This window comes from Devosia sp. MC1541 (assembly GCF_012847305.1).
Taxonomy (GTDB): Bacteria; Pseudomonadota; Alphaproteobacteria; order Rhizobiales; family Devosiaceae; genus Devosia.
On the sequence record NZ_JABBDZ010000019.1, the window covers coordinates 1 to 56,406 of the forward strand.

Here is a 56,406-nt window from a genome sequence, read left to right on the forward strand (position 1 = left end):
CGTCGGCACCTTCAGGACTTCATCGACGCCTACAATTTCGGACGAAGACTGAAGATGCTCAAGGGCCTCACACCCTACGAGTTCATCTGCAAGCAGTGGACTTCAGAGCCGGATAGATTCATCATCGACCCACTCCATCAAATGCCGGGACTGAACACCTAGGTGCGTTTGACAGTTTTTACCATTTGCAGCCGATAGCTCTCGGCAAGATGTTCCTTGACCTCCTCGAACCAGTCGGTTGGCAGCGGAGAGATGACACACGTCCCGAGGGCAGCTGGTCGGCTGGAGAGCCACTCGCCAGGACGGAGATCAGGCCCGGGCCATACGAAGATGTTCAACTGGTCGGTGTAAATCCAGGAAGGTTCGTCGTCCAACCCGAGGTAGCGTTTGAGCTTTGGCGGAACCTGCATTGCCCGGTCGCCTTCTCTGGGTTCGCTGTGAGAGATCCCGAGTGCGTAGGCTATCGGTTCCGGACCAACATCATCCCTAGCCATAACGATCGCTGCGGGATAGGCAGTACGCCCTTCGTCCGTCTCGTGTGCCTGCGACTTCCACAAATATTCATACGATATTAGGTGACCTACTGGCGGCTTGGGAGGTATATCCAAGGTTTATCACCCCATACGTGGCGCATCGGGCGTCTCTTCGATATCGGGGATGTCTGAGAGGTTAAAAGGCTCAGAGCTTTCTACTGTTGCCTTTCTGATCATCGCCATGTCGGAGTCCGATAACTCCTCCACAGCAACGACTTTACGATAAGATGCCCACATATCGCGGAACAGCTTCGCTGATACCAAATATGCGGTGGTCCTGCCATAACGCGTGATCTCGACGGGCCCCTCATAAGCCCTATCGTGCCATTCGCCGAAATTTTTCTGGATCTCTGAAGCCGGTGCGCTGGACATGTGATAATCCCCTTTCCCGTAACTTACGTAATGTTGTTCGCAAAGTCAATGTAGATGTAGGTTGGGGAGGGCAAGGAGTGTCGGCGCAACACCTCGATTCATAGGTGTTTGGGGGTGATCACATCTCGGAAACCCCAGCAAAACGCCCGAAGGTTCGCAGGACGCCAGTTAGAGCTGAAATATCCAGAAATCTATGATTCCGGAACTCGAAAACGGCGCAGTTTCGCCTTAGGAACACTGAGTAACCGCTGTTTTAGGCTTTTCAGCCAAAATTCCTCCCCGATAACACGTCTTTTGCCTTGGCATTTGGCCGTTACTGGATTTGACTCGGGGTTCGCACCTTTCCCACCATAGAGAACTGATGTTCCTGGCATCGCTGGGGCGACCTCTGCCTTATGTTGGTCGGTCAAACACAAAATGAAGAAGTTAAAGAACTGGTTTCTGCAGGGGTGGACGAACTCTCCAGCCTTGGTCTGCTATCTGGTGGGCTTTTGGCCCCTTATGTACGTAGCCTGGATGAATGGCGACCTTGGCCTTGTTGTCACTCTCTACGCGGTCTTGGGTGGGGCGGTCTTGTCTCGTCGGTGATGGTTAGCACAAGCTACTCGTGCTTACGCTTCATCGTGAGGACAAGCCTGTCCTTTGCAAGCCGGCGCAACTGCTTTTCCTTCTCCTTTTGGCGTGCATCCCGACTGCCGCCTTTCAGATTGGAAATCGCTGTGGCGAGCGGCGGCTCAAGCCTCTCGAAAAGATGCGTGGTAGTGGCCATATTGCTGGTGCCGACGACGAGCTGCTTGAGACGCATATTGCTTACATCGGGCCTGAGAGATTCCGATATCGATATTTTCGAGCATTTGCGGCATACTTCAGCTCCAAACTGACCTGACCTAAGCGAACTGGAGCCAGACATGGGATTGCCTAAATACGAACCCATGACAGACGAAGAATTCATGGAGTGGGTCGCAGTTCAGCCCGGTCGATACGAGTTCGTCAATGGCTATCCCTTGGAGATGATGGCTGGAGCCAAGCAGGACCATGCTGTAGCCGCAAGCAACATCCTCACCAGTTTGGTCCCTAGCGCCAAGAACCAAGGGTGCAGGGCGACGGGGAGCGACACTTATGTTTTGGCCGGCGGAAACCGTCGACTTCCCGACGTGGTCGTGGACTGCGGGCCAAAAGACTCGAATGCGACCCATGCCACAGGTCCCACGGTGGTTGTAGAAGTCCTCTCGGACAGTACCAACGCAATCGACCACACCGACAAGCTCGACGACTATCAATCACATCCCGACATTCGGGTCGTGCTTCTGGTCGATCCATCCCATGTTTCCGTGAAGGCCTATCGTCGTGTGGACGCCACCTGGGTCCCTGAACGATACGAGGACTTGGCTGACATCATTCCGCTACCGGAAATCTCGGCGTCATTGGCATTGGTCGACATTTACGACACGTTGGATCCCAAGCCGCGGTTCAAAGCCATTGATCTAAATCCGGGTTCTGTCCCGCGTATGTGACGGACACGGCATTCGCCGCCGGCTTGCGATGTCTCGCTGTGTCGATCTGGTGCACCGGGACGTCGCGACTCCATTGGTTGGTCCTGGTTCCACGGAAGAGGCGCACGCAGCCTACCGTGAAGATCGGGGCCGGGAGCTGCACTGCTAGAGAGCTTGATCGGCTTATCCTGAAGTTGCGCAAAGACCAGGAACTGGTAGACCTCGTACCGGGAGAGTGCGAGCCGGACTTTGTGCCGGTCTCCGAGGTGATGCTGAGGTATCCGGCCGGCTGGAAACCTTGGTCGTCTCTGATAGAGGCTATGATCTGGGGCCTTGTCGAAGTGCGGCTGCACCGTGAGCCGACCAAGGGGCCGATGAGGTCTACGACGCACTGAGCCAGGGTTTGCAGCGCCATACGGCACCGGAAGTAGCCGTGCCGCTGACTTCAGCGCAGTCGATGCTCAACATCACCAAGTACGACCAGCTGACAGCCCTTCTGGCCAAGCAGCATTTGACCTTGGATGCAGACGGGCTGCTGCCCGTCGAGCAGATCATGACGTTCTCCCAGAAATATATCCTCCAGGGAGAGATCGGCGCTCGCGCCGGCATCAAAGGATTGAAAGTTGCATCCTGGGCGGATGAGCGCCGACTGAAGCCAGCTATTGATTTGGATGTCACCTCGGGGCGGGTGTTTCGTCGTGCTGAAGTAGAGCCTTATCTCGACCTTCAACCCAGGGACGGACGTTCCCCAGTGGCGAACGCCTTGCCGAACGACCTGCATCCAACCTGGGCCAAGCCAAAAGGTTGGCCGAGTCCGCTGAAAGTGCCTGGTTACCCGAGGCGGTTCACCAATCAGAAGCCCGACTTCGACCCGAATAACGGGTACTACGCTCAGCGCAAGGCGAGAGCTGCTAAATCCACTGTTTAGAGATGGGTTTTGGAAGTCGAATCCGGCTGGCGATTTTGGAAGAAAATCCCCTCGCCACCGTGGCTTAACCGACTCAAAATTGCTTGGAATCGACTCACAAAGTTTTGGAATCGACTCAACAATTTTTTGGATCGACAGCTGCCCGAAATCGAAAGTGAGGATGCGCGCTCCTTGATTGAGAATATCAGGCGTCAGTTTCAGGCCGACGCGACGCTGGTCTGCGGCCATGCCATCGAGGCGACGCTCAGCGCGGGTGTCGGCCATTCGCCCGATGCCAGCATGACGGTAGGGGAGCTCATGCAACAATCGGATAATGCTCTTTATGAGGCCAGGGCGGGCGGACGCAACCGCGTGATTGTGGGCAGCGATTCGCATGCAGGTGCGACCGCGATAGCGCGCCTCTCCTGATCGATACAATTGTTCAGAAAAGTCTAACTCGACCCGCATGTGGTGGGTGCAGTTATAGGTTGCACCCGGATCAGAAAGAACGCACGTGTCTCTTGATATTCCTACCGTCATTCTCGTCGTCGCTTTCATCGATGCAATCTGCGGCGTGATCCTTCTTGCCGCCTACTTGATGTTCGCCCGTACATCTCAAGCTCCTCTCTGGTGGGGGGGCGTCCCATATCATGCTGGCGGGGGCGTTATTATCTCGATGGCAGGTGCGAATCTGCGGTCGGATGCCATTACGACCGGGGCCTTCGTCGTCTTTCTCTTCACCGCGGCCGCTCAATGGTATGGAACGCGTCTGCTGACAGGCTCGTGCGGCCAGCTCTGGCTGGTCATGGTGGGCCCCGCGCTGATCATCGCGGGCAGAGTTCACCTGGCCGCGGACAGTTCAAGGCCCGTCTCCTGAACTCGATCGCAGGCAAGTTCGGTGGTCGTGGAAGGGAGCTCCCGAAGCGTTGGCATGACTGCGGCAGGAGGCCCCGGGGGCTTGTCTTTTTGCGGGGATGGTGGCGCCGGACATGGTGAATTCAGGTCATGCTCCATGCGGCCGAACTCCCCGACGACATTTCCATCTCAACAGGCCGAACCGTCAGTACGGCCGGCTTGTTCACGATAGCGCACCCCATTTGCACCAAATCGCTTTAAGATGGGAAGAGGAGGGGTAGGGGGAAAACGACTTGTAGGTTTGTGCGCGAGGCATCGCTACTAAAATCGATTATGAACTGATCGTTTTCGGCGAAAGATGGTACGAGATGGCCTGTGACATTCTGACCGCTACGCACCGCAAAGTCATATGCTAACTTATTGGTTCACAGTCCCATATAGGGCATTGCAAAGTGACGCTCGTCGACCGGTGTTCTCGCGCGCATATGCAAGGTTGCTCAGTCAAAATGGCCGCTAAGCTGTTTTGGATACCTCCGTGAATTGATGTCTCGAGAACGGGCAATTCGCATGCTTAAGCTCGAGCCCAAATACACTTCTCTACTGCCCGGCAACATTGTTCGCCGATATTCTCGATCTGGCTAGTGTGCATTGTGCGCATCGTGGGATGTTCAGTTCCGAAGCGACTTTATCCGTTGCACCTCTGCAATGTTACTGTCTCAGCCTGGCTCATCGGGGTATCGGCCAGAGCTGTCTGGCCAGCAAATCTGAGGATAGGTGTCTGTGCCAGAGCGTTGCGCTTGTTATAGACATTCGTGAGAAACATCGCCCTGTCCAATAACTCGCTTTTGGATGCGTCCCTCAGCACTACGGGAAACGTGTCGAGTACGCCGTGACCTGCCTCTTAAAACATGATCATCGCTCAGGTGTGTCATGGGTACCAGTTGGTTACAGTTTTTCGGCTTACCCAGCGTGGTTACTAGGCAAATTTTGATAGACGTTCTATTTCCTTTAGTGCACGATGAGGACATCCAGCTAAAAGCTATCTTTCGCCGTCAAACCTTGAGCAGTTGTTTCACCTTTTTTGTGGAACATGGCGCGTTAAAGGCATGGAACTGTTGAACAACTGCTGCAGCAAAAGGCGATGCCCCGGCATGTCACGCCGGTGGTCGCTGGCTCGAGCCTCGTCTCTCGCGCCACTTTTTCATCAAGAAATCGTTGCGGTTTGGCTCAGTTGAAGCCAGCATAACGTCGTTGCGACAGTAACTTGTCGGCGATAGAGGGATTTCCCTTTTCTAATAAGAGAAATCCCACCATTTGACTTTATAGCTCAGCTACAAAGTGATGGATGCACTCAGCCACCAGTTCTGGCGATTGCACGCACATGAAGTGGCCTGCTGAAATTTCGCGAACTTCCCGGTTTGGAATTTTGGCCGTGGCGTCGTCCAGGAATGCTCTTGGAGCATGAGGGTCATACTCGCCAGCGAGTACCAACACTGGCATAGTCAAACCGCCCAAGTGTTCCCTTAGGTCTAGCTCAAGTAGCATGCGATGCGTTGCAGCATAACCGCGATGGTCTGCTCCCAGCCACCGCGAAATCACGTGTTCTTTCTGTGCGTTACTGCTCCAAAGGTGTTCTGGGAAAGACCGACCAACGACGATTTCGGCAATCTCCCGCATGCCATTAGCTTCGAGGCGATTAGCCATTTCATGCCCTGCAGCCCGACGCTCTTCCGATATGAAAAGCGCAGGCGCGGCGAGCACTAATGCTTTGACGCGATCAGGGGCGCTGAGGGCAACTTGTGTAGCGATAGACGCGCCCACCGCTGCACCCAACAAGACAATTGGCTCGGCGATTTGGTGGTGATCGAGCAGGCCAATAAAGTCGTCTGCTAGTGTGCGAACGTTGAAAGGACCAGCGACCTTCTCGGACAGTCCCATACCCCGCTGGTCTGCGCGTAACACCGAATAATGCGGGGCCAAGAGAGGGACCAAATCGTCAAAACTGTTCAGGCTGCCCCCCAACTCATGGATGAGCCCCAAAGTCACCGATCCTCCTTCAGTGAAGGTAGAGCGGAGCGCTATTCCATTGATTTGACTGAACTGTGTCGTTTCGATCATCGCGCAGTTCACCCCTTGAATGCTTCGTAGCTGTAGCCGGAAGGGGTCTTGTGGACATAACCGCAGTGCGAGTTGCCGAAGTGCGCGGGTAGCAAGAGCGTATTGTAGTCAGCAGCTTCTGCGAGAACCTTGGCGCGGGTTGTACGGGCGGTTTCTTGGTCTTCGCAATAGCGCGAGTTCCAGCTCGGGTGATAGACCTGAATAGGCTGGTGTAGGACGTCAGCAATACACATCGCCGACTGGCCCTGGCTTTGAACACGCACGCCCATTTGACCGGGGCTATGACCGGGCAGGGGGATAAGGCTCAGGCCTTCACCTAAATCCTCTGTGCCTTCAACAGTTTCGAGTAAGCCGGCATCGACCAGTGGTCTAACGCTATCGTTGTAGACTTGCCATGTGGCTGGTGGGCGGGCCGCAGCGCCTCGCTCCGGGTCGCGATGCGCCAACTCGATCGCTGATACAATGTGCCGTGTGTTGGGGAAGGTTGGCACCCATTTGTCGTTATTCAGCAGTGTATTCCAACCCACATGGTCCAAATGAAGATGGGTTAGGATCACGAGATCAAGCCGGTCACGGGTGATGCCCTTTTGTGCAAGACCTTCGAGGAACGGCGTATGTAGGCCGCCAAATCGTGGTGAAGTCGGACGGACTTTGTCGTTGCCTGCACCAGTATCGACAAGGATCGTGCGCGTAGGTGTTCGAATGATCCAGCTTAAGACGCCGACATAAAACCCATTTTCTTCAGTAAAATAGTCCGGTGTAAGCCAAGAACTGTGTCCGGCGAGTTCATCGCTAGTCATCTCGCCAAACAGTTCAGGTGGGTCGTAAACCACCAGTTCCTCTACCCAATCTATGATGATGTCGCCGACTCTAATCATCGTTTTTCCCCTTTGTTTGGGCGCCAATCTACGCAAAGTCACTCAGATGTAACTTTGCAAGAATTGGCAACAACGTTTGCAGATTGTGCCGCTTGTTGAAGTTTCTCTACCTGCCAAGATCGCTGGCTATGACAAAAGGCCGCACACAAGCGCCTGTCAGGGGGAATTCTATTGCAGCAGTCGACCTTTTTACGCGTCGAAGGTGTCAGTGTTCGCTTTGGTGGCATCAATGCGCTCACTGATGTTTCGCTGAACGTGCCTAAGAACCGTGTCACCTCGGTGATCGGTCCGAATGGCGCCGGTAAGACGACACTTTTTAACGCGATCTCCGGCTTTTATCCGGTGGCAAGCGGCACCATTGAGTTCATGAACAATGATCTCGTGAGTAAGCCAGCCAGCGTTCGCGCCCATTTGGGTATTTCTCGGACATTTCAGAACCTTGCGCTGTTTCCCGGCATGAGCGTCTTGGAGAATATCAAGCTAGGCGTACACCCCCACCTCAAGGCGGGATTGTTCGCGGGCTTGGTCTATTTCGGGAAGGCGCGTCGCGAGGAAATTGAAGCGACCCGCCAGATCGATGAGAGCGTGTTGGACATGCTCGATATTCGCGAATACCGCGATAAAGCCGTGTCGGGGCTTCCCTATGGCGTGCTCAAGCGCATTGAGCTGGCACGCGCACTGGTGATGAAACCAAGCCTATTGCTGCTCGATGAGCCTTTTGCCGGGATGAACCATACCGACAAGAGCCAGATGGCAGTCCATATCCGCCGTATCATCGACAATACCGATGTCACCGCTTTGCTGATCGACCACCACATGGATTCGGTCATGGCCATGTCGGACCAGATCACCGTGCTCAATTTCGGCAAGGTGATTGCCGCTGGCACGCCAGACGAGGTTCGTCGCGACAAGGCTGTTATCGACGCCTATTTGGGACAGGACTAAGCCCTGCCATGCTAGAACTTCTCGAAATCTCTATTCTCGGCTTGGCGTCAGGTTCGGTTTACATACTGATCGCGCTGGCCTTTGTGCTGGTCTATAAGGCTACCAATGTCTTCAATTTCGCCACAGGCGAAATGATGATGGCGGGCACGTATTACTTCTATTTCTTCGACGTGCAGCTTGGCTTTGGCTGGCTTGCTGCCCTGCCGATGGCGCTGCTTGGCGCGGCGATTACGGCGGTGATTATTGAGCGTTTGGCGACGCGCCCCTTGCTCGGTCGCCCGCCCGTCGTTTTGATCATGGTGACTTTCGGCGTGTCGAGCATTATGCGCGGCCTCGCCCAGCTCACCTGGGGGCCAGACGCCCGCCAGATGACTGAACTGCTGCCGCGTCAGCCGCTGTTTCTGGGCGATCTGCTTATTCCCGGTCGCCTGGTTTGGACGGCAGGGATCGTCGCTGTCATCTCCATCGGCTTTATTCTCTACTACCGCTATTCGCGCGCCGGCACCGCTATCCGGGCCGCTTCGGCCGATCAGGTAACAGCGGAAAGCGTGGGTATCGATATTCGCGGTGTTTTCCGTCTGGCATGGATCTTTGCCGGTGTGTTCGCGGCAACTGCGGGCATTGTCACCGCCTCGGTGAACGGGGTGACCCCACAAATGGGTTCGATCGCCATGAACGTTCTGGCGGTGGTGATGCTGGCTGGCATGACCAGTGTTGGTGGCGTGGTTATCGCTGGCCTTATCGTGGGTTGGCTTGAGTTTGTCGTGGGTTGGTATCTCGGCTCGTCCTGGCAGAGCTTTGTGCCCTACCTGCTCGTGCTCGTTGTGATGATGGTCAAGCCCAATGGTCTTTTTGGTGAACAGCGGGTGGAAAGAATATGAGCTCGGTTACAAGTTCTGCGGGCGCTGGCGCTACCACGCAATCTGTTTGGCGCGCCAATGCCGGTGAAATCATCAGCTGGATTGCCTTTGCTGCTATTCTGCTGCTTCTTCCGACGCTGGGCTCGGTTTATCTGACCTATATGGCGTGTCTGGTGGCCATAAATGTGCTGGCAACCGTTGGCCTGAACATCACTGTTGGTTACGGCGGACTGATGTCCATCGGCCACTCGGCCTTCCTGGGCGTTGGCGCTTATGCCAGCGCGCTGGCAACCATTCACTTGGGCACGCCGCTGTGGCTCTCGGTGATCATTGGCGCTGTTTCCGGCTTTGCCGTGGGTGTGGTTTTTGCGATACCGGCGCTGCGCATCAAGGGCGTTTACCTCGCTGTGGCGACGCTGGCGGCACAGTTTACGCTGAGCTTTATCTTCCAGCAGTGGACGGCTGTGACCGGGGGCGACCGCGGGTTGAGCCTGCCCGCGACCGATATCTTCGGTATGGGCGATCTGGGCATGTATCTCTTCGTCGCTTTTGTGACCTTCTTTGGTTGCTTGGGCGCACGGAACCTATTCCGCACCCGCCTTGGGCGCACCATTATTGCCGTGCGTGAACGCGATTATGCTGCGCAGGTTTTGGGCATCAATGTCGTCTATACTAAGCTTTTGGCTTTTGGCCTGGGCGCGGCTTATGCCGGGGCGGCAGGGGCGCTGCTCGCTGCCTTCCTGCGTCTCGTGAACCCAGAGCAGTTCACCCTTTTGGTCTCGGTCTTCTTCCTTGCGGCTGTGATTGTGGGTGGTCGTGCCTCGATCATTGGTTCGATCTTGGGCGCGATCTTTATGACGCTGGCCCCAGAGCTACTGCAGCACGCCATTGAGGTCATCGGCCCTGAAGGGCTCGACATGGCGCGCTATTCCTCGCCACTGCGCGAAATTCTGTTCGGTCTGATGATCGTGCTCTTCCTCGTCTTCGAACCACGCGGGCTCGTGGGGATCGTGGAGCGGTTGATGGGCAAGACGCAGGCTGTTGAGGCCACGACAGGCCACTAAGCATCGGCTTCGGCAACAGCCGTGGCCTAGCCTACCCAGAGCGCACATCTGCATCAGAACTTTTGGCGCTCTGGCTCACGCAAGACGATCTCTGGAGGAGAAGTTTACAATGAAAACCATGTCCCGCCGTTTGATGATGGGTCTGTCGGTTTCGGCCATTGCACTGGGTTCGGTGCTACCAAGCATGGCGGCTGAGCCGTTGAAATTCTGGATCCCGCTGGCGCTGAGCGGCCCGATTGCTGTGACCGGTCAGGCCCAGCAAGTGGGTTGGCAGCACGCTGTTGATTGGATCAACAAGGAAGGCGGCATTGGTGGCCGTCCGGTGGAAGTGTCGTTCTATGACGACGAATATAAGGTCGAGCTGGGCGTTGCTGGCTTTAAGAAGGCCGTTGCCGATGGCGACGTTGTTTTCACTGGCGGCAATGGCACCTCGTTCATCCGTGCGATTTCCCCCGAGAACAACGAGACCTATAAGGTGCTCATGGCTGGCACCTCGGGCGTTTCCGAGCTCGTGAACACCGAAGACTTCAAATACCACTTCCTAGCAGGCACCAATTATTCTGACCAAGTCGGGCAGCTGCTGAACTACATCAAGGCCACCCATAAGGGTGACGCTCCAGCCCGCATCGCTTTCGTCTATTCGGGCACTGAATTTGGTCGCGATCCGCTCGAATATATGCGCACCAAGGCCGCCGAGTTGGGCATTGAAGTTGCCATGGAGTTCGAGACCAAGCTGGTAGAGGTCGACGTGACCGGGGCAGCTGTGAAGCTGCGCAATGCCAAGCCGGAATACACCATTTTCCACGGCTATGCAGAAAACGTCTGGCCAGAAATCGTCCGCCTTTCCAAGGACTACGGCATCGACACCCAGTTCATGGGAACGCTCTTTGGTTCGCACCCAGAAGTAGTGGCAACTGTTGGTGATGCGGCCAATAACTATCTCGGCGCGATCTCGGTGAACCTCTTGGTTGAGGACACCGACACCCCGATGATGAATACCATCGCGGACTATCTCAAGACCTGGGATGCCAAGCCATACACCGGCTACGCCAACGTTGGTTACATGCAGAGCTGGGCAGCAGCACTCGTGCTGCGCGAAGCCATTGGCAATGCGATGGAGAAGGATCTCGAGCTGAACGGCGAGAATCTGATTGCTGAAATCAACGCCATTCAAGACCTCGACACCGGTGGTGTGTTCGGCACTCCGATCCACTTCGAAGGCCAGCGCGTCCCCTATGGCGTGATCTACCGCTACAATGTCGAAGACGGCAAGCTGGTGGTGCGCGAGGAAACCGCTTGGTCTGAAGTCGAATAAATCGACACCAAAGCCTCGGATCGACCCTTAATCAGGGTCGGTCCTCACATTACTCCAAAAGACGGAATTTGCGATGACGGCTGCTCTTGAAGTGAGCAATCTGACCGTAACCTACGGCGCGGCGATCATCGGGCTTGAAGATGTATCGATGAGCGTGCCTGAGGGCGGCATTGTGGCTCTGCTTGGCGCCAATGGCGCGGGCAAATCCACCATGCTCAAGGCGATCTCAGGCCTGCTGCAGTTCGAAAACGGGCGCGCGACGCCTGGTGCGATACGCTACCGTGGCAAGGATATGACGTCTGCGCCCTCTTATAAGCGAGCACGGGACGGCATTTTGCATGTTCGAGAAGGTCGTTATGTCTTCACCAATCTGACCGTGGAGGAAAATCTCGACGCGGCGGCATTTGCGCGCGACACAAATCAGCCGGGCGCAAAGCGCAATCACGACGAGATTTACCACTATTTTCCGCAATTGGCGGCGCGCAAATCTGGGTTTGCGGGCTTCCTCTCGGGTGGTGAGCAGCAGATGCTGGCCATTGGTCGTGCGCTTTATGCGCGTCCAAAGCTGTTGATGGTGGACGAGGCCTCGATGGGGCTAGCGCCAAAGATTGCAGCGGAAATCTTCCAGATTTTGGCCAAGATCAATCAAGAGCAGAAGCTCTCCATTTTGGTGGTGGAGCAGAATGTTGGCCTGGCGCTGCAATATGCCTCTTACGGCTATGTGCTTGAAAGCGGGCGCATTGTGCAGCATGGGTCATCAGACCAGCTGCTGGATCGTGATGAGCTGTCCAAGCGCTATCTTGGTGGATAGTTTGTTGCCACGCTATGTGGCGACAGTGACTTAGCGAGCATCGAATAGAGAACTCCCGGCCCATAGATTTATGTGCCGGGAATTTGTATGTGCGTCTTGTAGTTCGGGCTTCTCAGCGGCTCTTGAATTCGGGTGCGCGCTTTTCAACAAAGGCGCGTTGGGCTTCCTTGGCGTCTTCGGTTTTGGAGAGGGCGACGGTGAGTGTTTGCTCGTAGCGGTAGGCGTCGCGGACGGGCATTTCTTTGACGTTGATGAAGCCCTGCTTGGCCGCCTGAATGGCGAGGGGGCTCTTGGCGGCGATTTCGCGGGCGTAGACCATGGCTTCTTCAAGCAAGCGCTCGTTAGGCACAACGGCTTCAGCAACGCCGAGGCGATACAGCTCGGATGCTGGATAGGTGCGGCCGGTGAGGTACATGGCGCGGGCGCGGGAGCGGCCGAAGTGCTCGGAGATGAAGGCAGTGCCGCCCGCTAGGCCAACGTTGACCTCTGGCATCTGGAAGCTGGCGGTTTCGGCAGCGATCATAATATCGCAGCAGAGGGCGAGGACGAACCCCGCGCCGATCATCGGGCCGTTTACAGCGGCGATGACAGGCTTGGGGCAATCGGCAACGACGTCGAAGAAATTACGAACGATGCGGTTGTTGCGCGCGTAGTCGCCAGCTCCGGCGGCGATGCCAACGCGCTCCTTGATATCCGCACCGGCGGAGAAGACGCGGCCATTGGCGGTGAGGATGATGGCGCGGACTTCGTCAAGCTCGCCGAGGGTTTCAAAGATGGTGATCAGCTCTTCGCGCATAGGCCCGTTTTGAGCGTTCACAGGCGGACGGTTGATAGTGGCAGTTGCGATAAATTCCGCAATCTCAACGGTGTAGAACTGGTAGCTCATGTTTTATATCTCGCTTTGCGATCAGGACTGTTTGCTGCGTTGGGAGCGGAATGCGGAGGCAATGCTCCAAAACAAAAGGATGGCGCAGAGGATGACCACGACCTTCGTGATGCCGCTGTCGAGGAAGGTGGTGAAGCTGCCCTTGGAGAAGAGCATGGCGCGACGGAAGTGTTCTTCCATCAAGGGACCAAGCACGAAACCGAGCAGCAGCGGCGCGGCGGGGAGGTGCAGCACGCGCAACAGCCAACCAAGCGCGCCGAAGAACAGCACGATGCCAATGTCGAAGATCGAGTTGCTGACGGTGTAGGTGCCGATGGCGACGAAGACGAGAATTGATGGGTAGAGCAGGTGGTAGGGGATCATCAGCATCCGTACCCAAACCCCAATGAGCGGGATGTTGAGGAAGACGAGGATGACGTTGCCGATCCAGAAGCTCATGATGAGGCCCCAGAAGACCTGCGGCTGATCATTGATCAGGCCGGGGCCGGGCTGGATGCCGTGGATCATCAATACGCCGAGCATGAGCGCCATGGAGGCGCTGCCGGGGACGCCGAGGGCGAGTGTCGGGATGAAGGAGGTCATCTCGGCGGAGTTGTCGGCGGATTCTGGCGCCATAATGCCTTCCACAGCACCCTTGCCGAAACGCACAGGCGTTTTGGAAACGCGCTTTTCGAGCGCGTAGGAGAGGAAGGAGGCAACCGACGGGCCGGTGCCGGGGAGGGTTCCGAAGAAGGCGCCGACTGAAGAGCCGCGCAGCATGGGGAACCAAGAGCGACGCAGGTCGTCTCGGGTCGGCTTCATGGCCTTAAAGCTGGCAGATTTGCGGTCGATGTCGCCCGCTTTGATTTTGCCAATGCTGGAGATGACCTCGGCGATGCCGAAAAGGCCCATGGCGAGGGGGACGAGCCCAATGCCCTCGTATAGCTCAAGCATGTCGAAGGTATAGAGCGGGGTGCCTGTATAGACGTCGGCGCCAACGGTGCCAAAGATCATGCCCACGATAACCATCGCCAGGCCTTTTAGGGCTGAGCCATCCGAAATAGCGGAGGCGGCGATCAGGCCCAGTGCCATGAGGGTGAAATACTCTGCGGGACCAAAAGCGAGAGCCCATTTGGCGATGATGGGAGTAAAGCCCATCAAGAGGACAATGCCGACTGTGCCGCCGACAAAGGATGCCAAGGTCGTGAGGAGAAGCGCGACGCCAGCGCGGCCTTGGCGGGCCATCGGATAGCCGTCGAGGCAGGTAACGGCGTTGGCCGGGGTGCCGGGAATGTTGAGCAGGATTGAGGCAGTTCGCCCGCCGTAGCCGGTGCCGTACCAAATGCCCGCGAGCATGATGAGGGCGGTTTCTGGCGCCATGTAGAACGAGAGCGGGAAAAGCATGGCCATGGATGCCATGGTGCCGACGCCGGGGATGACGCCGACGATCATGCCGATGACGACACCAAGAGTGCAATAAAGCAGGTTGGTGGTGGTGAGGGCTGTCGCCAGACCCAAGCTGATGTTGGAAATGAGGTCCATTAGAGGGGCCACTTCAGCATGATAAGGGGGAGGCTCAGCGCCTGTTTGAACAGCAGCCAGACAAAAGCGGAGAGGACTGCGGCGATGATCGCTGGCGTGAGTTTCCAGTCGCGGCCCGGTTCGGCCAACACCGCGGTGTAGGTCAGAGCAAAGAGCGCGGGGATGGTGCCGAAGAGCGGCAGGACGAGCGCAAAGGCCACAAGGCTCAGCAGCACAAAAAGACCAGCACGGAGCGAGCTGGGTTCGTCGGATGCGTCGTCCGAAGTGTACGCGGGTGCGGGTTGGGCGGTGCGCAATTGCTTAATGGCGGGCAGGAGCAGCACGGCGCCGATGACCGCGAGTATGGTTCCCAGACCAAGCGGGAAGGCACCAGGACCGATGCGGCGCATAGTGCCCATGTCGTAGTTGAAAAGGGCCCAGCCTCCAAAGGCGAGCCCCGTGCCTATGAACAGCATGGCTGTCACAAGCTCGCGGTTAACGTCGCGCAAAGTGTCCTCCTTCGGCGCGGAATAGACGGCGCCGTTTTTGGGAACACTTGTCCGACTTGCAGTCTTGGCAGAGCAATCACCAGGTCTGCGTAGATGCTTTGCAGATTATGAAAACTTGAGTGTCGAAAACATGGGTTAGTCCTAATCACGTCCGGGCGAAAAGACCCGAGAGGAGGACATCCCTTAATGTTGAAGACCCTAACAGCTCTCAGCTTGGCTGCCGTTTTTGCGCTCCCGACAGCGGCATTTGCCCAGTTTCCAGATCGTCCGATCAAGCTGATTGTACCGTTTGCAGCTGGCGGCGGTTCGGACACGGTTGCCCGTATTTATGCGCCAGAATTGGCCAAGGCTCTGGGGCAAAACGTTGTCGTTGAGAACATCGCGGGTGCTGGTGGTTCGGTTGGCGCAGCTGCTGGCGCCACAGCGACGCCAGACGGATACACCCTTCTGATGGCAACGCCATCGACCCAGATTACTGGCCCGCTACTGCAGTCGAACCTGCCATATGATCCAGACACGGCCTTCGAGGTTCTGGGCACGATCTTTGACTCGCCGAACCTACTGGTAGTTCCGGCGGACTCGCCGTTCCAGAGCATTGAGGACTTGGTCGCAGCCGCTAAGGATGCTCCGGGCGATATGACCTACGCCAGCCCCGGCGTTGGTTCGAGCGCGCATATGGCGTCCGAGCTGTTTAAGCTGATGACCGACGTTGAAGTTGAGCACATCCCCTATAAAGGGACGGGTGAATCCCTGCCTGACGTAATTGCAGGCCGTGTGGACTGGTCGATCGACTCAATGACCTCGATGCTGGCTTATGTTCGCACCGGGGAACTGCGCGCATTGGGCGTTTCGAGCCTTGCAAGTGATCCGCTGGTTCCTGAAATCGCCCCTATTGCAGACGTGGTCGAAGGCTTCTCAGCCACTGCTGTGAACTACTTTGTTGCCCCAGCGGCTACCCCACAAGACGTCGTCGCGCGTCTGCGTGAAGCGCACAATGAGGCAGTCAATTCGCCTGAGCTAGAAAAACGCCTCAACGATCTCGGCATTACGCTGGTGCGGATGACCCCAGATGAGCTCGACGCTAAGATCACCAATGATCGCGCCAAGTGGGGCGAGGTGATCGAGAAGGCTGGTATCCCTGTGCAATAAGCGCAGCCTGGGCCTCCGGTGTGCACAAGCCGGAGGCTCAAATTTTCCATCGAACCGCCAATTTAGGTCCGACTTTGCAAATTCCATGAAGATGTTTGCCGGTTTTTGTGCGTTGAGGCTTTCCTGAATGCCAATAGGTTCAGGGAAATAATAAAAAATCCTGAGGAGGAATTATGTCTTTCCGTCTTTCTGCGGCTGTGGTCGCCGCTGCAGCTCTGTTCTCCAGCAGTGCTCTTGCGCAGGATGCTGCCGCTTATCCTGAACGTCCGGTCACTTTGGTTGTCCCCTATAACCCGGGTGGTTCGTCAGACGCGGCTGCGCGTTTAGTCGGTCAGTCTCTGAGCGAGCAGTTTGGTCAGCCATTTGTGGTTGAGAACAAGCCTGGCGCATCAGGCGTAATCGGTACCGAATTTGTCGCGAAGTCTGACGCTGATGGCCAAACTGTGCTGTTCCACACATCGGCGATAGGCATCCATGCGGCCTTCAATAAGAACCTGCCGTACGACACGACCGAAGACCTGCGCGCAGTGTCGATCGTTGCCGGTGGTCCGTTTGTTCTGGTTGCTCACCCATCTCTGCCCGCCAACACTGTTGCTGAGCTGGTTGATTACGCAAAGGCCAATCCAGGTGCGCTGAACATGGGCTCTGCCGGCGTTGGTGGTTCTGGTCACCTCATCGGTGAACGTTTCCAAGAGGCGACCGGCATTGAGATGGTTCACATTCCATACGCAGGCGGCGGTCCATCGCAGGTTGGCCTGATGGCCAATGAAGTGCAGGTCGTGTTCGACACGCTCACCGCAACTTCGCTGATCAAGGAAGGTAAGCTGAAGGCGCTCGCCGTTACTTCGCCTGAGCGTTGGATGGAGCTGCCAGATGTTCCTACTATGGCCGAAGCTGGTTTTCCTGACTCCACCGTGACAATTTGGGTTGGTGCTTTCGTTCCGAAGGCAACGCCAGACGCGATCGTTGAAAAGCTCAGCGCGGGTATCGCCAAGGCAGTTGAGGACCAAACCATTACAGAACGTCTGGTCGCTGTCGGCATGACCCCGACCGGCTCGAACCCATATGAAGCTGACGTTACCCTTGGCTCCGACATCGCGGGTTGGCAGGCACTGGCTGCGACCGGCCTGACCATCGACTAATACAGTCTCCTCCCTGGCGAGGGCTTCGGCCCTCGCCGCTCCCCGGCAGAGTATCATGTCCCCGAAATTGCGAATTGCTATTAGTGCGGCCCAGTCGGGTCCGTGGTCGATGGTTGCTGGCCTGTTTGCGGCTGCTGGTGCGGATGTTTTTATCGCGGCAGAAGGCGTCGAGGCTTTGGCCTTGCCCGAAAACTGGGTGCCGGACGCAGTGGTGACACTGCCGCAGGTCTATGAGCAAGCGCGTTTTGATGCGCTAAACTTAGATATTTGGAATTCTACTCAAGCTATCGAAATCACTACACGGTTCACCCTTTCGCAGCTCGCCTCTAAGGCTATGAGCGCAGGCAATGGTGGCCTGATCATTCACGTTGTCGATCGGCAGGCGCTGATCTACGGCGGTGTGGCTGGCGTAAGTGCCCTGGCGAGTGCCGGGCTTTCCCGTGGAACAGCTCTGGATATGCGCGGTTCGGTGCGCTCCAATGTGGTGGCGACAAGTCCAGATCAGGCTGATGTTGAGGCGTTTGTGCAGCTTGTTCTGCATCTCCTGAGCGAGAACGGAAAAGCCGTCTCCGGGCAGATAGTTTCCATCACCGCTAACCGCGTGCAGCTATTTAATCAGCCCCGGCCGGTTCGCGTTGCACATAGCGATGGGCCATGGAGCGAAGAGAGCCTCACCCAACAAATTTCGGAATGGGCAGATGATCTGCCGCGGCTTGCTCAAGGAGCAAAGCTATGAGCGTTTCGCACTCGACACTCGAAGGTAAGGTTGTTGTGGTCACCGGCGGTGGCGGCGGCATTGGGCGCGCCGTGTGTGAGCATATGGCAGGACTGGGTGCGCGGGTCATCGTCAATGATCTCGGCGTCAGCCTTGCTGGCGATCAAGCAGGCACGAAGGCGGCTGACATTGTCGTCGACGCCATCCGCGCTAAGGGCGGCGTTGCGGTCGCCAACACAATGAGCGTCACGGCGCGCGAAACAGGGCCTGCAATCGTTGAACAGGCCATGGATGAATTCGGTCAGCTCGACATTATTATCAACAACGCTGGCATCATCCGTATGTCGCCGTTTAAAGAGATGACGCTGGCGGCTTGGGAAGCGGTTTACGCCACCAATCTTCTGGGCGCGGTCTATCTCAGCCACGCGGCGGCTAAGCAGTTTGTGGCGCAGGGCAGTGGTTCTTTCGTTCACATGACCTCGGCCAGTGGCCTGGTTGGCAGCACGCAGCAGGTCAACTACGCCGCGGCAAAGTTGGGCATTGTTGGTCTCTCCACTACGATCGCGCGCGATCTTGGGCATTTGGGCATTCGCTCCAATTGCATCGCGCCGTCGAGCACCAGCCGCATGACCGAGCTGACCGACAATGCCCGCAAGCATTTATTGACCCCAGAAGCCGCCGAAAAGCTGCGTCTGGCTCGTCTTGCCTCGATGCCGGAAAACATGGCGCCAGTGGTTGCGTTTGTTGCCAGTGACGCTGCGCGTCAACTCAATGGGCAGATCGTCGGCGCGCGCGGCAATGAGCTTTATCTCTATAGCCAGCCCCGACCGGTGCGCGATGTGCGCAGCACTGCGGGGTGGAGCCAAGAGTGGTTCGAGGAGAACCTCGCTCAGGCGTGGGCCGCGTACCAGACCAAACTTGAAGTCATCACTGATGTCTTCTCATGGGCGCCTGCACAGGGCGCCACTTCCCGTCATTAATAACCACAAGCGAGAGTCTCTTATGGCTACCGGTAGATATGTTACCGACTTGGACGTGGGCGATGTGCTCGGTCCCGTCGAGTATACGCTGAGCTCATTCGTAATTCGCGAATATTCGCACATCGTGGAAATGCACCATGAGTGCTTCCAGGGCGCTGATGGGCTGATCATGCCACCAACGCTCATCCACCTCGATAAGCTGCGCCTTTACAATGCGGCTTGCCCAGAAGGCACAGGTCCAACTGCACGCATTCATTACGAATATGACGCCGATGTCTTCGCGCCTGCGCGCGTTGGCGACAAGCTTAGTGTGATCGGCCGTATCAAGGACCGCTATCTCAAGAAGGGCCGAGAATATGTGCTGCTCGAGATGGAACTGACCAATGTCGAAACAGGTGAACTGCTGGTTCGATATCGCGACCAGGTGATCCTGGCCTACGCCCAAAAATCCGAAGCGTCTGCGTAAGGAGAAACTACAGTGACCCTTTCTCTCGAAGCTGGCACCGAATTCCGTACGCGTCCACGCGCGATGACCCGTGAGCGTATGCGTTGGTATGTGGATGGTCAGCCGACTATTGGCGCTGACGATGGCCGCGTGCACACCCAGCCACCAACCATCCATGATGACGACGAATATGCGATCAAGCAGGGTCTGCCCGGCATTATCGCTGATGGCATGATCTCGACAAATTGGATCCAGGGCTTGCTGATCGACGTCTTCGGCCCGCAGTTCGCTTGCCGCAGCCGTCTCTCGACCAAGTACATCGCTCCCATCTACGAAAACATGACCGTCATCGCCTGCGCGAAGGTCTCGACCGTTGTCGTCAACGAAGAAGGCAAGACCGTCTACCATCTCGACGTCTGGTGCGAAGACGAGAAGGCCAAGAAGCTGACCGTTGGTGCGGCCATGGTCGTGACCGCGTAATGTTCACGCGCTTTCACGCGGGGCAGGGATGTCCCGCGTAAGCATTTCAGAAAAGCAACTGGGGCTGGTCGGCGGGATTATGGTCGCGCTCGGCCCGCTCTCAGTTGCTATCTATACCCCCGCATTGCCCACTATCGTTGCCGACTTCGGCACGAGTGATGCGGCCGGCAAACTCACGATTTCCGTTTTCTATATCGGCCTTGCCTTGGGGCAGTTGGTCTGTGGGCTGCTGGCCGATGGGCTTGGTCGGCGCAATGTCGCCTTGGGCTTTTTCACGCTCTATGTGATTGGCGCTGTCGGCTGCCTGTTTGCACCGAGCATTGAAGCGCTGATTGTGGCGCGCGCTGTGCAGGGCACAGGAGCGGCGGCGGGATTGGTGATCTCGCGGGCGCTGGTGCGAGATCTGTTTTCCGGGCAAGCCTCCTCACGCATTCTCAATATGATGGCGATTATTATCGCCTCGGGGCCTGCCTTTGCGCCCGCTTTTGGCAGCGTGATGCTGTTGTTCGGCGATCACCAATTGCCCTTTGCCACCATGGTTGCGCATGGGGTGCTCACTCTGGCGCTGGTGCTGATTTTCATTCCGGAAGCGGTGGCCGTTGATCTCTCCCGCATTCGCCCGCTGGCGATGACGCGCTCGATGCTGATCCTGCTGCGTAGCCGGGATTTTATGTGGCCGGCCTTATGCACCGCGGGGTGCGCTGGCGCGATCTATGGGCAGGCGAGCATCTTGCCGTTTTTGCTGATCACGCAGGTAGGTGTTTCTCCGCAGATATTCGGGGCAGGGATGTTCCTGCAGTCGGGCGTCTACATGTTGGCCTCGATGTGGACGCGGTTTTTGATGCGCTCGATACCAGCCGAAAAGCTCGTGCCCTGGGGCGCTGGCATGGTCCTTATGGCAGCGGTGGCCTTGCTTTATGGGACGCTGATCGCCGAGCCGAGCTTTTGGTCGGTGATGTTGCCGGTGGCGTTTTATGCCTTTGGTTATGCCCACGCTGCGCCGGCCGTAATGACCGCAGCATTCGCCTCCCATCCCGACCGCGCCGGGGCGGCGTCGGCCCTTCATGGCTTCATGCAGATCGGGATTGGGTTCTCGATTGGCCTTTTGGCGTCGGTATTTTCGACGCCGTCAACAGCAATGGGCGTGTTGATTGGTTTGAGTATTGTTGCCGGCGCAGGCTTCGCGCTGGCTTGGTCAAGGGTGAATAATCACAAGGTAGCATAAAAAGTCGTTTGTATTCAGAAGACTAGCGGTTTGTCTTAGTGTCTGATGGCTTTGCAGTTTTTGTATAGATCATGTGAGTGAAACGGCTGTTCCAACTGCTTTCTGAACATGGTGCAACGCGAAAGTCTTTAAGGAGGACATGTGTCGCTCGCGGCACATCGAATATGGGAGGTGCTCTATGAGCGCACAAACAGTGTCACCTTGGTCTGAAAGGATCGGGGGGCTGGTTCTTCTCATCATCGGATTGCTGGCGGTTGCGCAAGCGCAGGCCTACCCGTTCGGCACTGTGAGTAAGATGGGGCCGGGTTTTTTCCCGGTTGTCACAGGCACGGTATTGGCCGGTTTCGGCGCGTTGATCGCGTGGAAAACGCCTGATGCTGGCCAGGAAAAGGAAGGGGCGCTGATGAATTTGCGTCCGGCCTTTTTCATCTTCGCAGGCTTGTTGGCGTGGGCGCTGCTGCTCAAGCCGGCGGGGCTGGTTATTGCCACTGTCGCCATGGCCTTGCTCGCGGCCTTCGCTTACCCCAAGCCAAACCTAGTGCGCATAGCCATCACCGTGGTGCTGCTGCCGATCGTCGGCGTTGCGCTGTTCATTTTCGGCCTTGGCATGCCGCTGCGCGCTTTCCCTTGGTAGCCTGAGAGACATCGGACAATGGATTATTTTTCAGCCATCCAAATGGGTTTTGCGACGGCGTTTGAGTGGAACAATTTGGTGTTCTGCTTTGTCGGCGTGGCGTTGGGTACAATCGTTGGCCTGTTGCCGGGCATTGGTGCGCTTTCGACAATTTCGATGCTGCTGCCACTGACCTTTTACATGGAACCAACCACGGCGATCATCATGCTCGCTGGTGTGTTCTATGGGGCGCAATACGGCGGTTCCATCGCCTCGATCTTGCTGAACATCCCGGGCACTGCCACCAATGCCATTACTTGTCTCGACGGTTATCCGCTGGCGCGTGATGGGCGTGCGGGTGTGGCGCTGGCAGTCACGACCCTGTCGTCTTTCGTAGGCGGCACTTTCGCAATTCTCGTCCTGATGTTCATGGGCCCAATGCTGGCAGATGTGGCGCTCGCATTTGGCGCGCCCGAATACACCTCCATCATGGTGTTCGGCCTGATCGCCGCTTCGACGTTATCGGGTGGTTCGATGCTTAAGGGCCTCGCGATGGTGATCGCAGGAGTGGTCCTTGGCACCGTGGGCATGGACATGAACACCGGCGTCCAGCGCTTCCAGTTTGGCCGCAATGAGCTGTCGGACGGTTTGAGCATCGTCGCAATCGCGATGGGCCTGTTTGGTGTGGCGGAGATTCTCGTCAATCTGATGCGTAGTGACGGTAGCCCGTTCAAGGTTCATTCCGTGACGCTACGCTCGCTGATCCCAACCAAGAAGGACGTCAAAGAAAGCACCATGCCGACTGTGCGTGGCACGCTGATTGGCACGGTCTTGGGCATTCTGCCGGGGACGGGCGCGACCATCGCTTCGTTCATCAGCTACGCCACCGAAAAGCGCGTTTCTAAGACGCCGCAGATCTTTGGTAAGGGCGCTATGGCTGGTATTTCCGCGCCGGAAGCGGCCAACAATGCTGCGGTGCAGTCGGCCTTCATTCCGACCCTGAGCCTTGGCATTCCTGGCGACGCTATTATGGCGGTTATGCTCGGAGCGCTGATGATCCACGGCATTTCGCCGGGTCCTGGCTTGGTCAATCAGCATCCAGAATTGTTCTGGGGCCTGATCGCCAGCTTCTGGATCGGTAACGTTATGCTGCTGATCCTCAACCTGCCGTTCATTGGCGTGTTCGTGCGTATCCTCAAGATCCCCTACGACGCGCTTTATGTGGCCATGCTGTTCTTCATCTGCGTGGGCGTGTTTTCGATCCGTAACAATGTCTTCGACATTTTCCTCGTGATCGGTTTCGGCATCGTCGGCGTGTTCATGATCTTGGGCCGCTATCCGGCTGCTCCCCTGCTCTTGGGCTTCATCCTTGGGCCGATGATCGAAGAAAACATGCGTCGAGCTCTGCTGCTCTCGCGCGGCTCGTTCGACATCTTCGTCTCGACGCCAGTGTCGGCCAGCTTTGTAGTGTTGAGCGTTGTGGTGCTGGTGGCGACCGCCGGTCTGCCGATGCTGCGCAAGGGCATTCGCACGGCTTCTAACGACGTGGCCGTCGACGCTAAGGACTGATCGGACACCACTAAATTCTGGGGTGGGCATGTTGGCGATTGTGCGACGTGCCCACCCTTTTTGTTTGCACCATGATGGGGAAGAGCATGGATACGACCGCTCGCCAACAACTCAAAGACGACGTCATTCGCCTGCGCGGCTATTGGCACAAATTCCACGATGGCCTCCTGGAAGGCGCGCCGAACTATCTTTCGGCTTATTTGCAGTTTCAGAATGCGCCAGCGGCGGCTGGGCGTATCGAGCCGAAGGTTTGTGAGTTTATCTACATCGCCGCCGACGGGGCTGTGAGCCATCTCTATGGCACTGGCGCGGCACGGCATATTGAGATGGCGCTCGATAAGGGGGCAACTGAAGCTGAGGTGTTGGAAGTCATACAGCTGACGACGCTCTCCTCGCATATGACTATGGAAGCGGGCATGGGCGCTCTGGTGCGCCAGCTAAGCCTCGCTGGATATGCGCAAACGCCAGCGCTGAGCGAAGAGCAGGAAAACCGCAAGACAAGTTTTATCGCGCTGACCGGCTATTGGCCCGAAGGAGGCGACGCGCTGTTTGTCTATGCGCCGGACTTTATGGACGCTTATCTGCGCTATGCGGAGATCCCCTATGCTGAGGGGCCGCTGTCGCGCAAGGTAAAGGAATTCGTGCGCATTGCCATTTGCGCTTCGCCAGTCTGTCCGGAACCGAAGGGGCTGGAGCGTCACATCGGCTTGGCGCTTAAGCATGGCGCAACGCCGGAGGAGATTGCTGACGTGCTGCAGCTGACGGCGGCGATTGCCATCCACACCTGCACCACCACCATTCCCCCGCTGATGGATGCGCTGGCCGCCCGGCGCGCATAAAAAAGACGGGGCGTGCCCCGGCAATCGCATTGTGATGGAGGCCCCGGTTTTGCCGGGGCCTTTGCTTTTAGGCCTGACGCAGCGGGGCGAGGAGGGCGGCAGTATCGCCGCGCACAAAACCACAGCCTGCATTAGCCTGGGCCTTATCGACCAGCGATTCAACCTCGGCAGGGGACATGCGCGCCGCCTGGAAGAGCGGGCCGCCCTTGTTCTTGGCAAAGCCATAGCCATTGGTCAGAACGACGTCGATATCGGAGGCCGTGCGCGCGATGCCTTCGGCCACGATGAGCGCGGCCTCATTGATGATGGCGCCGAGGATGGCTTGGCCGATGGCCGTCCCATCGGGGGTTGCAGTGCCGCGCTGGGCCGCGTTCTGCATGACCAGATCGGTGACGACCGGCGATGGCTGTGCCTTGCCTTTTTCGTCATAGTCATACCAGCCCGCATTGGTCTTGCGACCGAGACGACCGAGTTCACACACGGCGTCCGGCAGAGAAACGTAGCGGGTGCGCGAATCGCGCGTTGCCGCTTTGCTCTGGCGCAGACGCCAAGCGATATCGAGGCCAGAGATGTCGGATACGGCAAAGAGGCCCATGGCAAACCCGAGCTTGGTTGCGGCTGCGTCGACGTCTTGGGGTAGAGCGCCGTCATCGAGCGCGTATTCGCACTGCGCGCGATACTTGGCGTAGATGCGATTGCCGATAAAGCCTTCGCAAGGCTTGGCCAGCACGGGGAGCTTAGAAATGGTTTTGGCTAGGGCAAAGCCCGTCGCCAGAGTGCTCGCAGAAGTGGTGGCGCACTGAACCACCTCAAGCAGCTTCATGCGCGGCACGGGCGCGAAGAAGTGGAGGCCGATGAACAGCTCTGGGCGGCCAGAGGCCGCCGCAAGAACGTCGATATCGAGATAGGAAGTGTTGGTCGCGAGAACCGCGTCAGCGCGCATGACGGCTCCGAGCTTACCCAGAACCTCGGTCTTAACGGCTATGTCTTCAAAGACAGCCTCGATGACCAAATCGACGTCGCTGAGCGCCGATACGTCGTCTGCGGTTTGAAGCAAGGCGAGGCGATCAGCAGCGGTTGCCTTACCGAGCTTGCCCAGCTTTTCGACCTCCGAAAGCGTCTTGGCAATGGTGTCCTTGGCGCGGGCGATAACGGCCTCATTGCTGTCAACGAGGATGACGTTGAGGCCAGCGGTTAGGAGCACACTGGCAATGCCTGCGCCCATGGTGCCTGCGCCGACAACGCCTGTGGTTTTGACCGAGATCGGAGTGGCATCTGGATCGGCTGGAGGTTTGGCTGCGGCGCGTTCGCCAAAGAAGTTGTAACGAAGCGCTGACGCTTCTTCGCCGGTGCGCAGACGCTGGAAGATCTCGCGTTCGAGCTTCAGGGCCTCAGCGACTGGTGTGGTTTTAACGAGGCGGACAGCGCGAACGGCTTCACTGACGCATTCACGACCCTTGCCCTTGGCGAGAGCAGTTTGGGCGGCGGCTTCGATGTCCTCTGCGCTTGCCGTTGGCGGGGTGAGCTGAGCGCTGAGGCGCTTGGACTTGCCGGCCACGAAGGCAATCGCGTCCGCAAGGAGATCGGTTTCGGCGACGGCGTCGATCATGCCGAGACGTGCGGCTTCAGCGGCTGCAACGCGGCGCGAGGAGGTGACGATCTCAATGCCATGTGGAATGCCAACCAGACGCGGCAGGCGCTGGGTGCCTCCGGCGCCGGGGATCATGCCGAGGCTCACCTCGGGCAGGCCGACGACGCCACTTGGAACAGCAATACGCCAGTCACAAGCCAGTGCGAGCTCATAGCCGCCGCCCAGCGCCGAGCCATGGATGGCGGCGATGACGGGGGCGTGGCACTGCTCGATGGCTGTGAGAACTTCTGGCAGTTCTGGTGGGGGCAGAGCCTTGCCGAATTCCTTGATGTCCGAGCCTGCGATAAAGCTCTTGCCGCCGCCAATGATAATGACACTTGTGACCGATGGCGTGCTGGCGATGTCGTTCAGTGCTGCCATCAGGCCCTGACGCACAGCGACCGAGCTGGCGTTTACAGGCGGGTTGTCGATGTAGATGACAGCAACATCGTCTTGGCGGTTGAGTTTTACGGCGCTGGACATGGCCACAGCACTGGCGGGGATCTGGATTTCGGTCATCATGGTTCCGGCTGATGCACTTGCTTGCATCAGCTTTAGCGCGTTTAGATGCCGCGCAAATTTGCATAATCTGCGAAGTTCTTTTGCCTTAGGCCGAAGGTTCGTGCGTTTGCCGAGAGGATGGCTCTGGTATGCCAGCTAGGGGAAAACCACTCCGATTTTTGCAAAACTATTGATAATACAAACGAAAGTGGGCGATTATGTCGCATTAGCGCTCAGCCAGTTCGGTATTGTCCCTATACCCAGAGGAGCTGCAGAGCGCGGGGAGACTATATTGCTATGACCATCCGGCCATCTGCGCCGACGGCAGCTGTTGAGCGCCGTCGAATTGAAGACCTGCCTAGCCTGCGTGACATGGAGCTATTCGTCACCGTGGTTCAGTGCGGAAATTTCTCGGCCGCAGGTCGGCGGTTTGGTCTCTCACCGGCATCGGTGTCGCGCTATATCAATGCGCTGGAAGACCGGCTCGGGGTTCGGCTGTTAAACCGCACCAGTCGCAAGCTATCGCTGAGCGATATGGGGACGGTGTTTTACCAGCGCGCGGAGCGCATTCTCAACGATGTGCGTGACACCCAGATTGAGGTGACGCAGGAGCATGTGCGTCCGCAAGGCGTGTTGCATGTGCATTCGCGTTTGCTGGTCGGGCTGCAATATATCGCGCCCGCGCTGCCCGCATTTCTGGAGCAGTATCCCGAGATCAGCGTCGACCTGACCCTCTCGAATGAGGACGTCGACATTATTGAGAACAATATCGACGTCGATATTCGCATTGGGACGCTGGCGGATTCATCGCTGATCGCCCGTAAGCTGGTGAATAGCGAGCGCATACTCTGTGCCAGCCCAGCGTATTTGGAGGGGCGTCCGCCGATCAACACGCCGCAAGACCTGCTCGAGCACAATTGCCTGACCTATAAGATCAACCTTGGTGGGGTGAATTGGCGGTTTCTGGCGGAAGACGGCACGTTGACGGAAATTCCGGTCAAAGGCAGCTTTAGAACCAATAACGGCCCGGCTTTGCATATCGCTATGTTGCAGGGGTTGGGCTTGTCGCTGATGCCGGATTGGGCGGTTGCCCATGAGCTGGCTTCGGGCGAATTGGTGCGCGTTCTGCCGGACTACCGGATCAGCTTCACCTCGTTTGAGAACGCTGTTTACGCGGTCTACTCGCCGACCAAGCATCTGCCGGTTAAGGCCCGCGTATTTATCGACTTTTTGGCCAAGCATTTCCAATCGGTGAGCGTCTAGGCTTTACAGTTTTTGCAACGAAACTAGTCAGCTTTCGCTCATTATCTGCTGGATTTATCAATGCTAGCTCTATCCCAAACTAAGGTGGGCGTAGTGTGTCGCGCCCGGATTTTTGGGAGTGCGTCGTGGCTGGCAATGTTCTTGACGGTATTCGGGTTCTAGATTTCTCGCGTGTATTTGCAGGGCCCGCAGCCACTCAGGTCCTAGGGGACATGGGTGCTGATATTCTCAAGATCGAGCCACCCGGCGGTGACGAAGCGCGCTATTATGGCGTGACCAAGGAACGTCTCGAAAAGTTCGGTGGCGTCAGCCCGTCGTTCCTGGCGCTTAACCGCAATAAGCGCAGCCTGGAAATCGATCTGCGCACAGAGGCAGGCAAGGAGATCGCGCTTAAGCTCGCTAAGGATTGCGATGTTGTCGTGCACAACTACCGTCCGGGCGTGATGGAGCGTTTGGGCCTCGGTTACGAAGACCTCAAGGCGATCAACCCGCGCCTGATCTTTGCTGAGTTCTCTGCCTTCGGCACGACCGGCCCGCTGGCGAAGGCTGGTGCCAACGATCTGGCGCTGCAGGCGCATAGTGGCTTGATTAGCATTACCGGTGAGGAAGATCGTTCGCCTGTACGCTGCGGTTCGGCGATTGTTGACCTCCACGGTTCGCTAGCGATCGTTTCGGGCATTCTCGGTGCGCTGTTCCATCGCGTGACCACCGGCCTCGGTCAGCGCGTTGAATCCTCGCTCCTGCTCAGCTCGGCTCACCTGATGAGCTATTTCTACACTGAGTATTGGATGGATGGCGCCATGCATAAGCCTATGGGTACGGCGAACCACCTCTCGGTGCCGAACCAGGCCTTCCCGGCAAGCGACGGGGAAGTGGTGATCATCGCCTCGACCAATGACATGTGGCAGCGCCTTGTGGCGGCGCTCGGTCCGGATGAACTGGGCGGGCCAGAATTTGCTGGCGTGTTTGATCGTCGCTCCAACCGCGTGCAACTGGTCGAGGCAGTGTCGGCCATTACGCGCACCAAGACCTGCGCGCAGCTGCTCGACATTCTCGCGGAAGCCAAGGTTGTTGCGACCAAGGTCAACACCATTGGTGAAGCGGCGGATCACCCGCAGTTGGCGGCAGTTGGTGGGCGCCTGGAACTGCCGGTCGGTCAGCATCTCATCGGCTCGGTTGCTTCCCCGTTCTCCTTCTCTGACGTTGATATGTCCGAAGTCACCCCGCCACCGGCATTGGGTGGGCACATCGATGAAGTGCTGCAGGAGTATGGCTACAGCCAAGAGCAGATTGATGCCTTCCGCGCGTCTGGCGCTTTCGGTAAAATCACAGCAGCTCAATAGGTGCTTAAATGACTTCTGCTCGACTCGGGTGCGTTGTTCTCGATGACTATCAATCGGCTGCGAAAGGCGCGGCGGATTGGTCCCAGCTTGAGCATGCAGTTGATGTTGAGTTCGAGAAGAGGTTTATTGGCGAGCCGGAGGCGCTGATTGAGCGCCTCCAGAACGCAGATATCGTCGTTGCCAATCGTGAGCGCACGCGGTTCGACGCGGCCACTCTCGCGGCTTTGCCAAAACTGAAATTGCTTGTCACCACGGGCATGGGTAATGCCGCCATCGACATGTTGGCCGCAAAAAGCCGCAACATTGTTGTTTCAGGTACAGGCAGCGATGGTGCGCCAACGGCTGAATTGACCTGGGCGCTAATACTGGCCATGGCGCGCTCCATCGTGCCTGAAGCCAATGGCATAAGGGCAGGGGCTTGGCAGAGTTCTCTCGGCTTTGCGCTATCGGGGCGTACGCTTGGGCTGGTTGGCTTAGGGCGTGTCGGCTCGGCGGTGGCAAAGGTCGGTACGGCTTTTGGCATGCGCGTTGCCGCATGGTCGCCACGGCTTGATGACGAGCGGGCTGCTGCTGCGGGCGTTGAGCGCGCAAGCTCGCTTGAAGCGCTGTTTCAATCCGGCGACGTGATCTCCCTCCACGCGACTTTGACGCCGGAGAGCCGGGGGCTGGTTGATGCCAAGCTGCTCGGGCTGATGAAGCCAAGCGCTTATCTCGTCAACACATCACGCGCCGGTCTCATTGATGAGGCGGCGCTGATCGCCGTGCTGAAGCGCGATGGTATTGCCGGGGTTGCGCTGGACGTTTTTGCGACGGAGCCCACACAGGCCGACAATCCACTCTTTGCTTTCGAGCGCGTCTTGGCGACCCCGCATTTGGGCTATGTGACCGACGTCACCTATGCGGCGTTCTTTAGCCAAGCGTTGGAAGACATTTTGGCCTTTTTGGCTGGCACGCCAATCCGCGTGCTCAATTAAGCGCGCTCAAACAGCATCACGCCATCATCGCTAAAGCGGCGCGTGAGCTTGCCGCGATGCCAGAGATAATTGGCAAGGCTTAGGGTCATGCCGGGCACGAGGTCTGAGAAGCGCGACGCGGCGCGTGGCGAAAAGATCGTCTCCGACATGGTCTGAATAGTCGCCGCTTGGCTGAGGTGTTCCAGCAATGCCTGCAACCGCCGCTCATGCGCCATGCGGAGTTTTTGAGCCTGTTGCGCCAGCCCGGTGAAGGCTGAGCCGTGTCCGGGCAGCACAAGGCAGCTCTCAGGAACGGGCATGAGACGGTCGAGATAATCGAAATAGGCGCCAAGAGGATCAGCGTCGGGCGTTTCGCTCCAGACGGTGATATGCGGGCCGGCACCAGCCAGCATTTGATCGCCGCTGAGAAAGATCAAATTGTCCTCTGCGAGCAGCGAGACCCCCGCGCTTGAATGCCCGCCACCTATGATCACCGACCAGCTTCGGCCCGCAAGCTCAAGCGTTTGGCGGTCCGTAAGCACGTTGAAATTCTGGGGGAAGGGGGAAAGCATCGCATAATCGATTGGTTTCGATTTTATCCGCGTTGGCTCGTCCATTCCCATCATATGGAGGAAGTTTTGTGCGGAAGCGTTGCGGCGCTCGAGCGAGGTGCTACTGGCCCAAGTGATGTGCTGATGCTCGAGAGCGCTCATATTCAGCGCAGCGCCATATTGAGACATAAGCGGGGATGCTTGGCCGGTGTGATCGCGGTGCATATGGGTGCAGACGATTTCGGTGACATTGCCGATGTGGCCAAGCTCTGCCGCTTGCACCCACACTTGCCGCGTTGGTTCGCCCGGCATGCCGGTATCGAGGATAAACTGATCACTCTTGTCGCCGATGAGCCAAGCGTTGACCGAGGCAAAGCGCGGCATGGGGCATTCAAGCCGGGTGACGCCGGGGCGCAGAGTTTCGATATTGGTCACGGCTGGTCCGGAATGCTCAGGGGATGGTGTCAGGATAGCGCGTTGGATCGTTGGCGCAATTGATGATCTAGCGCAGCACCTTTGCAGCCGCTGACAAAGGGAAGGGCGTGGTTTGGCAAAGGCTGCGCACGAAGTCCGCCAGAGCGCGGACGCGCGGCACGCGCAGGGCCTCTGGCGTCACATTCATCCAATAGGAACGGAGAATGTTGACCTCATCAGGCAGGACTGGCGCGAGTGCTGGATAACGCGAGGCTATGAAGTGGGGCAGGACGCAAATTCCGGCATTGCCAAGGGTGGCTTCCACCTGTCCGAGAAGGCTCGAGAATTGCAATTGCGCTCTTAAGCCGGGGGAGACCTCATCGAGATAATCCAGCTCGCGCGAGAACAGCAGGTCTTCGATATAGCCGATGAACCGGTGCTTGGAGAGCGCCGCGCGCGCCTCTGGCGTGCCGTGCTCATGGAGATAGGATTTGCTGGCGTATAGGCCCAAGCCATAATCGGCCAATCGCTCAGCGACAAACCGCGGGCCGCCGGGGGTCAGCGTAACGCCAATGTCGCCGTCTCTTTGGTTTTGTGACTGGATCTGCTGGATTGGCACAAGTTGCACCGAAAGGCGCGGATTGGTCTGCGCGAAGCTGGCGAGACGCTCGGCGAGATAGAAATTGCCAAAGCCATCAGCGGTGACGATGCGCACCACCCCGCCGATGGCGCTACCGACATCGCTGCCCGCGCTTGATCGCAGCGCGAGTACTTCCATCTGTTCGGCGTGTAGCAGCAGGTCTTCCCCTGCCGCGGTGAGCGCATAGCCGTTCGTTCCGCGCTGGAAGAGCGAGCGTCCCAGTGCCTGCTCGAGCGCGGTGATCCGACGGCTGACCGTGGCGTGGTCTGCTAACAGTATACGCGCGGCCCCGCTCAGCGTGCCGACACGGGCCACTTCTAGGAAGAATTTCAGGTCGTTCCAGTCAAATCCCGCCACTCTTCGCCTCGTGCATTTCCGCACAGCATATGTTCAAAACCTCCGCTTGTGAGCAAGCATTTTCGCACAGTAACTTGCGCCTCAGTGAGGGAGTGACTGATGAGCTCTATGGAATTCGATTACATTGTCTGCGGTGGCGGCTCGGCGGGCTGCGTTTTGGCGAACCGCTTGTCGGAGAACGGCAAATACAAGGTGGCGCTGCTCGAGGCTGGCAGCAAGGACAATTGGATCTGGTTCCATATCCCGGTCGGCTATCTGTTCGCGATTGGCAATCCGCGCGCGGATTGGATGTTCCGCACCCAGCCGTCCGAGGGCTTGAATGGTCGCGACCTTGCCTATCCGCGCGGCAAGGTGTTGGGCGGCTCGTCGGCCATCAATGCTATGATCTATATGCGCGGGCAGGCGGCGGATTATAACCGCTGGCGCGAAGCTGGCTTGGAAGGCTGGGGTTGGGACGATGTTCTGCCAGTTTTTAAAAAGCACGAAGACAATTGGCGCGGTGCTTCGGACCTTCACGGGGCAGGCGGCGAATGGCGTGTAGAGCAGCCGCGTTTGAAGTGGGAAGTGCTCGACACCTTCATTGATGCCGCCGAGAGCGCCGGCATTCCGCGCAGTACCGATTTCAATACCGGCACGAATGAAGGCTGTGGGTATTTCGACGTCAACCAGAAGACGGGCCGTCGCTGGAGCTCCGCGCGTGGTTTCCTCAAGCCCGCATTGAAGCGTCCGAACCTGGAAGTTCTCACCAATACGCTCGTTGACCAAGTCATCGTTGAGAACGGCAAGGCGACCGGCGTGAGCGTACTACGCAATGGTGTGCGCGAAACCATCCGTGCCCGTCGTGAGGTTGTGCTTTCTGCAGGCGCGGTGGCGAGCCCGGCGATCCTTGAACGCTCCGGCATTGGTCATGGCGAGCATCTTAAGGCAGCAGGTATTGATGTTGTGCATCACCTGCCGGGCGTTGGCTCGAACCTCCAGGACCATTTGCAATTGCGTCCGATCTATAAGGTCCAAGACGTGCCAACCATGAACATGCTCTACCAGTCGCTGGTGCGCCGTGGGTTCATGGGGCTGGATTATCTCTTCCGCCGTCGCGGTGCGCTGACCATGGCGCCATCGCAGCTGGGTGCGTTCACGCGTTCGTCGGATCGCTATGAAACGCCGAACATCCAGTTCCACGTCCAGCCGCTCTCGCTCGATAAGTTCGGCGACGAGATGCATAAATTCCCGGCGATTACCGTGAGCGTGTGCAATCTGCGTCCGGCAAGCCGTGGCGAGGTGCACGTCAGCAGCATGGATGTCACTGCTGCGCCAGTTATTACGCCGAACTATCTTTCGACAGAGGGAGACCGTCAGGTCGCAGCAGACAGCATTCGTTGGGCACGCAAGGTCATGTCGCAGCCAGCTATGGCAAAGTACCGCCCCGAGGAATTCCGTCCCGGCGCGCATCTCACCAGCGACGGGGACCTCGCCAAGGTTGCAGGCGATATCGGCACGACGATTTTCCACCCAGTCGGCACGGCGCGCATGGGCGTCAAGTCCGATGAAATGGCGGTGCTGGACAACAAGCTGCGTGTCTATGGGGTTGAGGGCCTGCGCGTCGCTGATGCGTCCTCTATGCCATTCATCACATCCGGTAACACAAATTCTCCGACCATTATGATTGCGGAGAAGGCGTCAGAGGCAATCTTGGAAGACGCCGTCGCTTAATCAAAAAAGCGTTTGTGCTCCTAAGGCGTGCGCGAAGCTTAGAGTGGCAGAATGCTGCTGTGATTTGACCGGAATGTGCCTGTATCGTCGGAGATGGTCGGGCCATTCCGTGGCTTTCAGAAGCAGTTTTAAGCTTAGAAGCGGACTGCAGGCGTTGGTCAAGTGGCCCGGCGCGTAGTCGCTAGATGCACACCGACCAAAGTTTCTAACGCACAACATGGGTGTGTGAGGTGGTTAAATAGGCCCAAGTGCTGCTACCAGTCAGTGGTGATGATCCGGTGTTATGAGGCCGAACATGCAAGCGCAGGACAAATCATCTACGCCGTAGCCGCAGAACAACTGCATCGTTGGTTCAAGGATGTAGTTGACGAATTCCGGTGAGAAGCGACGGAATAATCGCAGGCGTCTTCGGTGTCGAACTTTGAAACCGAGGTCAGGCCGCGCACGTTAATGCGGGCAAACTGGGAGCTCATTTCTCGCTGCATAGTTTCAACTATGCAGCCTAAAAGAGCACGTTATGACCGCGAATTTGTTGAAACAAGAATTGGTGTAACTCGAGACGTCCCGGCCTGCCCAACCGGCGTGGCTTTACCGAGATGGGCCACAGGCTCATTGCCTGCTGCACCGCCGAGGGTAAGCCGATCGGCGTGGCGGTTATCGATCTGGACAGCTTCAAATCCGTCAACGACCGCTTTGGTCATGCCATGGGCGACGCGGTCCTCAAGCGATTTGCCCGCGTTGCACAGGCTAGCCTGCGCACCAATGACGTTATTGGACGCATTGGTGGAGAAGAGTTTGCCATACTGCTGCACGGGAGCGACCCGGTAGCATCTTTCGCCATCATCGAGCGGATCAGGCGCTCATTCCAGGCAGAAGCGGAGTTCATCGAGGGCGTGCCCGTGCGGGCGACGCTCTGCGCCGGAGTGGCTGGCGCCAGTACCATGGTTTCCATGGAGTCTCTGCTGAAAGATGCCGACATCGCGCTTTACCGCGCCAAGAACGGCGGACGAAATCGAGAGCAGACCTTCACGCCGCTTGCGGCAAGCGATGGCACTATCACGCAAATAGCCTGAAAACACTTCCTCCCGACTTAGAGGGAGCAGCCAACATGGCGCTGGAATGCAATGCTCGATGTTGAGCAGCGCTCAGCTTTCATAGGCGATCCGCTGATGCCCGCAGTCGGAACAGGCTTCGACGTGGCTATCCGGGACTGCGGTGCGGCAGGTCTCGATCGCCGACATCGAGCGGCTAAAGCTCGGATGCCCGGCATGGGCCGCGCGATAGGCTGGACCGGCAGCCCGGAAGATATCGGCGACCTGGATGGTGTGGCGCACCGGGTCAGGCGGGTGGGGGCTTGTCCTCCACAGCGCCATCAACCGGTCGAGGGGCTGGCGACCGCTTGGATCGCGCGGGTCGAGACCTTGGTGTAGAGCGCGGTGGTCTCGAGCCTGGAGGGCCCGAGCAGCACATGGATGAGCCGGATATCGACATCCTGCTCCAAGAGGTGCGTGGCAAAGCTGTGCCGCAAGGTGTGCGGGCTGACCTTCTTGCGGATGCCGGCGACCTCGGCCGCCTCCTGCACCGCGCGATGCAATTGCCGTGACGAGATCGGTTCGGTGCGCCACCTCGGAGACGCTCAGCCCGGCGCCAAAGGCGACCCCGAGCGCGGACTTGTATTTTACGCCCGGTGCCGCCTCGAGCAGCCGGGCCGCCTCCTCGATGCCGCAAACAGGAAGTGCTAGGCCGAGACTGCACCATTGATCGTCGAGGCGCTGACGCCGTTCTCATGCTGAAAAAGCTGGTAGCGACGGAGATCGTCTGCCGTGGCCACATCAGAGCTCTGGCCCAAGAAGGCGGCAAAGGCCGGACGTGACCGACATAATCATGGTCGCCGAAAACCGATGACCATTTCGGAGCGCAGAATGGTGGTGACGATTGCGAGGTCGGCCCGCAGCGGGGGCTTAACATATGGAATAGCAACTGGCCTCCCGGTTCCGCGAATGGCGAACAGACAAGGCATCAAATGTCGAGATCTGAATCTGCGTCATCATCTGGAAGATGAGGTCGAATCTGGTCCTCCTGAGGATCTGGCGCGTCGGGATCTTGATGATCGGAGGCGATCGAAGGCAGGTACTTGTTTGCTGCCGGTCTTTTCGAGCTGCCGCTGCGCTGGGCATCGAGGGCGTCCAGTGTCGCATTCAGTTTTGCCCGGTGCGTCGCCCAAAGTTCTTCGGCGGTCGCGTTTCCACTCCTGGACGGTGACTTCTTTTCCCTATCCGCCGCGATTTTTCGGGTCGACATGGTTTTGGTCGAAGCGGTCCTGGCAGGTGTCTCATCGTCCTTGATCGCGCCCGCATAGACATCTGCTTGGCCAACCGCGCGCGCCACGACCTTGACCTTCCAGCCATGTCGGGCCCGGGCATAGTGGATGCGAGCCGTTTCAAGGCCAAGATGACCGGCCATGGCCGCAATTTCTTCCTTGGTCAGCCCGGCCGCTTCCCAAGTCGCAATAGAAACATGGCGGAACCCATATAGGCTGAGCCTGCGGGTGCTGGCCCTGGCACAAGCGCGCGCCAGCGTTTCAGCCATGGCGTTGCGCCAGCGCTCGAAGCCCAGTTCAGCGACTTGGCGAGCCACGAGGGCAAGCAAGGTGACCACGGCTTCCACGAAAACGGGGCCGAATTCGGACATGTCCAGGGCCCTGGTGTCGGGGTGTCTGACGGTCGCCTTCGCGTTCGGGAAGATAAGCAGATTGCCTCGGACCTCGGCGTCAAGCAACTCTTTCGGGCGGGGGCCCATCCGCGGCGCCACAACACAATAAAGGGCCGCCGCTGCCGCCATCATACTTCCAGTCTTGAGTGCGGTGCGCTTGAGCTCGGCGAAAACCCGAGCCACTTCCTTCTGGGTCGCATCCTTCACCTTTTTCGATGCAGTGCGCTTCGGCTCCGGGCGTCCTTTGAGGCGATCAAGTTCGGTTCTGCAGAGGTCTTGCGCTTCTTCGATCTCCCGTTCGAAAAGACCGGCCGCGGTCCCGGTAAGCTTCAGGGCCAGCCCCATTTCTGCGCGATAGAGACGCACCGTCCGTGGCCGCAGCAGGTCCATGCGCCCACTTACCTCCTCCTTGAGCGCGGCGAATGGTGGCAGCGTCGGATATATCCTCGTGGCTCTGCGGATGTGACGAAGCGCTTGCCGCTCGTAAGCGTGCAAGGTTTCCCGGCTGGGCGTTTCAGCGGTCTTGGCGAGCTGTTTTCTCATGGCCCGTATTTGCGTTAGTCCACGGAGAAAATACATATATATTAATGCATTAGTCAACAACAAGAACTGACGCGGCACGGTGTTAATCGGATCTGCAAATCCGGTTAAAGATGCCCTTAAATAGGAATATCGCAGAAGAAAATTCCATCAAATGAGGTGAAATCGCGCAATTGTGCCTTAATAGGGTGTATTGAGGCGGAAAACCGTCGGCAGGTAACGCTTTTCTCGAACGAGGTAACGGCATTATTCGATCTGGTGGCAGATTTCTTGATTTTGGTAACACCTGGTCACGAGTTATGGGCAGGTTGCCGGTAACCTGCCTGTACCCGAACGGTCTGCAGTCGCTCGCAAAACCCCGGAATATAAGGGTTTCAGGACTTTGCGCATGGGCAAGCTCGACAAAAGGGGATCTCGCATGGAAGCGGCGTCGGTGCGGAAGTTCGCGAGCATGGCCCCGGCCCGCCCGCTGTGATGATGCTGGCCGATCACGGCCGCAAAGGCGCAGAACTGTCACACGGGTCAAGGCGGGGCATTGCTGATGCTCATGCTTGGGACGCGCCGTCACCACCAGCACGCAGCTCACTTTGTGGGGCAGGGGCGACAAGCCGGGGTCGGCAAATGTCGCACAAGAAGCGTTATCGGACGTTGCCTCGGCCAAAGGGCCGTTGAATAAAGTGCGGAATTGGAAGTTGGCACACCTGGCAGCAACAGGGGATGGGGGCCTCTCCCGTGTTTTACTCCTCGGGAGTCAGTACTCGGGTAAAACGAATGGAGGACGAGACTTCGACTGGGTCTTCGATGTCGCGACATTCATCGCCCGCTGAGAGCACCTCGTGAGGATCAGCCTAAGAGCACGTAGGAGTTTGCGGAACTTTTGGACTTTCCCAAAGAGCGATGCGCCACATCCGTAACGGTCGATAAGATGGGCTGAGGGCCCCCAAATGCGGCGGATGGTGTCTGCGCTGATGGAGCCTACATTGGCAACATGAATGCCGTTTTCTTTGATGGCGGCCAACACATTCGGGAAGCCGTCAAACTGAGGGATCTGATCTGCGGCCTCGGCGCTTCGAGCGCGTACGTCACGGGCTATCGCGGGCATTTGCCAGAACCGCACGCCCCGATAGTTTATGATTTCGCGGTTCGGCTTGTCGCGCAGGTGCTCAATTTCTGTAGCGCTTACTTGCCGAAAGCTATGGCGCTGGGTGAGCCCGCTTAGGGTCTGGATGAACCAAGGAGCGCTGTCCGCTAGGGTTCCGTCAAAATCAAATATGACAAGCTTATAGGCGGTCATTAAAACATCCCTAAGCGTTTCGGCTTCGGCAACGCCCGCCTTGCGGCATACCTCGGCAACAGGCGTTCCATCCTCAGCCTGCTTCAAAACAAAGGCGATCTGTGCCTCGGTGAACTGCGATTTTCTCACCGAACTCTCCACCTCCCGGCCAGGGGATCATAAATGGAAAATTGCCCGTTCGGGTGGTCCAAAATTCGGGGGCAGGTCAGTACGTCGGACATGATCCATGCCATTGGCGGCGGCATAGTGAGGCTAGATCTCGGGCGATATAGCCAAGAACCATAATAGCTCAATAAGGGCGGCCGCTGCTAAATTTCAGCCCAATAGTAGCCTCACGCTAACAGCGCCGTAGGCGATAGCGTTGGAAGCCGAGATGACTACAAGGTCACGGTGCGTGTCATCGCCGGATAGCGGTGCGGAAGCGTTTCCAAAACGAGCTGTCGAACGGTTTGAGAAGGTACTTGCTTGGATTTCCGTGGCGCCAGTAGTTTGGGCGCGCTAAGTCTAGAACCAAGTTAGTGATTGCCGCCGCTATAGTGCCGCCGGCGCCAAGATGACGAAGTTGTAGTTCGGCTATGATGCGCGCGGAGCGGAAGCTCCGCCAGTGCACGCTGCTTTCAGACATGAACACCCAGCTTCTGATCGTGGACCACTCTTCGAATAACTGTTTCCCACGCTTACTCGAAAGGGCCTCGGTAACTTGCCCTTTTTGAGCTTCATCAAGTGTTGTAGAGAAGCTCCAAATCGATGAACGATCGCATAAACAGACCACCATGAACGCTGGTTCTGTCTGACCTCATGGCGTGTATGAGCGTGATAATAAATTGGTCTGCTGGCGAGGGCAGCAAAAGGGCAGGGTGTCCTGGTGCCGGGCTGGCGCCAGACATCACATGGGCCACTAGATGAGCGTATTCGGGGGGCACAGGAAGCACGTGTGGCTCGACCCGGGTTGCATCTTTTTCTCGCCACAGCGGCGCGAGATGATGTTCGCCTTGATCCAAATCCAGTGACGTTGGGAACGCTTCCTCTGGATCTACGGTGATGTATCCGAGGTTGGAAAAGACGGTCAAAGCCTTAGGGTCGTCCACCAAAACGTCCAGGTCAGCCAACTGCCTCATCCCTGGGCGAGGATATATCGGGCGGTAAAGCTGGATTGCGCCTTTCAGCAGAAGAATTTCTGCTCCCTCTTGCTGCAATGCATTCGCCAGCTGTGCGAGTTGGTAGCGCATATGGAGATGGTGGGCCACGTAATACTGAGATTTCTCAAGAGAGGATGCCTGGGCATTCTGTTCGAGAACCAGCGAGCAAATGGGCTTGAGCTTGTGTCGCTTCGCTAAGGTTTCAATGTCTCGTGGCGTAACGCCGGATGCCGTCAGTCTCGCAATTTGTGGCGCTGTGTCTATGCCCTGCGCAGCGTTGAGCATGAGTTGAGCGAAACTACGTAGATCTGGCCAAGGCATCTAGAAACCGATCAAAGGCACGAGGCGGTGTTAGTAAGGCATAATCTCATGCCTTAATGACACGACTTATTACCGGTAAATGTATGCCAGATATATAGTTCGTGCGCTTGCGTGGAACGCCGGGGAATGAAATTGTTGTAGCTCCAAGCAATCTGATTGATCATTCAATGCCCCCCGAGATTTGGCATCGCTGGTTTCGTGGACCAGTAAAACATGAGCGCCCAAACCCTACGTCTTCTAGTCAGATCGCGGTGGTGGTAATTGGGTACCGCGCGCAGAAGGGGCTCGTTGCAGCCGTTACTTCCCTGGTTAATCAAGTTTGCCAGGCAGAAATTGTCGTCGTGAACTCCGGGGGCGGGGACGCGATTGCGCTGTTGCAGGAGTTTTCGGGCCGGATCCGTATCATCGATATAGAAGAACCGCTACGTGTAGGCGCTGCTCGAAACATCGGGATTGACGCAAGTGAGGCACCTTACGTTGCCTTTCTCGCTGGGGATTGCATTGCAAAACCGGGGTGGGCTTCGGCACGTCTGCGAAAACATGCTAGCGGATCCCGCGCAGTGGCGTCTGCCATTGCGGTGCCTGAGGGAAATAACGTCGCGGCATTAGCGGCACACCTCTTGCTTTTCGGTCTCCGCTCACCCCAGATCCATCCGGCACACGCGCTGCGTTATGGCGTGTCTTACAGGCGCGATGTGTTTGCTGAATTTGGCTATTTTAATTCGGTGGCGCGAATTGCTGAAGACAGCGGGTTCTCTCAACGGCTCGGACGCGGGGTATTTCCTGCTTGGGTTCCGGAGGTACAGACCGGCCACGCCAATTCGAGGACACTGTCGTCGCTTGTACGAGACTTGTACCTGCGAGGCGTTCGCGCTGCTCCTCGGTCGAATGGCGCCCATGAGTCGCAACGGTGGTTCGCAACGCTGCGAGCGGTCATTAATAATGCGGGCCAGCGCACCAGCGCGGCTAGAAAGATCGCAAGAGACTATCTTGGCTTTGATAGCGCGAAACTAGCCGCGATTGGGCCGCTGCTGAGCGTGGGTAGTCTGGCCTATTGTTTAGGCTTAGCGCGCGGGACGGCGAGGCTTGGGAAAGCTCGGTCGCTAATGGCGCAAGCGTACCGCGAGGCAAGCGTTGTGGACATCAAGAAGCTCGAAGACGCTGTCAGCCTAGATTTTGAGAATATCCCGCTGCGCCTAGCCTGTGCTGAGGCGAACGAGCCGGTCAGCAGCGAGAAAGCTCGCATGCATCTTCAGATGGCGATGGACCTATCATGTTTTCATTCCGCAAAAGCTCAAGCAATGATGGAATGGCTGCAGGAGCGAAATAGGGAAGATGACTTGGAGACGTTTATTGCGCGCCTCCAATACTGTCTGCCTACGGGCGTCGTGAGAGAGCAAGCGGCGCTCAGTCCGCAAATGAAGCACTAAGCGTCATACCCTCGAGTGGAAAGCCCGCCGCGATAAACGCCTTTAACAGTCGTCCGTTTTTCTCGGCATCGGGCGACAAGTCTAGGCGGAAGCTGGGAAGACGTCTGAGAAGTTCAGCGTAAAAGCTCATGCCTCGATCATGTTCGGCCGGGAACTGATGGAGGTTGGATGTCATGAGTGCTAACATCACCTCTCGAGGTTTAACGCGCTGCAGCACAGGTTCTGCAAGATGGGCAATGCTAGGAAGAACCACAGCCCCCAGTGGTAGCTCGCCGACGAAAGGTTCCGCGTAGAACTCGTCTGGGTCAAACATGACTTTACCGCGCCAGTTGACGTCCATATGGGCAGTTTGCTGCTTAAGATGCGGGATGCGCGCGAGCCCCGATCGATCTTGTTTTACAACTCTGAACAGAGAACGCGCGAAGCAGGTGTCATCGATGCCTAACGCCACATAATCGTCACCGGCTGTTTTGAGCCCAACGGATATGCCCGCTAGTGTCGTGCCGGATTTGCCAGCGCCCCCAGCACCGAACATCACGAGGCCTTTTCCGTCTAGACCTAGGGTTGCAGCATGTGCGAGGCGCTGGTCTTTTTCATCAAGAAGCCAATGCAAATGCTGCCGAAGCGGTGCCGTTGCATCCCAAAGCGGAAGCGTTTGGCGACTTTTAGTTAGTTGGACGCCGATCTTTCGCTGAATGTCGTAAAACTTCCATATGCCATCCTGGAAGGGGTAAGCGGCTCGCATTCCGGCAGACTTGACCAGACTTTGAAATTGCTCTGGCGAACAACTGGATCGGTTTAGATTTGGTAGTCCGAGCGCCGCGCTTCGTTTTGCCGTTAAGACAAATACCCGGTGCTGGCATGAGGCGTCGAGTTCACAGGCAGACATCATGTCCACGTAACTTTTAGCGAGCTCGGCATCGTCAAACACCAACTGGAGGCTTAGTCCCGCCAGCGAAATATGGTGGGTTATCCAGGCGGTAGGATTGGTTCCCGCGAGGAGATCCAGCACGTCACGCATCCACTCGATAGCACCCGCGCCGTTTACCAACTGGGGCAGGGAATAATCTTCGGTGGGTTTAGGCATGATTGCGGATCGTTTTCGCTTGTGTTCGACGGGTAATTCCTGACTTAGCTTGGTGAAAGCTGTTTTGCCAAAGAGTTTTAGCGGGCATGGATATTCGTTCAATCAACGTTCACCATGCCTCTCCTGCGATTGCGAAGCGCGTGACAGCGTGGTTCGAACGGCCGTCGCGTGTCGGTGTGCTCGATGGAGGCAGATCGATACACCTTCCTCACCCCGAAAAGCGTGGCTACTCCCTCAAGATTAAGGGTGCGGGGCATCTCGGGGGCGAGATAAAATTTGGCACCTACCCTGATAAAGGGCCAACCGCGCCCCGGTTTGACTTCGATGGCAGAATGATGGTGGACGTTGCCAGTGGGCACGACAATGCCTTTGTTGGGGGAGCGTCTTTCCAGCAAGCTGCAACGGAATATCGGATGGCCAGAGAATTCGCTGGCTTAGGGATAGATGTTGTCGCGTGTGTCGGGTTTGGCAGCGTTTCAACCGACACCCATGTGTCTTGGTTTTCGATCCACGAATGGCCAATTGGCTATTTGGATCTTTCAGCAGATGAAACCGACAACTATCGCCTCGCTAACCTTGAGGTGGGTCAGCTGATGCTCAACTTAGCTCAGCATCACGGCAAGGTCGGGTACTTCTGGGTTGCGAAGAACGCGGCAGGACACAAAGTGGCATTCGACTTGCACCCATTTACGGCTGTTGACCCGCTGAATTGCTCGCAGCTCAGTTGGGTAATGCAGTTGGCATTTACCTATTCAGTCCGCTGCCAGGCATGTGAGGTCTTCCCAGCGCTCGAGCGTGTCAAAAATCCTGATCCAGACATAGCGGCATTCCCTCTGCGAGCGCTGCTACCCAGCGCAACAAGGGACGACTATCTTGATCTCCGGCACAATCTCATGAAGCCTGCAAAACAGCTTTCACGAGGCGAATTTTCTTCAACTGCCTTGCTCAAGATCATCTCCAGCACGCGCATTGGGAGAGTGTTGCTGGACCATTGTCCCACGGAATATGCACGCTACGCTGGTTGACCGCTGCGCGATTTCACTCACATCATTTTAAAAAATCGGATTTTCACTTGAGCATAAATGCACCCGTAACGACCACGGTCGTGATACCGGCGTATAACGCAGGAAAATTCCTAGCCGAAGCGATCGACAGCGTACTTGGCCAAACTTATCCAGTCACCGACATCATTGTCGTAGACGATGGTTCGAGCGATGACACGCAAGTAGTGGCTCGATCATTCCCGCGAGTGACTTACGTCCATCAGTCAAACGGTGGCGTGGCGTCGGCACTCAATCATGGTGTTCGCTTAACGAAAACCGAGGCTATTGCTTTCCTGAGCGCAGATGATGTCTGGAAGGCCGACAAGCTCGAACGTCAGCATAACGCTCAGGCTGGTCAAAAAAACACGCTCGTTTTTGGCCACATGCAGCAGTTCATCTCGCCAGACATTTCACCAGAAGTATCAGCCACTCTTGTATGCCCCCCAGACCCGATGCCGGCCTTTTCGGCAGGAACGTTGCTTGCATCTCTTGAGTGTCTGCGAGCAGTTGGCCCGTTCAATGAAAGTTTTCACGTGGGCGAGTTTATGGACTGGTACGGTCGGGCCAAGGACGCCGGCGTCGACACCATAATGCTCGCAGAAACGGTCTCAATGCGTCGTGTGCATGGCGCGAACCATAGTACGAAAACGCTCAAGACCAAAAGCTATGCGCCGGTTTTGAAAGCATTGATCGAGCGCCGTCGTGCTCAGGGTCAAAAGCCATGAAGATTGTTGCACTTCTTCAAGCGCGGAACGAAGAGCGTTATCTTGCCGAATGGCTCGAAAATATTTCCTCCGCAGTGGACGCCATAGTGGCGATCGACGACGGTTCGACCGATCGGACAGCTGATATCTTATCCGCCCATCCCAAGCTTGTGGAGTTGATTTCGCGCTCTCCTGGGCAGCCTTGGCGCGAGCGTGACAACCATGTCGATTTAATCAAAGCCGGGCGTCGCCACGGCGCTCACTGGTTTTTGTGTATTGACGCTGATGAGCGCATCGAACTTGGCTTTGCAAAGCAGTTGCGTGCGCTTCTTCAGGAAGCAGAAGAGCGTGGGGTGGAAGCGTTTACTTTGCGTTTGCGCGAGCTTTGGGACGACGAACGTACGTATAGGGTCGACGGCATTTGGGGGCAAAAGGCTCGCTATCGACTGTTTAAGAACAACCCGGCCCATACGAAATTTGACCCGAGGCAGCTGCACCGGCACTGGATGCCGCTCGAAATCGTAATGCGGCTCAATAAGGTTGGGGCGCAATTGCCCAATGCCATTTATCACCTCCGCATGATCGATCCAAAGGATCGCCTAGCGCGGTATCGCCGCTACAAAGAGCTAGACCCAAACAATCAGTTTCAAGCTGAGGGGTATGAATACCTCATCGATGATACAGGGTTGGAGCTTGCGACCGTTCCTGCCGAAGCAGACTACAAAATTAGATAGTGACGTTTCACCGTCGAAAAAATCTTTATGGAGTGAATACCTTGGCCCCAACCTATCTTAAAATTGCCGAGCCGAATTGCAGTGCCGAAGAGTTCGATGGCGAACTGGTCGCGATCAACCTTGGCACGGGCATTTACTTCAGCATTAAAGAAGTCGGCGCAGCGATCTGGACCGACCTTAATGCCGGTCATTCTGTTGAGGCAGTTCAAGAGCAGGTGGCAGGACGTCCAGACATGTCCGCCGCTGTCACCGTGTTTGTTCAGCAGCTTGTCGAGAATGGGCTCATGGTTCAGGTCGAGAGCACAGAAGCGCCAAGCGTTGGTCTGAGTTTTGCGGCTTTCGCCGACGGTAGTGAACTGCCAGAGTTGGAGTCCTTCGGCGATATGCAGAGCCTACTTCTGCTTGATCCTGTTCACGAGGTCGACGCTGAAATCGGTTGGCCTGTGGCGAAGAAGGACTGACACAAGAAATGGCCGTAGCGACGCCAGCCGACTATTATCTGGATCATTCCTACGGCCTCATTCTCCAGGCCCTTGCCTATCGCGGCACTGCGTCAAGCGAAGCTTATCGTCAGTGGAGAGGCCTCTGTTCATTGAGTGACGCGCCTTTCGCACAGCACCAAGCGTTTCCGTGGCTTGCAGAAGTGGCGATACGCGAAGGGGTTCACGAAGATGATTTGAAGCGTTTGCAGGGGGTGGGCCGCAGTCTTTGGAGTAGAAACACTGCGGTCACCCGCAGTGTTTTGCTGGTGCTCGATATCTTGGGCAGCAATTCGATCGTACCGATCTTGCCAAGCGTTCTAGGGCTGTTGGCGCGCCAAGATGTGCAGCTGGCTGAGGTCGCTCTAGGCTCCATAGAACTGGTCGTCAGATCCGAGGAACATCCTGCTGCACAGCGCCTACTTGAAACCCACAGCTATGTGCGGGTTGCGGGGCTAACTGACGCCATCGGCTCTACGTGGCGGTCGCCGCATGATCAAAACACCGTTAGCCTTAGAATTAGCCCCCTGGCCAATGTGACGAACAGGCATTTCGTTCAGCGCGTGTTCGCCAGTGCGGTTCATGCCAAGTTTAATGGCAGACGCGTGCAGGTGATGTCGCCAACATACCAACTCTTCTGCGCGATGGTTCATTCGGGAAGCTTAGACGAAATTTCGCGGTTCGCGCGGATATTGGAAGGCTTCAGAGTTCTGAATGGGCAAGCTGGAGTGACTGTCGATTGGCCGGTTGTAGCTCAAGAGAGCGAGCGATTTGGCCTGAGCGACACCCCGTTGGCCTACCTGACTTTCCTAGCCCACAACACCCCATTCAATCCCCCAGCGGCAATGCTTGAGGCGCTGGCCCGTTCATCGCATACAAGTGGAGGGCGGGATGGCAGCCTAGGCTGGGAGCCTAACGCCAGGGGGAAGGCAAGTGGCAAGATTAAAAGCGCGATTGAAGATGTGCGGTATTCCCGGCACAGCCCCGAAGTGCTGCTGCGTAAGGCGGCGTGGGCAGCGCGGCGGGGTGCCGCGCGTTTTATCCCACGTCGTGAGGGCTAGTTGTTCGCCGGGGTAGGGCGATCTTCGGATACACCCAGCGCTCGAATTGGCTCATCGGTCGTGATCTGCCGTAGACCTTTGGTGAGCCAGTAGCGGAGGTCTTCTTCCGTGTTCGGGACCCAACCGCCGAGGAGGGAGAGGGGTACTATGCTTGTGATGGTGTCCCAATGCTCCCTGAGAACGTCGTTTTGGATGGCGATGACATCGGCGAGGGCTAAGCGCTTTTCGAGGGCGGGGATGAGGCCTTCGCGTTCGATGTTTGGGCCGTGCATAGAATTGAGGGTTCTGGCCTTGGGGTATTTGGCGCGAAGCTCTTCAAGCACGGATAGGGAGAAGCTCGTGAGGAACGAGCGCTCCAGAAGGCCGTAACGCTCCACTTCGGCGTATACGGCGTCAACGAGGCCAGGGTAGGGCACCCCGTTGACGTCATCCTTTAGCTCAATGTGCAACTCGCCTGTTGTTTGGGCGAATATTTCGAGGACATCCTTGAGCAGTGGGATGCCTTCCACGGTTCCCTTGAGGAGCGTCGTCTGGTGTGCGCCCAGTGGTAGGTCGGCGACGGGGCCGGTACCTAAGCTTGTGCGATCAAGCGTTGCATCGTGAATGACGACAAGCTCGCCAGCTTTGGTGAGGTGAACATCAAATTCGACGCCATCGAGAGCGAGGGCGCGTGTTTTGAGAAAACCGCTGAGGCTGTTTTCAGGCCAAAGGTTGCGGCCACCACGGTGGCCGATAATCATGGTCATAGCTGCGAACCCGGATCTCGATTAGATGCGCTGAGACGTTTGTGCGTCAAAGACGTGGATCAACTCAGGATCAACCGCCAGGCGAATGTTCTGGCCCGCCACCGGCATGGATGTGCCTGCACAAATCACGACTAGATCCTGCGAGCCGACACGAACATTGAGCTGTGTCTGCGCGCCCATCGGCTCGACGAACTGCACCTCGCCAGAAATCGGACCGTTTTCATCGAGAAGAATGTGCTCAGGGCGAAGGCCTATAAGGACCGTGTTTGCTGCCACGACCTTGTTGCCGAGCGATACTTGGGTTCCTCCAAGATCGAATGAGGAGCCGGAAATGCTGGTCTCGAAAATGTTCATAGCCGGAGAGCCGATGAAGCTGGCGACGAAAACGTTGGCAGGCTTGGAGTAAACTTCCATCGCCGAGCCGATCTGCTCAATGCGACCAGAATTCATGATCACGACGCGATCGGCGAGGGTCATTGCTTCAGTCTGATCGTGGGTCACGTAAATTGATGTGCGCGGGGTCTTGGTTTGTAGAGCCTTGATTTCAGAGCGCATTTGGACGCGAAGCTTGGCGTCGAGATTGCTCAAGGGCTCGTCAAAGAGAAAGACTGCGGGATTTCGGACGATAGCGCGCCCCATAGCAACGCGCTGGCGCTGACCGCCAGAAAGCTGGCCGGGGCGGCGATCGAGAAAGGGTTCAATGTTGAGGAGCTTGGCTGCTTCGGCGACGCGCTTTTCAACTTCGTCCTTTGGCAGGCCTGCAATCTTGAGATTGATGCCGATGTTTTCGCGCACACTCATGTGCGGATAAAGCGCGTAGTTCTGGAACACCATGGCGATATTTCGCTCTTTTGGTGAAGCCGCGTTGACCACCTTGCCGTCGATCAGCACGTCACCTTCGGTGATGTCTTCCAGACCGGCAACCATGCGCAGCAGTGTCGATTTCCCGCATCCAGATGGGCCGACCAAAACGACGAATTCGCCTTCAGCCACATCCAAGTCGACGGAATGCAGAACCTGCGTCCCGGAATAGGATTTCTTTACACCGCGAAGGGTCAACGTACTCATGCAATTTCCTCCTGCACCCGTGTGCAGACTATTGTGGAGAGTTATTGACGGTCAAGCAGTAATCTGGCGGTATGTGCGGATGAAGAAAAAAGAACCCGCATCAGCGGATGTGGCGAAGCTTGCTGGCGTTTCTCGTTCGGCTGTCTCGCGAACGTTCACGCCAAATGCTTATGTATCGGCGGAGACCAGGGCGAAGGTGATGGCTGCAGCGGAGATGCTGGGCTATCGGCCAAACGCTATTGCACGGTCTTTGTCCAAGCGGCGCAGTGGTCTCGTGGGCGTCGTGTGTTCTGATCTGAACAACCCGTTTTACGCCAAACTGCTTGAGCTGCTCTCGACCAGTTTGCAGCAGCGGGGGCTCGGAATTCTTCTGCTCGTCGGCGATGCGTCGCGCATGGATGAGCTGCTGGAGCGCTTACTGTCATACCAAGTGGACGGCATACTCTTGCCAGCGTCCAAGCTGACGTCGCGGCTTGCGGTGCAGCTCAATCAGAGCGGTCGGCCAGTGGTTTTGGTCAACCACCACCTGCGTGAAGGCAGTGTTACAACCGTTGGTGGCGACAACTATGCCGGCGGTTTAATGGTTGCCGACCTTCTAGTGTCTAAGGGTTTTTCGCGCATCGCTTATGTGTCAGGCCCTCAAGATACCTCTTCGGCGGTGGACCGTGGTCGCGGCATTCAGGATGGTCTGGCGAAACACGGTCTAGCGCTTGCAGCGCGGGCGAGCGGCGAAGATCGTCGCGACGTGACGCAGGATGTTGTTCGTCAATTCATGGTACTGCCGAACCCGCCAGACGCCATTTTCTGCGCAAACGACCTCATGGCGCTTGCGGCCATGGAAGTTGTGCAAGGGGAGTTCGGTAAGGCAGTTCCGGGCGATGTCGGCATTGTTGGTTACGACAATACCGCTCTGGCAGAATCAACTCTGCACGCACTTACCAGCGTCGATCAGAACTTGCCTTTGATGGCCGCGGAAGCTGTCCGCGTTTTGATGGATAAAATCGAACGTCGCCCGTTAGAGGTGAGCCATATCGATATAACCCCGCAATTAGTGCTCCGTAGCACGAGTCGCTGATCAACCCTTCGTCGTACTTGACAGGGTGCGACATTCCTCCCTAAGTTTCTGCACACGGGTGCAGAGACACTCGCCATTTCCGTGGGAGGAAATCTTGATCACTTTAAAGAATGCGGCTCGCGCTGCTGCGCTTGCGGCTGCCCTTAGCTCTGTCAGCATGGTTGCTGTTCTCGCAGCCGACGTGAAGCTGACCCTAATTTCTGCTGAGCGTGACGAAGTTCTCGCTCCCGTAATCGAGGCGTTTGAGGCGGCGAACCCTGGGATCACTGTCGAACACCAGTCGATCCCATTTGAAAGTATGAACGCTGCGATTGAAGCGCGTATCGGCGGAGGGGATGACAGCATCGACGTTCTGCTCGTCGACAGCCCACGCGTTGCAGCGATGGTGTCTCGTGGTTACCTGAAGTCGCTCGAAGATCTGCGCAGCGAAATCGAGCCTCTGGTCACGCCAGTTGCGCTTGATGCGCTCAGCGTCGATGGCACGATCTACACGCTGCCACTTTGGACCTCGACCCAGGTCATGTATTACAACAAGGACCTGCTGGATAAGGCAGGCATCCCGCATCCGGGTTCTGATCAGGAAGATCGTCTCACCTATGACGAGGTTCTGGAGCAGGCAAAGAAGGCTCAGGAAGCTGGCGCAAAGTACGGTTTTGCCTTTGAGCAGATCGACCGCTACTACCAGTTGCAGCCAATCTTTGAAGGCCTCGGCGCGGGCTCCGGTCTGACCGGTGAAGGCAATCTCAATCCAGACATTACCAACGAAAAGTGGATCGAAGGCGCGTCCTTCTATGCCAAGCTGTTTGAAGACGGCATCTCGCCACGCGGTATCCCGACTGGTCAGGTTCCTCCGCTGTTCGCAGCTGGTGAGATGGCGTTCATCGTTGGCGGTCCATGGCAGCTTGCTGGCTACACGAACACTGAAGGTCTGAACTTCGGCGTTGCGCCAGTTCCGTACCATGCAGGTGGCAAGCCAGTGACCCCAACTGGATCTTGGGCTCTTGCAGTTAGCCCGCACTCGTCCAAGCCAGAAGAAGCCATGAAGCTAGCAAAGTTCATGAGCCTTGACCCGCAGGGTGCGTTTAAGACCGTCGAAGCCAACCCCATTCCACCAGTGAACCTGGAAGCTTTTGCGATCTACGCTGATTGGTTCGCACCAAAGTTCCCAGAGAACGGCGCGGATGTTCAGAAGATCATGGGCTACGAACTGCGTGATACTGCTGTGAGCCGTCCACTCTCTGCTGGCTTCGTTGCTTTTGAAGAAGTGATGAACCGTGTCTTTGGTGATCTGCGTAACGGCGCAGACGTAAAGGCAACGCTGGAAGATGCTCAGCGCGAGCTGAACTCGACGCTCTCGCGTATCCAGTAAGACGAGCCTAGGGGGAAGCGCGTGTCAAAAACAAAAAACTTAACCGTAGCCTTAGCCTTTTTGGCTCCGGCCCTTCTGGCAGTGCTCTGCCTCAGAATTTGGCCCGCGCTTCTTTCCGTCCATGAATCGTTGCTCGCCCCGCGAGCAACGACCTACAGTTTCGATAACTATATCTATATTTTTGGCGATCCGGTCTTCCAGTCTTCGGTCTGGACGACGCTCTTCTTTTCTATCGTTGTGAACCCGTTGCAGATTGCCATTTCCCTCGGATTGGCAATTCTGCTGAACAATAAGCTGCCGGGTACCGGCCTGTGGCGTACGCTGGTGCTCCTTCCAGTTGCGATCCCAGCGTCGGTCTCGGCAGTGGTTTGGGCTGCTGCACTCCGGCCTGACGGGCTTGCGAACGCTTTGTTGGGCGTCTTCGGCATTGGCCCGCAACCTTTCCTGACCTCTCCATCTCAAGCACTGGCGTGTATCATTCTGGTGACCAGCTGGATCGGTGTCGGCTATTGGATGACCATCCTTCTGGCCGGGTTGCAGGACATTCCAAAGTCGCTCTACGAAGCCGCCCGTATCGACGGGATGAATTGGTGGCAGCAGTTCACCAAGATCACCGTGCCGCAATTGCGCCGCCCGCTGACCTTCGTTCTGGTTGCTGACACTGTCTCGAACTTCCTCGTTTTTGCGCCAGTCCAGATCCTGACCCGTGGTGGACCACAGCGCTCGACCAATCTGATAATGCACGAGATTTACACCCGCGCTTTCGGCACTGGCGACAAGGCCAGCGCTTATGCAGCGACCGTCGTGCTGATCCTGCTGATGCTCACCATTGTGGCCCTGCAGTTCCGCATGATGAGCGATAAGGGAGAAAAGTGATGCAGAACATCAAGGCGACCACCGTCCTGCATATCGCCGTCATCGCGGCGACCGGCATTATTTTCTTCCTTCCGCTGTGGTGGATTTTCGTCAGTGCTTTCCGGCCTGAAGAGGACATTTTCAAATTCCTCAATCCGATCACGATTGAGACCTTCCTGCCGACCCGCTGGACCTTTGATCACGTTATCGCGCTGTTCCAGAGCACCTTCGGGCAGGCGCTATTCAACTCGCTCTTTGTTGCGGTTGTCACCGTGCTGGGGGGCTTGGTTGTCTGTACGACAGCGGCCTTCGCTCTGTCGGTCATTGAATTCCCGGGGCGCAATCTCGTCTTCACGGTGATGATCGTCAGCTTCCTCATCCCGTTCGACGCTATTGCCCTGCCGCTCTATCAGATCATGCGCGGCGCTGAGCTGCAGAATAGCTACCTCGGCTTGATACTGCCTGGTCTGGGCAATGGTCTGGCTGTCTTCCTGCTGCGCCAGTTCTTCCTTGGCCTGCCGAAGGAACTGCGTGAAGCCGCTATGGTCGACGGCATGGGCTGGTTCCAGGTGTTTTGGCGCATTTATCTGCCCCTGTCTGGCCCCGCCATGATCAGCGCCGGTTTGATCATGTTCATCTTCCAATGGCAGGCCTATCTTTGGCCGCTGCTAATCGCGCCTGCGACCGAATACAAGGTTGCGGCCGTGTCGATCGCTCAGTTCAGCAGCGCTTGGGGCATCGCCTTTGGTCCGATCATGGCCGGCGCAATGTTCATCTCGCTCGTGCCGATGATCATCCTCGTATTCTTCCAGCCGTATTTTTCGAACTCGGTGGCTGCCACCGGGAGCAAGGAATAATCATGTCCCTTTCCGCCAATGCTGCTCCGCAGCTGTCTGTTGAAGCCCGCCTCGCGCTTTTGGCCCCACGAGCCGGTCAGCTCCGCGTTGTTCTGGATACTGACACCTATAATGAGATTGATGACCAGTATGCGCTGGTGCAGCTTTTGCTCTCGCCAGAGCGCATAAACCTCGAAGCCATCTATGCCGCGCCGTTCTTCAATGACCGCTCGTCCGGGCCGGGCGAGGGGATGGAACTGAGCTATCAGGAAATCCTCGAGCTGCTGAAGCGTATGGATGTCAATCCTGAGGGCTTGGTTCATCGCGGCGTGACCGACTATGTCGGCTTTGAAAAGGTTGCTCGTGAAGCGCCTGCCGTCGACGACATGATCGCCCGTGCACGCTCCGCGACCCCAGAAGATCCGCTTTATGTGGTTGCGATCGGCGCGATCAGTAACGTTGCTTCAGCTCTACTGAAGGCACCTGATATTATCGACCGCACGGTTGTCGTCTGGCTCGGTGGTCACGCGTTTGAATGGCCACATCAGGTTGAGTTCAACCTTAAGCAGGACGTCGGCGGCGTGCAGGTGCTCTTTGATAGTGGTGTGCCACTCGTTCTCGTGCCGTGCATGGGCGTGACCTCGCATCTGCACAGCACCGTGCCAGAAATCGAGAAATACGTTGAGCCATGCGGCGACATCGGTGCCTTCTTGTCGATGCGCTTTAAAGAATACTCAGACAACCACGTTGGTTGGGCCAAGGAAATTTGGGACATGGCCGCGGTGGCTTGGCTGCTCGACGACAAGTGGGCACCAAGTGTTCTGGCGCACACCCCGATCATGACCGACAACATCACCTATTCGGAAGATCGCGGTCGTCATCTGCTCCGCTACGTAACCTATGTGGATCGCAATCCGATCCTTCAGCACTTTTTTGCGCGGCTCGAAGCATTTACCAAGCGCTAGTTTTCGCCATATGCCTTTCCCTCGAGCCACGCTAAGCCGTGGCTCGATTGCGTTACGACCTCATGAAGGACGATGGAATGAGCCTATCTTTGAAGGGCCAAGTAGCAGCGATCACCGGAGCGGCCTCCGGGATCGGATTTGCCTGTGCGAAGGCGCTCTTGGACGCAGGAGCACAAGTTGCTCTGGTGGATCGCGATGCGACCGCATTGGCCAAAGCCTGCGCCGAATTGGGCGAGAACGCCTTTGCCGTAGAAGTCGATTTGCTCTCGCCCGAAAGCGTGGCAACCATGTTGCCAACCATTCTCGAACGGGCAGGCAAGCTCGACATCTTCCACGCCAATGCTGGCGCTTACATCGGTGGACCGGTTGTTGAGGGCAATCCTGACCACTGGGACCGGATGCTCAATCTCAACGTCAACGCGTCCTTCCGCACGGTTCATGCGGTTCTTCCCTATATGACCGAGCGCAAGACCGGCGACATCATCATGACCAGCTCGATTGCCGGTCTCGTGCCTGTCGCGTGGGAGCCGATTTACACTGCGTCCAAATTTGCCGTTCAGGCCTTCGTTCACACCGTTCGCCGCCAAGTTGCGCCTGCAGGTATTCGCGTTGGTGCCGTTTGCCCCGGTCCTGTGCGTACGGCATTGATTTCCGATTGGCCGCAGGAAAAGCTGGACGCTGCTTTGGCAGCGGGTGACCTTATGGAGCCGGAAGAGGTTGCTGACGCAGTCCTTTTCATGCTCACCCGTAAGCGGAGCGTCACCATCCGCGATCTCGTCATCCTTCCACAGCGCAACGATCTGTAAGCCATGACCAAGCAGTATTTTATCGGTGTCGACGTTGGGACCGCTAGCGCTCGCGCAGGGGTGTTTACATCACAAGGAGCAATGCTGGCTTCAGCGGTCGAGCCGATAAAACTCTGTCTGGAAGCTGGTGAGAGGGCCGAAAGCTCCAGTGCCGACATATGGCGAGCGGTCTGCAAAACTGTGCACGAGGCAGTTGCTGGTTCCGGCGTTGAGCCGAGCGACATTGCAGGCATTGGTTTTGACGCCACCTGCTCACTCGTTGTGCTCGGGCAGGGGGGGCGGTCACTCTCGATATCCGACAGCGAGGACGCAGATCGCGACATTATTGTTTGGATGGACCATCGTGCGCTTGATCAAGCTGAACGCATAAATGCGTCAGGCCACGCTGTCCTTGATTACGTTGGCGGACGTATCTCGCCGGAGATGCAAACACCAAAATTGCTCTGGTTATCTGAGAACAAGCCTGAGGTTTTCCAAGGCGCTTGGCAATTCCTTGATCTACCCGATTTCCTGACCTGGAAAGCAACAGGCAGCCTTGCTCGTTCATCCTGCACCGTGACTTGCAAATGGACCTATCTCGCCCACGAACAGCGTTGGGACGAAAGCTATTTCCGAACAGTCGGCCTTGGCGTTCTTGCGGATGAAGGCTTCGAACGTATCGGCACAGAAATTGTCGCCCCCGGTGTCGCTTTAGGGGATGGGCTCACCGAAGAGACCGCAGCTGATCTGGGTCTACCCGTCGGCACAAAGGTCGGCGCAGCTTTGATTGACGCTCACGCCGGTGGAGTTGGTACTCTTGGTGCTTCAGGCGGTGCTGGCGAAATCACCACCCGTATGGCCTATGTCTTCGGAACGTCAGCCTGCACAATGGCGTCAACGCAGGCCTCCAAGCCAGTCCCTGGTGTGTGGGGACCATACTATGACGCGATGGTTCCGGGTTTTTGGCTGAGCGAAGGTGGCCAGTCAGCCGCTGGCGCTGCCCTTGATCACCTCGTGAAGCTGCATCCATTTGGCCATGAAGCTCAAACGAGGGCAAAGGCTGCTGGAAAGTCGGTCACTGCCTATCTAGCAGGGGTTGCTGGGGCTTCAGGAATAACAATTTCCGAAGTCGCGCGATTGGCAAACGGCCTGCATGTTGTTCCTGAGTTCCTCGGCAACCGAGCGCCCCACGCCAATCCATCGGCGAAGGCGATCATCTCAGGTCTCGGAATGGAAACCAGCGAAGAGAGCCTTGTGGCACTTTATGTCGCTGGGCTGTTGGGCCTAGGGTATGGGCTACGGCAGATCATTGAGACATCAAATGCATCAGGCATCGACGTCGAAGCGATCTATATCAGTGGTGGTGCGGGGAAGTCGAAACTCGTGCGCCAGCTATTAGCCGATAGCGCCGGTATCCCGGTTGCCGTCACACGCTCGCCCGAACCTGTTCTACTTGGCTCAGCGATGCTCGGCGCAACCGCTGCCGGGGCATATAAGACACTGAACCTGGCGATGGCAGCGATGGCCGAAACCGATGAGCTTGTCTTACCAACGAAAGCGCAGGCCGACTATCATACGCAACGGTATGCTTCTTTCACTGCCCTGCAGAATGTCGCCGAGCAGGTTCGGCTAAGTGACTTGAGCCTATAGGCCAACGGTGATTGAGATCCGGCCCGATGGTTGCCCCCTTGCGGTCTGTGTCTCGGAAAAATGCTGCCGCTTCTACGCGCACAAGGGATCCCGAATTGGGCTTTCCGTTATTGCTTCCCAGTCCGCCGAGGCAGGATCCTTCCTCGGTCGATCCTGCCCGTAAGTTACGATGAGTAACTGTACTACATGTATGTACTACAATTGCTAATTGCACACTGTCATGGGTTCATATAAATCAATGGCTTATATGGAATAAGCTTCCCAGCTGCGAATCCTAGCGCCTGACTGGGAGATGTTTTTACGTTCCTCGACCTAGTTTGATTAACTCTTGCCAGAGCGTCCAGACTAGGATTTTGACGTCGAGGGTGAGCGAGAAGTTAGAGATGTAGGCGAGGTCGTGGTCTACACGTGCTGCGGCGGATTGAGGCGTTTCTACAGGCCCCCTTAATCCATTCGCTTGGGCCCAGCCGGTCAGGCCGGGCTTCATCTTGTGACGTAAGTGGTAGTAGGGGACGATCTCATCATATCGACGCTCGTTGACCAGCATGCCAGGTACTTGTGGACGTGGGCCGATAAGGCTCATGTCACCCCGGATGATGTTGAAGAGCTGCGGTAGCTCGTCAAAGGATGTCCGGCGCAAGAAGGCGCCAAATTTCGTCAGGCGCGGGTCGCCATTTTTTACAGCCTGGAGTCCGCTATGATCGGATGCAGCCCATTCCAGGCTCCGAAACTTGTACATACGGAAGACCCTCCCGTTCAGCCCTTCTCGGTTCTGCGTGAAAAGGAGAGGGCCGGCAGACGTCGCTTTGATCAGACAGGCAATGGCAACAAGCAGAGGGCTAAGTGCAATGAGCGCCACTAAACTGATTGCGATGTCGGCACTGCGCTTGATGGCGAGCACCAGGAAATTCTGAGGGCCGACGGTGCTAACGATTGGATATCCGTCCT

56 protein-coding genes and 3 pseudogenes (1 of these 59 only partly in view) are annotated in these 56,406 nt (G+C 57.1%); 38 read left to right on the forward strand and 21 right to left on the reverse strand.

All coding sequences use genetic code 11. The features are described from left to right. Positions 1-162, forward strand: a pseudogene (locus tag HKD40_RS15670) (IS481 family transposase); the annotation flags it as partial. Here the strand turns inward: HKD40_RS15670 and HKD40_RS15675 are convergent. From HKD40_RS15675 to HKD40_RS15685, 3 genes are all read right to left on the reverse strand, one after another. Beyond that, positions 159-494 carry a plasmid maintenance toxin (PemK-like) gene (locus HKD40_RS15675; protein WP_169196726.1) on the reverse strand — a complete coding sequence of 112 codons (336 nt, stop codon included), beginning with the start codon at positions 492-494 and terminating at the stop codon, positions 159-161. The pseudogene HKD40_RS15670 and the gene HKD40_RS15675 overlap by 4 nt on opposite strands. 120 nt (positions 495-614) lie before the next feature. Next, positions 615-905 (reverse strand): type II toxin-antitoxin system prevent-host-death family antitoxin, encoded by a 291-nt coding sequence (locus HKD40_RS15680; RefSeq protein WP_169196727.1) that lies wholly within the window; start codon positions 903-905, stop codon positions 615-617. A gap of 601 nt (positions 906-1,506) precedes the next feature. Beyond that, positions 1,507-1,710 (reverse strand): hypothetical protein, encoded by a 204-nt coding sequence (locus HKD40_RS15685; RefSeq protein ID WP_169196728.1) that lies wholly within the window; start codon positions 1,708-1,710, stop codon positions 1,507-1,509. 103 nt (positions 1,711-1,813) lie between these two features. Here HKD40_RS15685 and HKD40_RS15690 point away from each other — a divergent pair, with 103 nt between their 5' ends. From HKD40_RS15690 to HKD40_RS15705, 4 genes are all read left to right on the forward strand, one after another. Continuing rightward, positions 1,814-2,419, forward strand: a complete 606-nt coding sequence (locus tag HKD40_RS15690) for a Uma2 family endonuclease (protein ID WP_169196729.1) — start codon at positions 1,814-1,816, stop codon at positions 2,417-2,419. 382 nt (positions 2,420-2,801) lie between these two features. After that, positions 2,802-3,326 carry a hypothetical protein gene (locus HKD40_RS15695; RefSeq protein WP_169196730.1) on the forward strand — a complete coding sequence of 175 codons (525 nt, stop codon included), beginning with the start codon at positions 2,802-2,804 and terminating at the stop codon, positions 3,324-3,326. Between the two features lie 9 nt (positions 3,327-3,335). Then, positions 3,336-3,734, forward strand: coding sequence for a diguanylate cyclase (locus HKD40_RS15700; protein ID WP_169196731.1), 399 nt, complete (start codon positions 3,336-3,338; stop codon positions 3,732-3,734). 85 nt (positions 3,735-3,819) lie between these two features. Continuing rightward, the gene (locus HKD40_RS15705) at positions 3,820-4,182 is read left to right on the forward strand and encodes a hypothetical protein (RefSeq protein WP_169196732.1); all 363 of its coding nucleotides are present in this window, start codon (positions 3,820-3,822) and stop codon (positions 4,180-4,182) included. 1,298 nt (positions 4,183-5,480) lie between these two features. Here the strand turns inward: HKD40_RS15705 and HKD40_RS15710 are convergent. Together HKD40_RS15710 and HKD40_RS15715 are read right to left on the reverse strand one after the other, a co-directional pair. Next, positions 5,481-6,278 (reverse strand): alpha/beta hydrolase, encoded by a 798-nt coding sequence (locus HKD40_RS15710; protein ID WP_169196733.1) that lies wholly within the window; start codon positions 6,276-6,278, stop codon positions 5,481-5,483. An 8-nt stretch (positions 6,279-6,286) separates the two neighbouring features. Then, positions 6,287-7,156, reverse strand: a complete 870-nt coding sequence (locus tag HKD40_RS15715) for an MBL fold metallo-hydrolase (RefSeq protein WP_169196734.1) — start codon at positions 7,154-7,156, stop codon at positions 6,287-6,289. A 171-nt stretch (positions 7,157-7,327) separates the two neighbouring features. Between HKD40_RS15715 and HKD40_RS15720 the strand changes: the two genes are divergently transcribed. From HKD40_RS15720 to HKD40_RS15740, 5 genes are all read left to right on the forward strand, one after another. Continuing rightward, the gene (locus tag HKD40_RS15720) at positions 7,328-8,101 is read left to right on the forward strand and encodes an ABC transporter ATP-binding protein (RefSeq protein ID WP_169196735.1); all 774 of its coding nucleotides are present in this window, start codon (positions 7,328-7,330) and stop codon (positions 8,099-8,101) included. 8 nt (positions 8,102-8,109) lie between these two features. After that, on the forward strand, positions 8,110-8,982 hold the full coding sequence (locus HKD40_RS15725) for a branched-chain amino acid ABC transporter permease (RefSeq protein WP_169196736.1): 873 nt from the start codon (positions 8,110-8,112) through the stop codon (positions 8,980-8,982). After that, positions 8,979-10,025, forward strand: a complete 1,047-nt coding sequence (locus HKD40_RS15730; protein WP_169196737.1) for a branched-chain amino acid ABC transporter permease — start codon at positions 8,979-8,981, stop codon at positions 10,023-10,025. Before HKD40_RS15725 ends, HKD40_RS15730 begins: the two co-directional genes overlap by 4 nt. Positions 10,026-10,134: 109 nt before the next feature. Then, entirely contained in the window at positions 10,135-11,340 is a 1,206-nt protein-coding gene (locus HKD40_RS15735; protein ID WP_169196738.1) for an ABC transporter substrate-binding protein, read from the forward strand. A gap of 73 nt (positions 11,341-11,413) precedes the next feature. Then, entirely contained in the window at positions 11,414-12,151 is a 738-nt protein-coding gene (locus tag HKD40_RS15740) for an ABC transporter ATP-binding protein (protein ID WP_169196739.1), read from the forward strand. Between the two features lie 112 nt (positions 12,152-12,263). Here HKD40_RS15740 and HKD40_RS15745 read toward each other — a convergent pair whose 3' ends face one another. The 3 genes from HKD40_RS15745 to HKD40_RS15755 are packed head-to-tail and all read right to left on the reverse strand — an operon-like array spanning position 12,264 to position 15,046. Next, positions 12,264-13,037, reverse strand: coding sequence for an enoyl-CoA hydratase/isomerase family protein (locus tag HKD40_RS15745; RefSeq protein WP_169196740.1), 774 nt, complete (start codon positions 13,035-13,037; stop codon positions 12,264-12,266). 21 nt (positions 13,038-13,058) lie between these two features. Further along, positions 13,059-14,558, reverse strand: a complete 1,500-nt coding sequence (locus HKD40_RS15750; protein ID WP_169196741.1) for a tripartite tricarboxylate transporter permease — start codon at positions 14,556-14,558, stop codon at positions 13,059-13,061. Further along, complete coding sequence (locus tag HKD40_RS15755) at positions 14,558-15,046, reverse strand: tripartite tricarboxylate transporter TctB family protein (protein WP_169196742.1); 489 nt, start codon at positions 15,044-15,046, stop codon at positions 14,558-14,560. Before HKD40_RS15755 ends, HKD40_RS15750 begins: the two co-directional genes overlap by 1 nt. A gap of 186 nt (positions 15,047-15,232) precedes the next feature. Here HKD40_RS15755 and HKD40_RS15760 point away from each other — a divergent pair, with 186 nt between their 5' ends. The 10 genes from HKD40_RS15760 to HKD40_RS15805 all read left to right on the forward strand — a co-directional run bounded on the left by HKD40_RS15760 (position 15,233) and on the right by HKD40_RS15805 (position 24,203). Then, the gene (locus HKD40_RS15760) at positions 15,233-16,195 is read left to right on the forward strand and encodes a tripartite tricarboxylate transporter substrate-binding protein (protein WP_169196743.1); all 963 of its coding nucleotides are present in this window, start codon (positions 15,233-15,235) and stop codon (positions 16,193-16,195) included. A 173-nt stretch (positions 16,196-16,368) separates the two neighbouring features. Next, on the forward strand, positions 16,369-17,337 hold the full coding sequence (locus HKD40_RS15765) for a tripartite tricarboxylate transporter substrate binding protein (protein WP_169196744.1): 969 nt from the start codon (positions 16,369-16,371) through the stop codon (positions 17,335-17,337). A 55-nt stretch (positions 17,338-17,392) separates the two neighbouring features. After that, a complete protein-coding gene (locus HKD40_RS15770) occupies positions 17,393-18,073 on the forward strand; it encodes a hypothetical protein (protein ID WP_169196745.1) in 681 nt (226 codons plus the stop codon). Continuing rightward, the gene (locus HKD40_RS15775; protein WP_169196746.1) at positions 18,070-19,032 is read left to right on the forward strand and encodes an SDR family NAD(P)-dependent oxidoreductase; all 963 of its coding nucleotides are present in this window, start codon (positions 18,070-18,072) and stop codon (positions 19,030-19,032) included. The genes HKD40_RS15770 and HKD40_RS15775 overlap by 4 nt, the downstream gene beginning before the upstream one ends. 22 nt (positions 19,033-19,054) lie before the next feature. After that, positions 19,055-19,498 (forward strand): hypothetical protein, encoded by a 444-nt coding sequence (locus HKD40_RS15780; RefSeq protein WP_169196747.1) that lies wholly within the window; start codon positions 19,055-19,057, stop codon positions 19,496-19,498. Between the two features lie 12 nt (positions 19,499-19,510). Continuing rightward, positions 19,511-19,957: a MaoC/PaaZ C-terminal domain-containing protein gene (locus HKD40_RS15785; protein ID WP_248306557.1), complete on the forward strand. Its 447-nt coding sequence runs from the start codon at positions 19,511-19,513 to the stop codon at positions 19,955-19,957. Positions 19,958-19,985: 28 nt separating this feature from the next. Then, the gene (locus HKD40_RS15790) at positions 19,986-21,182 is read left to right on the forward strand and encodes a multidrug effflux MFS transporter (protein WP_169196748.1); all 1,197 of its coding nucleotides are present in this window, start codon (positions 19,986-19,988) and stop codon (positions 21,180-21,182) included. Positions 21,183-21,360: 178 nt separating this feature from the next. Next, positions 21,361-21,816, forward strand: coding sequence for a tripartite tricarboxylate transporter TctB family protein (locus HKD40_RS15795; protein ID WP_169196749.1), 456 nt, complete (start codon positions 21,361-21,363; stop codon positions 21,814-21,816). Between the two features lie 18 nt (positions 21,817-21,834). After that, on the forward strand, positions 21,835-23,364 hold the full coding sequence (locus tag HKD40_RS15800; RefSeq protein ID WP_169196750.1) for a tripartite tricarboxylate transporter permease: 1,530 nt from the start codon (positions 21,835-21,837) through the stop codon (positions 23,362-23,364). A gap of 86 nt (positions 23,365-23,450) precedes the next feature. Further along, positions 23,451-24,203, forward strand: coding sequence for a carboxymuconolactone decarboxylase family protein (locus tag HKD40_RS15805; protein WP_169196751.1), 753 nt, complete (start codon positions 23,451-23,453; stop codon positions 24,201-24,203). Positions 24,204-24,270: 67 nt separating this feature from the next. On the opposite strand, the gene HKD40_RS15810 is transcribed toward HKD40_RS15805, so the two are convergent. Continuing rightward, entirely contained in the window at positions 24,271-26,355 is a 2,085-nt protein-coding gene (locus HKD40_RS15810; RefSeq protein ID WP_210257135.1) for a 3-hydroxyacyl-CoA dehydrogenase NAD-binding domain-containing protein, read from the reverse strand. Between the two features lie 276 nt (positions 26,356-26,631). On the opposite strand from HKD40_RS15810, the gene HKD40_RS15815 reads away from it, so the two are divergent. From HKD40_RS15815 to HKD40_RS15825, 3 genes are all read left to right on the forward strand, one after another. After that, the gene (locus HKD40_RS15815) at positions 26,632-27,597 is read left to right on the forward strand and encodes a LysR family transcriptional regulator (RefSeq protein ID WP_169196752.1); all 966 of its coding nucleotides are present in this window, start codon (positions 26,632-26,634) and stop codon (positions 27,595-27,597) included. A gap of 125 nt (positions 27,598-27,722) precedes the next feature. Further along, positions 27,723-28,940: a CoA transferase gene (locus HKD40_RS15820; RefSeq protein WP_169196753.1), complete on the forward strand. Its 1,218-nt coding sequence runs from the start codon at positions 27,723-27,725 to the stop codon at positions 28,938-28,940. An 8-nt stretch (positions 28,941-28,948) separates the two neighbouring features. Further along, on the forward strand, positions 28,949-29,914 hold the full coding sequence (locus HKD40_RS15825; protein WP_169196754.1) for a D-2-hydroxyacid dehydrogenase family protein: 966 nt from the start codon (positions 28,949-28,951) through the stop codon (positions 29,912-29,914). On the opposite strand, the gene HKD40_RS15830 is transcribed toward HKD40_RS15825, so the two are convergent. Next, a complete protein-coding gene (locus HKD40_RS15830) occupies positions 29,911-30,879 on the reverse strand; it encodes an MBL fold metallo-hydrolase (protein WP_169196755.1) in 969 nt (322 codons plus the stop codon). The two genes, HKD40_RS15825 and HKD40_RS15830, sit on opposite strands and share 4 nt — an antisense overlap. A 67-nt stretch (positions 30,880-30,946) precedes the next feature. Further along, positions 30,947-31,855, reverse strand: a complete 909-nt coding sequence (locus tag HKD40_RS15835; protein WP_169196756.1) for a LysR family transcriptional regulator — start codon at positions 31,853-31,855, stop codon at positions 30,947-30,949. A gap of 99 nt (positions 31,856-31,954) precedes the next feature. On the opposite strand from HKD40_RS15835, the gene HKD40_RS15840 reads away from it, so the two are divergent. Both HKD40_RS15840 and HKD40_RS15845 read left to right on the forward strand, forming a co-directional pair. Then, a complete protein-coding gene (locus HKD40_RS15840; RefSeq protein WP_169196757.1) occupies positions 31,955-33,565 on the forward strand; it encodes a GMC family oxidoreductase N-terminal domain-containing protein in 1,611 nt (536 codons plus the stop codon). A 569-nt stretch (positions 33,566-34,134) separates the two neighbouring features. Continuing rightward, entirely contained in the window at positions 34,135-34,638 is a 504-nt protein-coding gene (locus HKD40_RS15845; protein WP_282567907.1) for a GGDEF domain-containing protein, read from the forward strand. Positions 34,639-34,713: 75 nt separating this feature from the next. Here the strand turns inward: HKD40_RS15845 and HKD40_RS15850 are convergent. The 6 genes and pseudogenes from HKD40_RS15850 to HKD40_RS15870 form a co-directional block, all read right to left on the reverse strand. After that, positions 34,714-34,899 (reverse strand): annotated as a pseudogene (locus HKD40_RS15850) (transposase zinc-binding domain-containing protein); the annotation flags it as partial. Between the two features lie 38 nt (positions 34,900-34,937). Beyond that, complete coding sequence (locus tag HKD40_RS17955; RefSeq protein ID WP_248306099.1) at positions 34,938-35,159, reverse strand: tyrosine-type recombinase/integrase; 222 nt, start codon at positions 35,157-35,159, stop codon at positions 34,938-34,940. 425 nt (positions 35,160-35,584) lie between these two features. Beyond that, a complete protein-coding gene (locus HKD40_RS15860; RefSeq protein WP_169196759.1) occupies positions 35,585-36,820 on the reverse strand; it encodes a hypothetical protein in 1,236 nt (411 codons plus the stop codon). 748 nt (positions 36,821-37,568) lie between these two features. Then, positions 37,569-38,111 (reverse strand): HAD hydrolase-like protein, encoded by a 543-nt coding sequence (locus HKD40_RS15865; protein WP_248306102.1) that lies wholly within the window; start codon positions 38,109-38,111, stop codon positions 37,569-37,571. A gap of 21 nt (positions 38,112-38,132) precedes the next feature. Beyond that, a pseudogene (locus tag HKD40_RS17960) lies at positions 38,133-38,240 on the reverse strand (transposase); the annotation flags it as partial. A 590-nt stretch (positions 38,241-38,830) separates the two neighbouring features. Further along, positions 38,831-39,535: a nucleotidyltransferase family protein gene (locus HKD40_RS15870; RefSeq protein WP_169196761.1), complete on the reverse strand. Its 705-nt coding sequence runs from the start codon at positions 39,533-39,535 to the stop codon at positions 38,831-38,833. Positions 39,536-39,678: 143 nt separating this feature from the next. Here HKD40_RS15870 and HKD40_RS15875 point away from each other — a divergent pair, with 143 nt between their 5' ends. Then, positions 39,679-41,001 (forward strand): glycosyltransferase, encoded by a 1,323-nt coding sequence (locus HKD40_RS15875; protein ID WP_169196762.1) that lies wholly within the window; start codon positions 39,679-39,681, stop codon positions 40,999-41,001. Here the strand turns inward: HKD40_RS15875 and HKD40_RS15880 are convergent. Beyond that, positions 40,979-42,190 (reverse strand): hypothetical protein, encoded by a 1,212-nt coding sequence (locus HKD40_RS15880; RefSeq protein ID WP_169196763.1) that lies wholly within the window; start codon positions 42,188-42,190, stop codon positions 40,979-40,981. The two genes, HKD40_RS15875 and HKD40_RS15880, sit on opposite strands and share 23 nt — an antisense overlap. Between HKD40_RS15880 and HKD40_RS15885 the strand changes: the two genes are divergently transcribed. Genes HKD40_RS15885 through HKD40_RS15905 form a run of 5 tightly spaced genes read left to right on the forward strand, consistent with a single transcriptional unit; the run spans position 42,175 to position 46,109 of the window. Next, positions 42,175-43,113, forward strand: a complete 939-nt coding sequence (locus HKD40_RS15885; RefSeq protein WP_169196764.1) for a hypothetical protein — start codon at positions 42,175-42,177, stop codon at positions 43,111-43,113. The genes HKD40_RS15880 and HKD40_RS15885 overlap by 16 nt on opposite strands. Next, a complete protein-coding gene (locus HKD40_RS15890; protein WP_169196765.1) occupies positions 43,110-43,856 on the forward strand; it encodes a glycosyltransferase family A protein in 747 nt (248 codons plus the stop codon). The genes HKD40_RS15885 and HKD40_RS15890 overlap by 4 nt, the downstream gene beginning before the upstream one ends. Continuing rightward, positions 43,853-44,569: a glycosyltransferase family 2 protein gene (locus tag HKD40_RS15895; RefSeq protein WP_169196766.1), complete on the forward strand. Its 717-nt coding sequence runs from the start codon at positions 43,853-43,855 to the stop codon at positions 44,567-44,569. The genes HKD40_RS15890 and HKD40_RS15895 overlap by 4 nt, the downstream gene beginning before the upstream one ends. 41 nt (positions 44,570-44,610) lie before the next feature. Beyond that, positions 44,611-45,030 (forward strand): PqqD family protein, encoded by a 420-nt coding sequence (locus HKD40_RS15900; protein ID WP_169196767.1) that lies wholly within the window; start codon positions 44,611-44,613, stop codon positions 45,028-45,030. An 8-nt stretch (positions 45,031-45,038) separates the two neighbouring features. Further along, a complete protein-coding gene (locus tag HKD40_RS15905) occupies positions 45,039-46,109 on the forward strand; it encodes a hypothetical protein (protein ID WP_169196768.1) in 1,071 nt (356 codons plus the stop codon). Here HKD40_RS15905 and HKD40_RS15910 read toward each other — a convergent pair. Next, positions 46,106-46,855, reverse strand: coding sequence for a glycerophosphodiester phosphodiesterase family protein (locus HKD40_RS15910; protein ID WP_169196769.1), 750 nt, complete (start codon positions 46,853-46,855; stop codon positions 46,106-46,108). The genes HKD40_RS15905 and HKD40_RS15910 overlap by 4 nt on opposite strands. A gap of 21 nt (positions 46,856-46,876) precedes the next feature. Continuing rightward, positions 46,877-47,923 carry a sn-glycerol-3-phosphate ABC transporter ATP-binding protein UgpC gene (gene ugpC, locus HKD40_RS15915; protein WP_169196770.1) on the reverse strand — a complete coding sequence of 349 codons (1,047 nt, stop codon included), beginning with the start codon at positions 47,921-47,923 and terminating at the stop codon, positions 46,877-46,879. Between the two features lie 79 nt (positions 47,924-48,002). On the opposite strand from ugpC, the gene HKD40_RS15920 reads away from it, so the two are divergent. From HKD40_RS15920 to HKD40_RS15950, 7 genes are all read left to right on the forward strand, one after another. Then, positions 48,003-48,998: a LacI family DNA-binding transcriptional regulator gene (locus tag HKD40_RS15920; RefSeq protein WP_169196771.1), complete on the forward strand. Its 996-nt coding sequence runs from the start codon at positions 48,003-48,005 to the stop codon at positions 48,996-48,998. Between the two features lie 94 nt (positions 48,999-49,092). After that, positions 49,093-50,367, forward strand: coding sequence for a sugar ABC transporter substrate-binding protein (locus HKD40_RS15925; protein ID WP_169196772.1), 1,275 nt, complete (start codon positions 49,093-49,095; stop codon positions 50,365-50,367). Positions 50,368-50,388: 21 nt separating this feature from the next. Beyond that, the gene (locus HKD40_RS15930; protein WP_169196773.1) at positions 50,389-51,243 is read left to right on the forward strand and encodes a sugar ABC transporter permease; all 855 of its coding nucleotides are present in this window, start codon (positions 50,389-50,391) and stop codon (positions 51,241-51,243) included. Next, complete coding sequence (locus HKD40_RS15935; protein ID WP_169196774.1) at positions 51,243-52,079, forward strand: carbohydrate ABC transporter permease; 837 nt, start codon at positions 51,243-51,245, stop codon at positions 52,077-52,079. The genes HKD40_RS15930 and HKD40_RS15935 overlap by 1 nt, the downstream gene beginning before the upstream one ends. Positions 52,080-52,081: 2 nt before the next feature. Next, positions 52,082-53,023, forward strand: a complete 942-nt coding sequence (locus tag HKD40_RS15940; protein ID WP_169196775.1) for a nucleoside hydrolase — start codon at positions 52,082-52,084, stop codon at positions 53,021-53,023. A gap of 77 nt (positions 53,024-53,100) precedes the next feature. Then, a complete protein-coding gene (locus HKD40_RS15945) occupies positions 53,101-53,829 on the forward strand; it encodes an SDR family oxidoreductase (protein ID WP_169196776.1) in 729 nt (242 codons plus the stop codon). 3 nt (positions 53,830-53,832) lie between these two features. After that, on the forward strand, positions 53,833-55,458 hold the full coding sequence (locus HKD40_RS15950) for an FGGY-family carbohydrate kinase (protein WP_169196777.1): 1,626 nt from the start codon (positions 53,833-53,835) through the stop codon (positions 55,456-55,458). A 298-nt stretch (positions 55,459-55,756) separates the two neighbouring features. On the opposite strand, the gene HKD40_RS15955 is transcribed toward HKD40_RS15950, so the two are convergent. Beyond that, positions 55,757-56,406 carry the 3' portion of a sugar transferase gene (locus tag HKD40_RS15955; protein WP_169196778.1) on the reverse strand. 142 nt of this gene lie beyond the right edge of the window, so only the last 650 of its 792 coding nucleotides appear in the window; the start codon falls outside the window, past its right edge; it ends in the stop codon at positions 55,757-55,759.

What these genes read in the sequence shown, in the direction of transcription:
- HKD40_RS15870 (WP_169196761.1), bottom strand. Translation starts at nt 39,535, where the DNA reads ATGCTCAACGCTGCGCAGGGCATAGACACAGCGCCACAAATTGCGAGA.
- HKD40_RS15825 (WP_169196754.1), top strand. Translation starts at nt 28,949, where the DNA reads ATGACTTCTGCTCGACTCGGGTGCGTTGTTCTCGATGACTATCAATCG.
- HKD40_RS15675 (WP_169196726.1), bottom strand. Translation starts at nt 494, where the DNA reads ATGGCTAGGGATGATGTTGGTCCGGAACCGATAGCCTACGCACTCGGG.
- HKD40_RS15690 (WP_169196729.1), top strand. Translation starts at nt 1,814, where the DNA reads ATGGGATTGCCTAAATACGAACCCATGACAGACGAAGAATTCATGGAG.
- HKD40_RS15805 (WP_169196751.1), top strand. Translation starts at nt 23,451, where the DNA reads ATGGATACGACCGCTCGCCAACAACTCAAAGACGACGTCATTCGCCTG.
- HKD40_RS15885 (WP_169196764.1), top strand. Translation starts at nt 42,175, where the DNA reads ATGGATATTCGTTCAATCAACGTTCACCATGCCTCTCCTGCGATTGCG.
- HKD40_RS15905 (WP_169196768.1), top strand. Translation starts at nt 45,039, where the DNA reads ATGGCCGTAGCGACGCCAGCCGACTATTATCTGGATCATTCCTACGGC.
- HKD40_RS15725 (WP_169196736.1), top strand. Translation starts at nt 8,110, where the DNA reads ATGCTAGAACTTCTCGAAATCTCTATTCTCGGCTTGGCGTCAGGTTCG.
- HKD40_RS15945 (WP_169196776.1), top strand. Translation starts at nt 53,101, where the DNA reads ATGAGCCTATCTTTGAAGGGCCAAGTAGCAGCGATCACCGGAGCGGCC.
- HKD40_RS15715 (WP_169196734.1), bottom strand. Translation starts at nt 7,156, where the DNA reads ATGATTAGAGTCGGCGACATCATCATAGATTGGGTAGAGGAACTGGTG.
- HKD40_RS15810 (WP_210257135.1), bottom strand. Translation starts at nt 26,355, where the DNA reads ATGATGACCGAAATCCAGATCCCCGCCAGTGCTGTGGCCATGTCCAGC.
- HKD40_RS15765 (WP_169196744.1), top strand. Translation starts at nt 16,369, where the DNA reads ATGTCTTTCCGTCTTTCTGCGGCTGTGGTCGCCGCTGCAGCTCTGTTC.
- HKD40_RS15940 (WP_169196775.1), top strand. Translation starts at nt 52,082, where the DNA reads ATGTCCCTTTCCGCCAATGCTGCTCCGCAGCTGTCTGTTGAAGCCCGC.
- HKD40_RS15895 (WP_169196766.1), top strand. Translation starts at nt 43,853, where the DNA reads ATGAAGATTGTTGCACTTCTTCAAGCGCGGAACGAAGAGCGTTATCTT.
- HKD40_RS15740 (WP_169196739.1), top strand. Translation starts at nt 11,414, where the DNA reads ATGACGGCTGCTCTTGAAGTGAGCAATCTGACCGTAACCTACGGCGCG.
- HKD40_RS15710 (WP_169196733.1), bottom strand. Translation starts at nt 6,278, where the DNA reads ATGATCGAAACGACACAGTTCAGTCAAATCAATGGAATAGCGCTCCGC.
- HKD40_RS15795 (WP_169196749.1), top strand. Translation starts at nt 21,361, where the DNA reads ATGAGCGCACAAACAGTGTCACCTTGGTCTGAAAGGATCGGGGGGCTG.
- HKD40_RS15780 (WP_169196747.1), top strand. Translation starts at nt 19,055, where the DNA reads ATGGCTACCGGTAGATATGTTACCGACTTGGACGTGGGCGATGTGCTC.
- HKD40_RS15750 (WP_169196741.1), bottom strand. Translation starts at nt 14,558, where the DNA reads ATGGACCTCATTTCCAACATCAGCTTGGGTCTGGCGACAGCCCTCACC.
- HKD40_RS15735 (WP_169196738.1), top strand. Translation starts at nt 10,135, where the DNA reads ATGAAAACCATGTCCCGCCGTTTGATGATGGGTCTGTCGGTTTCGGCC.
- HKD40_RS15910 (WP_169196769.1), bottom strand. Translation starts at nt 46,855, where the DNA reads ATGACCATGATTATCGGCCACCGTGGTGGCCGCAACCTTTGGCCTGAA.
- HKD40_RS15800 (WP_169196750.1), top strand. Translation starts at nt 21,835, where the DNA reads ATGGATTATTTTTCAGCCATCCAAATGGGTTTTGCGACGGCGTTTGAG.
- HKD40_RS15935 (WP_169196774.1), top strand. Translation starts at nt 51,243, where the DNA reads ATGCAGAACATCAAGGCGACCACCGTCCTGCATATCGCCGTCATCGCG.
- HKD40_RS15815 (WP_169196752.1), top strand. Translation starts at nt 26,632, where the DNA reads ATGACCATCCGGCCATCTGCGCCGACGGCAGCTGTTGAGCGCCGTCGA.
- HKD40_RS15920 (WP_169196771.1), top strand. Translation starts at nt 48,003, where the DNA reads ATGAAGAAAAAAGAACCCGCATCAGCGGATGTGGCGAAGCTTGCTGGC.
- HKD40_RS15790 (WP_169196748.1), top strand. Translation starts at nt 19,986, where the DNA reads ATGTCCCGCGTAAGCATTTCAGAAAAGCAACTGGGGCTGGTCGGCGGG.
- HKD40_RS15950 (WP_169196777.1), top strand. Translation starts at nt 53,833, where the DNA reads ATGACCAAGCAGTATTTTATCGGTGTCGACGTTGGGACCGCTAGCGCT.
- HKD40_RS15860 (WP_169196759.1), bottom strand. Translation starts at nt 36,820, where the DNA reads ATGAGAAAACAGCTCGCCAAGACCGCTGAAACGCCCAGCCGGGAAACC.
- HKD40_RS15745 (WP_169196740.1), bottom strand. Translation starts at nt 13,037, where the DNA reads ATGAGCTACCAGTTCTACACCGTTGAGATTGCGGAATTTATCGCAACT.
- HKD40_RS15680 (WP_169196727.1), bottom strand. Translation starts at nt 905, where the DNA reads ATGTCCAGCGCACCGGCTTCAGAGATCCAGAAAAATTTCGGCGAATGG.
- HKD40_RS15865 (WP_248306102.1), bottom strand. Translation starts at nt 38,111, where the DNA reads ATGACCGCCTATAAGCTTGTCATATTTGATTTTGACGGAACCCTAGCG.
- HKD40_RS15685 (WP_169196728.1), bottom strand. Translation starts at nt 1,710, where the DNA reads ATGCGTCTCAAGCAGCTCGTCGTCGGCACCAGCAATATGGCCACTACC.
- HKD40_RS15775 (WP_169196746.1), top strand. Translation starts at nt 18,070, where the DNA reads ATGAGCGTTTCGCACTCGACACTCGAAGGTAAGGTTGTTGTGGTCACC.
- HKD40_RS15840 (WP_169196757.1), top strand. Translation starts at nt 31,955, where the DNA reads ATGAGCTCTATGGAATTCGATTACATTGTCTGCGGTGGCGGCTCGGCG.
- HKD40_RS15730 (WP_169196737.1), top strand. Translation starts at nt 8,979, where the DNA reads ATGAGCTCGGTTACAAGTTCTGCGGGCGCTGGCGCTACCACGCAATCT.
- HKD40_RS15760 (WP_169196743.1), top strand. Translation starts at nt 15,233, where the DNA reads ATGTTGAAGACCCTAACAGCTCTCAGCTTGGCTGCCGTTTTTGCGCTC.
- HKD40_RS15770 (WP_169196745.1), top strand. Translation starts at nt 17,393, where the DNA reads ATGTCCCCGAAATTGCGAATTGCTATTAGTGCGGCCCAGTCGGGTCCG.
- ugpC (WP_169196770.1), bottom strand. Translation starts at nt 47,923, where the DNA reads ATGAGTACGTTGACCCTTCGCGGTGTAAAGAAATCCTATTCCGGGACG.